Origin of the sequence: Paenibacillus helianthi (genome assembly GCF_001909055.1) — a bacterium.
In the GTDB taxonomy this organism is placed as follows: domain Bacteria; phylum Bacillota; class Bacilli; order Paenibacillales; family Paenibacillaceae; genus Paenibacillus_AQ; species Paenibacillus_AQ helianthi.
In genome coordinates, this window is sequence record NZ_LVWI01000054.1 from 1 (window position 1) to 57,671 (window position 57,671).

Sequence of the window (57,671 nt, forward strand, 5' to 3'; positions counted from 1 at the left end):
TGAAGACGACGAGGTAGATAGGTTGGAGGTGGAAGTGCAGCAATGCATGGAGCTGACCAATACTAATCGGTCGAGGGCTTATCCAAATCATAAAACGCAGATTCGTTTCGGATTCAGTTTTCAGGAATGAAGGTTCCTGAAGCATTTACGCTGTAAATGCCCGTTTGGTGGCGATAGCGGAGGGGTTCCACGCGTACCCATCCCGAACACGACCGTTAAGCCCTCCAGCGCCGATGGTACTTGGACCGAAGGGTCCTGGGAGAGTAGGACGCCGCCAAGCACATGAAGCCATTGTTGAGTCATCGACAATGGCTTTTTTGTTGTTTTATCCATATAAGATGTTGTGGTTTAAGTACAAAAAAATAAATAAAACGCTTTCAATTGAGTGACATTTTTGTTACCGACGAACTTTCTGTTCCAAGTATAATAGAAAAGTGCAAATATTAAGCACTTCCTTAATACGAATGGACTACTGATAAATCCTAGCATTTAATTTTCTTATGTCTTTAGATGCATGGCAGTGGTAAGGAGGATTTAGGTATGAAGCGAACCCGACCATTATGGATAGTATTCATTCTTTGTATAGTTGGTGTAATGCTGGTTGGTTGTGGAACAAAAGAGCCGGCCTGGGACACCTTTGAAGGGGCTCTTAACGAAAAGGGTTTTCCTGTTCCTAAGGAAGCTAATTCTACGGACCGGACAACTAGTAATGTAGCTATGGATTATGTCCGGTATTCTATGCCTGATCTTAAGGAGAAGGAAGGTGTACCGGAACCTTACCGAAAGGCCATAGAAGCTTGGGGATGGGAAGAGCAAAAGGAAGAGGATTCGACAAATTCCCGGGTTTATCAGAAGGATGGAGTGATTGTACACTTAACCGTGCATAATGGTTATTTCATTGTCATGATTCCGAAGGAGAAGAAGGCCTCAATTAAAGGACTAAAGACAAAGTAAATAACCGCCATCCTGCTATGGATGGCGGTTATTTTTGCTGAGAATGTAGTGGCCTTTGCCGTATGTATATATAAATGTTATTTCTATTGCGAATAATAGGAGGCATCGGCTGGGGTAAACTTCAACATACCGTCTTTTTGTTCGCGGTGTAAGCGGAATAGTATATACAACCGGGGTAAGAGTACCCATAGATGAAATACTGCCAAAGACACAGTGAAGGCTAAAGGCGCCCAGACGATAAAGAGTGCGGTGATGGAAAGGCCAATCCAGAAGTTATGAAGTTGTACTTTGCGAAAAATACCGTAGTTGATGTATTGGTCGGGCATATATCCGGGCCATGGCAGGCGGAGGGACATTTTCCACCGCTTAGCAATGGGATGGCCAGAAATTAGCAGAACAGAACGTGAGATTACATACTGAATCCACAGAACGACGGGTGCGGCTATGATCATAAACAGGATGCTCCACCAAGAAAGGAAAATGGTCTCAAATACCACACAGATAATGGGGAGCGCCATATAGACACGCAGCCAAGCGGCAGAAGTATTGATTTTTTTGATTAGTTTGTACTGGTAGAATGTAGCCGAGCCTTTGTTGTTTGCTTCCATAAGAAAGCGCTGACCTCCTCACAAGTCCTTATGATACTAATATCGGCGGGTGAAGACGTTTTATTAAACTCACTTAGGCATAATCACCGTTTGGGCGGCTGATGAATACATATATTTTAAGCCAATGCAGGATAGGAAAAATCTATGAAAAGGTTTAAAATGATAGAAAGTGTATCATACTGTTCTTAAAAGAGTCAAGGTGGGATGGTAATGGAACAGCAAACCGAGCAAGCCTGCATCATCTGCGGGCAGATGAAAGAAGAAGGAATCGTGATTGTCTCGCATTTCATTTGCGAGGATTGTGAGGCTGAGATGGTACGCACCGAGGCTGAAGACGCCAAATACCGCTTTTTCGTAGGACGGATGAAGAAGATCGATCTGCAAAAGAATGCGTGAACAAAGTATGTGGTAGGCTTGGATGAATAGTAGAGAATTAGATAATAGACCGAATTAATACCTGCACCATTAAGAATTACCAATCTAACGGCTTCACCTGATTTTTTGGCGGGAGGAGCTGTTTTGTTATGTGATTAAGCTTTTTGGTCGAAATATAGGCGTATGGGCATATTTGCGTTAAAATAGAAGGTAACCCCCAGGGAAGGAAGAAAAGATGGACAGACTAGAGCCTGGCAGGGCACCTGTATATGAAATGCTGGAACAATATAGAGTAAAGGGTAATATCTCGTATCATGTACCTGGACATAAGAACGGAGATGCCTATCGAGGGCAAGAAAGTGCCGGTTTCTTAAGAGAGGTGATGAGGTACGATGTAACTGAGATTACCGGAACCGATGATCTTCATCATCCCGAAGGAGTAATTCAGGAAGCACAGGAGCTGGCGGCGGATTGTTTTGGGGCCGAGGAGAGCTTTTTTCTGGTTGGGGGCAGTACTGCCGGTAATTTGGCGTTGATCCTTACGGTATGCCCTGAGCCTGGAATGACACTTATCCTTCAGCGGAATGTTCACAAGTCGGTTATCCATGGTTTGATGCTGGCTGGGGTTCGTGCTGTTTTTGTGGAGCCACAGATGGATTGGCACAGCGGCCTTATGGTTGCTCCTGCGGTTCAGACGATTCAGAATGCCCTTGCAGCCTACCCTGAGGCCGCTGCCGTCCTGGTCACCATGCCAAATTACTATGGCATGGGCAGTGATCTTGCGCCCCTCGCACAGGCCTGCCACGACAGCGGTGTTCCGCTGCTGGTGGATGAAGCACACGGGGCGCATTACGGACAGCACCCTGCGCTGCCAGCGGGGGCGCTGGTGTGTGGCGCGGACGGTGTGGTGCAGTCCACGCACAAGATGCTGTCGGCGCTGACCATGGGCGCCATGCTGCATGTGCAAGGGCCATGGCTCGACCGCGCGCTGCTGCGGCAGCGGCTCGCCATGGTTCAGAGCTCCAGCCCATCATACCCCGTGATGGCTTCGCTCGATCTGGCCCGCCGGCTGGTGCATAGCCAGCGGGCCGGGGCCTTCACGGCGGGACTCGCCGCCGTGGATGTACTGCGGCGCGGCCTGGCTTCGCTGCCGCGCTACGGGCTGCTGCAGCCGGCAGAGCCGCTGCAGCCCGGCTGCGGCGCCGCGGGTACTGGCGCCGCAGCTGATATGCCGCCGCAGAGCGTGGCGGCATACAGCACCCAGGACCCCTTCAAGGCGGTCATATATGACGCCGTCGGGGTCCTGGGGGGCTTCGAGCTGCAGCGCAGGCTCGAAGAGAAGGGTATCGTGCCGGAGATGAGTGACGACCGGCACGTGGTGCTTGCCTTCAGCCTTGGCTCGAATGCGGAGGATACAGGGCTGCTGCTGGCTGCGTTGCGGGAGATAGCCGAGGAGACAGCAGATGTGACGGTAAACCTGCATGAAGATACAACTAGGCAGGGATTTTCAACGGAATGCCTGCCTGCCGAGTCAGTAGCTGGGGTGGTTCCTGATTCCGCAAAAAATTCCACGTGGAACAATTTTACGAATGATATAATTTCCAGCCCTGTGTTATTTTCGATGAAACCAGTGAATCCATTGGAAACCGAAAGTATAGGGCTTGAATATAGTACGGGTAGAATGTCAGCGGAAATGGTGATACCCTATCCCCCTGGGATTCCACTTCTATATCCAGGAGAAGAGATAAGCGAAGATATCTGCAACCGGCTAATCGGCCTCAGCCAGGGGGGAGCCAAATTCCAGGCCTGTGCGGATCCGGCTTTACAACAAATTCTGGTTTACAACATTAAGAAGGGCGGAGACGCATAAGTGGTACAAGAAGGTTTCTTTATTACTCTGGAGGGAGGCGATGGCTCTGGAAAAACAACAGTTCTGGGCAGAGTAGCGGCCTACCTGCAGAATCATTCCATGCCTTACCTGATTACCCGCGAACCCGGCGGCATTGAAATTGCTGAGAAAATCCGTTCCATAATTCTCGATCCGGCGCATACTGCGATGGATGCACGTACGGAAGCGCTGCTATATGCAGCATCCCGAAGCCAGCATTTGGCGGAAGTGGTCGAGCCGGCGCTTAAAGAAGGACTTACCGTGCTATGTGACCGTTTTGTTGACAGCAGTCTGGTTTATCAGGGCTATGCCAGAGGATTGGGTATCGAAGAGGTAAGGAAAATTAATCAATTTGCGACCAGCGGACGTACCCCGGATCTCACGTTTTATCTTGATGTGGACCCGGAAGTAGGGTTGTCACGGATTGCTGCCAATGAGGAACGGGAAGTGAACCGTCTCGACTTGGAGAGTTTGGCTTTTCATCAAAGGGTTAGGGATGGATATTGCCAAGTCATAAAGTCTGATCCTGAACGGATCGTGGTGCTTGATGCCAACCGTCCCATTCACATGGTGGAGCAAGATATTGTCCGTATACTGAAAGAACGAATATTAAAGGATTTTTAGGACGTTTTGTCTAATTAAAGGAAGTGTACCAAACTAAGCATATGCTATCGAAGCTGGTATTCGTACGAAGTTAATGTATGAAGCCAAGCTCACAAAACTTTTAGGAGGGATAGCGAAGATGAATCTGATCATTGCAATTATCCAGGATAAAGACAGCAACCGGTTGTCGAGTGAACTAGTCAAAGCAAACTTTCGTGCAACGAAGCTGGCCAGTACAGGCGGATTTCTACGGGCAGGCAACACTACATTTATGATTGGCGTTGACGACTCTCAGGTGGAAGCTGTATTAACTGTTATTCGTAACAGTTGCAAGGTACGTGAACAGCTTGTCACCCCAGTGACTCCAATGAGCGGTACGACAGATTCCTATTTACCGCTTCCCGTAGAGGTTCAAGTTGGCGGGGCTACCGTATTTGTACTTCCTGTCGATCGTTTTGAGCATTATTGAGCATAGTATAAATAAATTCTCCGTAAAGGGGTGGTGGAACCTTTGAAAATCAATCCCGGCTACAGGCCCTTAAAAAGTGAGCTGCCGACAGCTGGAGCGGGGAGGCCCGTTCAGCAGAAAACCTTTACCGATATATTTCAGCAGCAAGGTGAACAAAAAACAATAGATGAGCTGAACCAAAAGATCAAGGATATTCAGCAGCAGGGAGACCGGCTTGCCAAATCCATGACGGTTCGGGAACTTGCCATATACCGGAATATGATCAAAAAGTTCCTGGAAGAAACCGCCCGAAGGGGCGTTATTCTAAAGGAAACCAAGGGCTGGGACCGCCGAGGGCGGGGGAAACGTTATAAACTGCTCGAGGAAATAGATGCCGCTCTGTTAAATATGGCTGATGAACTGCTGGAGAGTGAGCAGGGCCGTATAGATTTGCTGGGGCGTGTCGGAGAAATTCGAGGTTTGCTGATCAACCTTTCTTTTTAAAAGACTTGGAGGAATGTATGTCTTTTCATGATATATTAGGCCAGGAGGATGCCAAACGCCTGCTTCAAAATGCATTACGCAAGGATGCAGTAAGCCATGCCTATTTGTTCACAGGATCACCCGGAAGTGGTCAAATGAAGACGGCGTTGATGTTCGCCCAAGCTATATTTTGTACCACCAGTAAAGATGATGCGTGCGGAGAATGTCTGGAATGCCGTAAGGTAGAACATGGCAACCATCCGGATTTATCTCTGCTTAAGCCTGATGGAGCAAGCATCAAAATTGATCAGATCCGCGAGCTGCAGCGCATGTTCTCATACCGCTCAGAGGGTGTTAACCCTAAGGTGTATATTATAGAAGGAGCGGACAAAATGACGGTTCAGGCCGCAAACAGTCTGCTTAAGTTTTTAGAGGAGCCCCCGGCACCTGCGGTGGGCATTCTGATTTCCGACAACAGCAGTTCCCTGCTGCCGACAATCCAGTCAAGAACGCAGCGCATTCCATTTAGCCCTCTGCATCCGGATATTATGCTTCAGGCGCTGTCCAGTGAAGGGGTTCCGGTGCCACTGGCACGATGTGCGGTATCACTGACTTCGGGACTTGATGGTTGCAGGGAACTTTTGGCACAGAATTGGTTTGCAGAAATGAGAAATCTAGTGTTACAATTAGCGAAGGAGTCTTTGGGCAAGGGCAGCTCCGCGGTAGCAACCGCCGGGCAGAAGCTGTTCAAGACCGGACTCAGTGAACATTTGGATATCCTGTTCAGCATGTTCCACTTATGGTTCAAAGATATGCTTTACTTCCTGTACCGAAAGCACGAAAGTATCGTTTTCATAGATCAGTTAGACTTTATTTCCAGACATGCCCGTCAGCGGAGTACGGAACAATGGGTGGCCTATATGGAATTTGCTGCAGAGAGCAAGCGTAAGCTGCGATCCAATGCCAATGCTCAGTTGTGTCTGGAACAGTTCCTAATCCGATTGGAAAGTTAATGGGTTAGTTTTGATATATCCTCCGGATCAACGCTTCAGCCTGGAAGTATGGGTTTAACGGATGAGGAAGGACAAGCATGGATCACCAGGGAGCGGACTTGCTTAAGGGTTCCTTTTACCGGCAAACAAGGGGGTTAATTTTTGTACAGCGTAGTAGGTGTCCGCTTTAAAAAAGCGGGTAAAATATATTACTTTGATCCGCTCGATTTTCCGATTGAACGGGATCAATGTGTGATTGTGGAGACAGCAAGAGGTGTCGAGTACGGTAAAGTTGTCGTTGGAAAAAAAGAGGTGCAGGAAGCGGATGTGGTGTTGCCTCTCAAAAAAGTCATGCGGATTGCCGGAGAAACGGACGCACGCGTGGTGGAAGAGAATAAAGGTGCTGCAAAGGATGCTTTTACCACCTGTTTAAATAAAATCCGCGATCATGGCCTCAAAATGAAGCTTGTGGATGTGGAATTTACGTTTGACCGCAATAAGATTATTTTTTATTTTACTGCTGAAGGCCGGGTTGATTTTCGTGAGTTGGTCAAGGATCTGGCAAGCATCTTCCGTACCCGCATTGAGCTGCGGCAGATCGGGGTGCGTGATGAGGCTAAGATGCTCGGTGGGTTAGGGCCTTGTGGTCGGGTACTTTGCTGCTCCTCCTGGCTTGGAGATTTCGAGCCTGTATCCATAAAGATGGCTAAGGACCAAAATCTCTCACTAAACCCAACAAAGATCTCGGGTCTTTGTGGAAGACTCATGTGTTGCTTGAAATTTGAGCATGATAATTACGAAAGCACGAAGGAAGAAATGCCAGCGGTAGGCAAGCTAGTCGTAACCTCACTGGGTGACGGTAAGGTGGTTGGTATTAATGCCGGAAGCCGTACAGTTCATGTACAGTTGTTCGAAGTGGGCAAAGTTAAAGAACTTCCAATGGATGATGTTGTCGTCAAGTAAACCATATAAGGTTACTTTCGGGGTGGAAACTTGGAGAAGATAAATATATTTGCACACATGCAGGAGATGGAAGCGCAGATGGAAAACATGCGCGCAAGTCTCGGAGATTGGAAGCAGACGGTTAAGGAATTAATGGAAGCCAATCAAAGGCTAAGTCTGGAGAATGAACAGCTTCGTAAAATATTGAAGCGGGAGGCGCCTTTGGACCCTGCTGCCCATTCTGCTGAAGCAGAGGCTCTTTTGGCCGCAAGTGAGGGAGCAGAGGAGGTTGTCGGGGAAGGCTATGACAATCTGGCACGGCTCTATCATGAAGGTTTTCATATCTGCAATGTCTATTTCGGGCATTTACGTACAGAGGGTGACTGCCTGTTCTGTCTTTCGTTTCTTAATAAATGAGCAAATCCAGCCGTAGGAGATTTACGCCTACGGTTTTTTTTGAATTTAGCAGAGTGTATGCTTCCGAAGCAAATTTTGTTTCGAAGACAATTCATGAAGTATATACTTAAGCAAAACTTTTAGGAGAACACTATGACGAATTCTTTTAACGATGTGCCGGTTCCTTTGTATGGCGCAGAGCGGGTAGATGATTTACTGACACATGATTTAAAGATTATTCAGAGCGACGAGGTGTTCAGCTTTTCAATGGATGCAGTGTTGCTTGCAAGATTCGCCAGTGTACCGCCGCGTGGCAAGGTACTGGATCTGTGTACAGGCAATGGCGTGATCCCGATGCTTCTTACGACACGTACCAAGGCCACTATAGAAGGTATTGAGATTCAGCCGCGTCTGGCAGATATGGCTCGTCGAAGCGTAGCGATGAACGGGCTGGAGGATCGGGTAATTATACATGAGGGGGATTTACGTGAGCTGCACCATACGGCAGGATACGGCGTGTATGATGCGATAACCGTTAACCCGCCCTATATGCCGCTGAACGGGAGTGACCTTAAACTGAATACTCATCAGGCTATGGCCCGCCACGAGCTGGGCTGCACTCTTGAGGAGGTCGTTCAGGCCTGTGTACGGCTTGTCCGCACTGGTGGAAAGGTAAGCATGGTTCATAAGCCACAGCGTCTGGTGGATATCATCAGTCTGATGAGACAATACCGGCTGGAACCGAAGCTGATCCGTTTTGTTCATCCGCGTGCCCATCTGGAGGCTAATATGGTATTAATCGAGGCGGCGCGGGATGGTAAGCCTGAGGTACGTTTACAACCCCCATTGATCGTATATAATGAGGACAATCAATATTGTCCGGAAATTCTGGATATCTACTATGGAGCTAAAGAGGGTAAATCATGACGATCTCGTGTCAAAGCAGCTTTCAAAACAGGAATATAGATCAGCAAAAAGGAACGGGTTCCCTGTATCTGGTAGCGACTCCCATTGGCAACTTGGAGGATATGACGTATCGTGCTGTGCGTACGCTGCAGGAATGCGATATTATCGCCGCCGAGGATACGAGACAGACCCGCAAATTGCTAAGCCACTTCGAAATCACACCTTCGATGCTGTTCAGTTATCATGAGCATAATAAGGCGGCCAGTGGACCAGAGCTTATCCGCTATATAATAGAAGGTAAAAATCTGGCACTGGTCAGCGACGCCGGTCTGCCGGCCATTTCCGACCCTGGAGCCGATCTCGTAGCGCTTGCGGTCAGCCACGGGATTCCCGTGGTTCCGATCCCCGGAGCAAATGCGGCGCTGTCTGCTTTGATTGCTTCAGGCTTGCCTACTAACAGCTTCACCTTCATCGGGTTCCTGCCAAGGGAGCGTAAGGATATTCGCACCGTGCTGTCGGCGCTCCGTTCAGCGCAAGGCACCCTATTGTTCTATGAATCACCGCACCGTGTAGCAAAAACATTGGCTCACCTGCAGGAGGCCTTCGGTAACCGCCAGGTTGTACTCGCCCGTGAATTGACAAAAAGATATGAGGAGTTCCTGCGCGGAACTATTGAAGAATGTGTGGTTTGGTTGTCAGATCATCCACCGCTTGGTGAGTACGTAATTGTGCTGGAGGGGGAGAGCAAAGAGGAGGCCAAGCTCGCCGAATCTTCCTGGTGGCGTGAACTCAGTATTGAGGAGCATGTAGCCCACTATGAAACTTCCGGTCTGACACGTAAGGACGCTATGAAAAAAGCAGCATCAGATCGTGGGTTAGCCAAACGGGATATTTATAATGCTCTACTGGAAAGAGAGTAAGGAAATATTGATGAGGAGTTCCTTATATTAGTTGTAAATGTAGTTTCAACATTTATATATATGGCAACGGGGGAATTTGGAGTATATATATGGGTATAGTGTAGCCAAGCAATTCCCGCAGGGAGAGCGGCTTGCAGCACCGCACGTTACCCGGGAGCGCCTTGCGCAGCCGCTATAGGAGGTAATAGCCTATGGCGAAACCCTTCGCATGACAAGGCCCCGAGGGCTTGCCCGAAAGAGGGCCGGTCTACCATCAACCGATACTCTTTTACGCGCAGCCACACGATCAGACAACTTTCCGGGTGTCCAGAGGGCCGGGGCCCTTGGGGCTCTCCCTGTAGGGAGTGTTTGGAGGGTAAACCTTAGGAAGGGAAAAGAGCAAAAAAATACCTCCCGCATAACGGGAGGCCAAGGAGATATAAAAAGGTTAGAATTAACAATTTGATTAGTTCTTATTATAACCTATTTGTTTTAATTTGTCACAGGGGTAGGGATGGCAGAAATGCATTCGTGACAAACAATTTTTCCTTTGAAATAGGTTACGTTTTCAGCATTGCCACAGAATATGCAAGCAGGCTCATATTTCTTAAGCATGATCCGCTCACCGTCCACGTAAATTTCGAGCGCATCCTTTTCTCCGATGCCCAGTGTACGGCGCAATTCAATTGGAATAACAACCCGTCCTAGCTCATCTACTTTTCTAACTATACCTGTTGATTTCATCATTGCAATCGTTGCTCCTCTCAATGTTCAAAAGCGTCATTATTCGACAATGTTCACCGTTTTATGATATTTATAATACCAACCATTCCCAAAACAGTCAACCTTTTTTACGGGTGATTTCAAGGGTATTTTGATAAAAACTTTTGTGACGCTTATAAATAACGCAAATCGTATGAAAATTGCTAAAAATTAGTTTGTCGATTTGTAAATCTATAAAACGTCACGGTTCGACAAAGTGCGACATTATCTACTATTATAACCTTTGTTTCAACTGATTTCTATTATTATTATTCAAAGGAGTTGAACTTATGAAGCAACCGCTGACAGAAGAGAAGGTTTTTAAAGACCCGGTACACAACTATATTCATGTTCAGGATACGATCATCTGGCGATTGATTAATACCAGCGAATTTCAGCGTTTGCGTCGCATTCGCCAGCTTGGTACCTCTTATCTAACCTTCCACGGAGCAGAGCATAGCCGTTTTTCCCACTCCCTGGGCGTTTATGAAATTACACGGCGAATCATCTCCCAGTTTGAACGAAGCGGGTACAAGGATTGGATGCCGGAGGAGAGTCTGCTCACATTATGTGCAGCGCTCTTACATGATTTGGGACATGGGCCGTTCTCCCATTCAATAGAAGAAGCTTTTGAAATGAACCACGAGGATTGGACCTGCAGAATAATACAGGAGAATACGGAAATCACTGCTATACTGCGGGATGTGAGTGAGGATTTCCCGCGCAAGGTTGCCTCTGTAATTGCCAAAACATATGAGCATGAAATCGTGGTCAACCTGGTGTCCGGTCCTCTGGATGCGGATCGCATGGATTATTTGTTGCGGGATGCTTACTACACCGGAGTGAACTATGGAACCATCGATATTGACCGTATTCTAAGAATGCTGCGTCCTTATAATGGGAGGGTTGTCGTAAAGGAATCAGGCATGCATGCCATTGAGGATTATCTGATGTCACGGTACCAGATGTATTGGCAGGTATACTTTCACCCGGTTACGCGCAGTTCGGAGATTATTTTGCGCCAGATTTTCCGCAGGGCGAAAGAGCTTCTCCAGGAGGGTTACTCCTTCCGCTTTATGATCAATCCACTCCGTGATTTATTTTGTGGAGAGATTAATGTAGAACAGTATTTACTGCTGGATGAAGCCTTGGTCCAGACTGCCTTTATGCAGTGGACGCTGGAATCCGATGAAACGTTAGCTGACTTGTGCAGCCGATTTATTCATCGTAAACTGTATAAATATGTGGAGATGGACCATCTCGATTCGGAGACGATTGACGAAATCCGCCGCAGTTTTGCCGGTGCCGGGCTGCTTCCTGATTACGACCTGGAAATTGATTATCCGACAGATCTCCCCTATGATGTTTTCCGTCCGGGACAGGGCTTTGACAGCAAACAAATTTTGCTGCTGGACCGGCATGACAAATTGCGGGAAATCTCTGAAGTATCGGATATAGTCCGCTCAATCAGCGGCATTCACCGCGGACGGTATCACCTTTATTTTCCACAGGACAAGCTGCAAAATGTGCTTACACAGCTGCCGGACTCTATCGCTATGATCTTTGCAAAATAATACAAAAATTTCTGGAATTCATCATAGAAAACAAGACCGAAGGGACGATACAGCATGCGCTTATTCGACACACATACTCATCTGGATGCACCGCAATTCGACGAGGACCGTGAGCAGGTTATTGCCCGCGCGTTAGAGGCTGGTGTCAGCAAGATGATTAACATCGGATTTAACCGGGAAACGATTCCAACGACAATGAAATTGGCAGAATCGTATGATTATATTTATGCAGCAGTTGGCTGGCACCCCGTGGACGCCATTGACATGAAAGAGGAGGATATGGACTGGATCGCCTCTCTGTGCAGCCATAAAAAGGTGGTGGCTATCGGAGAAATTGGACTTGATTACTACTGGGATACCTCACCCAAAGAGGTACAGCATGAGGTATTCCGCAAACAGATTGGTATGGCACGGGAACTAAAAATGCCTATCTGTATTCATAATCGTGATGCCCATGAGGATGTGGTACGAATTTTGCGGGAGGAGAAGGCAAGTGAAATTGGCGGTGTCATGCACTCCTTTTCCGGGAGTTGGGAAACGGCCAAAATGTGTCTTGATCTAGGCTTTCATTTATCCTTCGGCGGGCCTGTGACTTTCAAGAATGCCAGGGTGCCTAAAGAGGTGCTTGCTCAGACTCCAATGGACCGGCTTTTGATCGAAACCGACTCCCCATATCTGACGCCTCACCCCTTCCGCGGGAAGCGAAATGAGAGTGCTCATGTGAAGCTTGTCGCCGAGGCAGCAGCGGAAATAAAAGGGATTGATTTACAGGAATTGGCTGAAATTACGTATGCGAACGCGCTGGAACGATTTGGAATTGTCTGAAAACGGGAGAAAAACAGGTGAAAAAAGAAGTATAGCCGATATATTAAACTTTTTTAATAAAGAAACGGCTGATTATTACAATATTTTAATGATTTTTTTACGTAAACGTGGTTGAATCGTGCTTTACAACATGCATCAAAACAGGATATCATCTTTTCAGTGAAGTGAGCTGTTGTTACTGTGACAGTCACAATTTCATGGATCGTCTCGCTGAGTCTCCGTATGGAGAACGGGGGAACCAATAATGATCTGCCGCATGTCCGTACATAGAGTACAACATAGAAATGCCGCAGACTTTATTTGATTTCTTCACGTGGTCTTTGGGGTGAATTTGAGGGCAACCGCCGTGAGCGGGTGACCTGAGATAGGGCGTCTCTCTTATGCCCGAACCCGACAGCTAACCCCGTAAGCGCAAGTAAGAGAGGAAACCTCGTGCATAAACATTCCCGCGTATTCTGACACCCGGAGAGCCACGAAAGAGTCCTCTGTGAACTCTTTTGGGCTTTTTTTGTTTTTTGAATAATGCGGATGTTCCCAGCATACTGTTATATAACAGATGTCTGGAGTAGCTATGCCGAGCAGGCGATCCATGAGCAGGAAACGCTAAAGCAATGCGGGCGTATCCTGTGCAATCTCAAACCTAGTTTCGTCAGAAGTGATAAAGTCACCTTTGCTATACAACTTGGACGACGGGGCTATGTAAGGAGGATGGAGAGAATGGGCGTATTCCAACCAGAAGTATCCCATGATTCGCAATCATCCAGCAGGTCTTTCGCATTACGGTGGAAGCAAGTGAATCCTCGCGTACTTTCGCTTGCAGGCGCGGCATCAATTGTTATCGCGCTGGTAATTCTGCTGTACGTACACGGTCAAAGCATTAAAGAAATAACTTTAGTAATAGACGGAAAGGTACAAACGCTGGAGACGCGGGATGCGCTGCTCAGCGATGTGCTGGCAAAGGAACAAATTTCGCTTCAGCCGCATGATGCTTTATCCATTGGCCTTAGTGATGAAATAAAAGACGGCGACCGCGTCGTAATCAACCGTGCGCAGGCCCTTAAGCTTACTGCGGATGGAACAACCCAAACGCTGTACACGACCGAGGATACCATCGGTCAGGCGATTGACAAACTGGGCGTCAGCCTGGAAAGCTACGATAAGATTTATCCTTCGCTCAACACTGCAGTTTCTGCCGACATGGAAATCAAAATTGTCCGAATCAACAAGCAAGTGGTACAGCGGACAACGAATTTGCCTTTCCGAGTAATTAAGACCGCAGACCCCTCCCTGACCAAGGGAACTGTAAGAGTTGCACAAGCAGGCAAACCCGGCGTAATGGTCCAGCATATTGAGAAAATCTATCAAGATGGCGAGCTGGCATCTATGCGTATGGTGGGCAAGGAAGTACAGGCAGTTACCAAAGACAAGATCATTGCTATTGGTACCAAAGCACTTCCCAAGGCTGCTGTAGCTACTACTGCAACTTCCAATTCAACCACTACCACTAAATCATCTAAAGTCAGAGCGAACAGCAACAATGTTGCCAGCAAGGCAGGTATGGATTTCGAGTACAAAAAAGTAATTAAAAATGTATCCATGACAGCTTATTCATCTGAAGAGCCTGGTATTGGAACCCGTACGGCTTCCGGCACACGCGTAACGGAAGGTAGGACCATCGCTGTAGATCCAGACGTAATACCTATTGGCTGGTGGGTGTATATTGAGGGACTTGGGTTTCGCCGTGCAGAGGATACCGGCGGTGCCATTAAAGGCAACAAGGTAGATGTCTATTATGATTCACTGAGCCATGCCCGTAACTTCGGCCGTAAATCGCGTACGATTTATGTGATTGGACCTGTGAAGCCAGAGCTGAATTAAGCAGCAGATTTTTGCAAATTAGCGTTTTATAAGATATAGTGAGGGTAGCACTTAAGACTGTTACGGAATTACAGAGCTGCCGCTCATCACTTATACATTCTTTAGCCAATAAGAAGGGGAGCGAATCCTCTTCTTTTTGCGTTGCAGAGTAAGGAGTTTTGTAAAATGATCAAGGAATTAATCGTTGTGGAAGGTAAAAGCGATACAGTTGCGGTTAAGCGTGCTGTAGATGCGGATACCATTGAAACAGGCGGTTCAGCAGTTGACCGCAAAGTGATCGCCAGGATTGCGCTGGCCATGGAGCGCAGAGGGGTCATTATTCTAACTGATCCTGATCACGCCGGGGAACGGATCCGGAAGATTGTGTCTTCCAAGGTGCCAGGCTGCAAGCATGCGTTCATTCCTGAAAAAGATGCTACCCGCAAAGGTGACATCGGAGTTGAAAATGCTTCTCCGGAGGCTATTCGTCACGCGCTTGAGCATGTTCATACTTCCTTTGAAGGCGCCCCGGCCCTGATTGGGTTGGAGGATCTGATGGCTGCAGGGATGATGGTGCATCCCCGGGCAGCGGAGCGGAGAATGGAGTTGGGCAATTTGCTGGGGATCGGCTACTGTAACGGCAAGCAGCTATACAAGCGGCTGGCGATGTTTGGAATATCACGAGAGGAATTTGTAAATGCTCTCGCGCAAATTGATCAGGGAGGCATTACCTCATGAGTGGCAACAATCATATCTCATCCCCGGTACGCACTAAGGAAATTATCCAGCGTTACGGGTTCTCGTTTAAGAAAAGCTTGGGCCAGAACTTTCTGATTGACCAGAATATACTGGACAAGATTGTAGATGCTGCAGGCCTGGATCAGGCAGCAGGTGCACTAGAGATTGGACCAGGCATTGGCGCTTTGACCGAGAGGCTGGCGATGTCCGCTGGAGTGGTGACAGCCGTAGAGATTGACCGGCGGCTGATCCCGATACTTCGGGATGTTCTTGCCTCTTACCCGCATGTCAAAATCCGGAACGATGATGTGTTGAAAGTGAATTTGCAGGAATTATTTGCTGAGGATTTTGCGGCTGTGGAAAGAGTTAGTGTAGTTGCCAATTTGCCGTACTATGTAACTACTCCAATTCTCATGAAGCTGCTTGAAGAAAAACTGCCGCTTGATAATATCGTGGTGATGATTCAAAAGGAGGTTGCCGAACGTATGGCAGCTTCACCTGGCGGGAAGGAATATGGCAGCCTTAGCATCGCTGTTCAGTATTATAGTGAACCCGAACTGGTCTGCATAGTGCCGCGTACGGTATTCATTCCTCAACCGAACGTGGAGTCCGCCGTGATCCGTCTCAAGGTGAGAGAGCGTCCCCCGGTAGAGGTTGCAGACGAGAAGCATTTCTTTGAGGTTGTACAAGCTTCCTTCACCCAGCGGCGCAAAACCATTGCCAATAATCTCAAAGCCCGGTTCTTTCCGGAAGAGGGGCGTGAACGTCTGGAGTCTCTGCTGGCTGAGGCTGGAATCGAGCCAAGCCGCCGCGGAGAAACACTCAGCCTGGAGGAGTATGCCCGGCTAAGCGCCGTACTGCTTGCTGCTGGAATCGTTTAAGCATGAAAAAACAGCCTGATGCCTTTCTTATGTTTCAAATCACAGCCGATTAAGAACCAACCAGGGTCTTTGCCCATACGATGGGGTAGAGGTGGTGTTTGAAATGAATTTAGGAGACTTGGTCGTTCGCAAATCTTATGGTGGCGATGTAACGTTCCGGGTGGAGAATATCGTGCAGAACGGGGCCGTCATCAAAGGTACCGAATTTCGCCTGCTGGCGGATGCGCCTTTGGAAGACTTGGTGCAGGTGCCTCCTACCCGTATTACCGAGCGGGGACAACAGGCGCAGATTAAAGCTACTGAATCCCTGACCCGGCTGCGTAAAGACCGGCAGGAGCAGAGCCAGCGCAGCGGAGAGAGTATCTCCGGAGTATGGCCCCAGTCTCCCAAGGAGCTGGCCTACTTCGAGGTGCCGGGAAAGGTGCTGCACCTGGATGGTGATGCACTGTATTTGAAGAAGAGCCTTAATCTATACGAGCAGCTGCGGATCCCCGCTGAAGGTCATCATATTCATGAATCAAAGATGGCCGAAACGCTGTACCGGCTGTTGCCGCATGTACGTCCGGATATTGTTGTCATTACCGGTCATGACGGAGTACTCAAACAGCAGCATACTTATGATCTCTACAGCCTGAATAGTTACAAAAATTCGCAGAACTTCGTAGCGGCCATTAGGGTTGCGAGGGAATATGAGCGGAATTTTGATACGCTGACTATTGTGGCAGGAGCCTGCCAGTCCCATTTCGAGGCACTGCTAGGTGCGGGGGCCAACTTTGCCAGCTCGCCCGGAAGAATTCTGATTCATGCTTTGGATCCGGTCTATATAGCGGCAAAGGCATCTTTTACTTCCATCCGGGATTCCGTCAGTCTGGGGGATGTGCTGAATAATACCATCAGCGGCAGCCAGGGCATGGGCGGAATCGAGACCCGCGGCAGCTTCCGTATCGGAATGCCGCGCCTGCAGAATCTATCTACTCTAAAGGTAGCACCATCGGTGATGATGTAGCCGCAGGATATGAGAACAGACATTTCAGAAATCCCCACTTAAGCCCCACTTTTGTGGGGTTTTTTTGTTTACGGTGTTTTTTGCTTATTGAATATTAGACTCTGATATTACGGCTAACAAGGATTTAATGTCAGCGTTGCTCTACGCTAAAAAAATTCCGTTGACAACATTTTTACCATCATCTATAATTATTTATTTGATTTGACAATGAAGGTGGAAAGTTGTATAATGGACAAGGAAAGAGGTGGTCGTCAGGCAATGGCTAATAACGCGCTGTTGGAAATTAAACGCAGTCTCGAAGCTCACGTCGGTCATAAGATCACGTTGCGTGCAAACGGTGGCCGTCGTAAAACCGTTGAACGCACCGGTGTCCTGGAAGAAACGTACCCTTCTGTATTTATTGTCAAACTGGATCAGGAGCAGCAAACCTTCAAGCGAGTCTCCTACAGCTATGCCGATATCCTCACTGAATCTGTGGAAATCACAGTTTGTGAAGATGATGGGCAGATGCGGATTATGTATATTAAAGCTTAACGGTTTATGGGCAGTCTCCCGCAGGGGAGGCTGCTTTTTGTTGTTTTTGGCTGAATGGCCATCCGGTCTTGGCAGCATACTAAAGCAGCAACAATCTCGTCATCCATCATTTTAAGGAGGGATTTCGTTAATGAGCCGCAGAAAACGGGGCATGATGTCAGAGGAATTGAAGACGGAGCTGGCCAAGGAACTGGGTTTTTATGAGACGGTAGAACGTGATGGCTGGGGCGGAATTCGGGCGAAAGATGCCGGGAATATGGTTAAAAGAGCCATTCAGCTGGCTGAGGAGGCCGCACGCAAATCGTATTAGGACTTGCAGGAACAACTCAGCGAGGGGTGCTGCCACGACGGCAGTGCCTTTTCGGTATGTACTGAACTTTTGATAAAATGTAAAAAAAGGACGACAAACCTTTTCTACTGGATGGACTTCGTTACGAGTTTCTCATATAATATGTTAAGTTGTTTTTACGGGAAAAGCTGAGGGTGGGTGAACGCCTTGAAAATGTATGAAAAAGCGCCAGCAAAAATCAATCTGATGCTGGATGTGCTGCATAAACGCGCGGATGGCTTTCATGAAGTTGAAATGATTATGACTATGGTCGATTTGGCGGACCGCTTGGAGCTGTCTGAGCTGAAACGGGATTCTATTATTATCTCGAGCCAGGCCGGATATATTCCGCTGGACGAGAAGAACCTGGCCTTCCAGGCGGCAAGGCTTATTAAAGACCGCTATAACGTGAGAAGCGGTGTGCACATCCATTTGGACAAAAGAATCCCTGTGGCTGCAGGCCTCGCCGGCGGCAGTAGTGACGCCGCGGCAACGCTGCGCGGCTTGAACCGGCTCTGGCGCCTCGGCATTCCGGCGCAGGAGCTGCAGGAACTGGGCGCCGAGCTGGGCTCGGACGTCCCGTTCTGCGTCACAGGCGGCACTGCCCTGGCAACGGGCAGAGGCGAGCGGCTGACTCCCATTCCAAGTCCGCCGCAGTGCTGGGTCGTCCTGGCCAAGCCGCCGATTAATGTATCGACGGCTGAGGTGTACGGACGCGTGCGCGCGAACAACATCGCTGTGCATCCATCCGCTTCCCGGATGCAGGAGGCGATCGCCGCAGGCGATTTCGCAGCTGTCTGCGCAGGGCTCGGTAACGTACTGGAGGATGTCACGCTGAAGCTGCATCCGGAGGTGCAGCAGTTGAAGGACGCTATGGTGAAGCTGGGTGCAGATGGCGTACTTATGTCTGGCAGCGGGCCAACGGTATTTGGCCTGGTGTCAAAACAATCGAAGGTAGCCAGAATTTACAATGGGCTGCGCGGATTTTGCAAGGAAGTATACGCTGTGCGTTCGCTGAACTAAGTAAACGCTGTCTGACGGTGGTCGAATGGATCCCCATGCTTGTGTAAATCCGTACAAAAGTGATATTATTTTTAATAATATTCGGTTTTGGCGAGGAGCATTCCGTGAAAAAACTTAAAAGAAGCCAACGTTTGGTAGACATGACCCAATTTTTGCTTGAAAAACCGCATGTTCTTCTTCCGCTATCAACATTTGCTGACCGGTACGGAGCGGCGAAGTCATCTGTAAGTGAAGATTTGGCTATTATAAAAGAGGTATTTGAAGGAGAAGGCATGGGGGAATTGCAGACACTCGCTGGTGCGGCGGGTGGTGTGCGCTATATTCCGAGGATGCCTACAGACATAGCGCTAGCCTTCGTAGACGGCCTATGCAGCCAGCTTGAACAAAGTGACCGTATACTGCCTGGCGGATATTTGTATATGTCTGATCTGCTTGGGCTTCCGTCTCTGATGGAGCAGGCCGGCAAGATTATCGCCACAGCCTTCTATGGTGTAGAGATTGACGTGGTAATGACAGTAGAGACCAAAGGTATTCCCCTGGCTTATGCCACGGCCGCGCAGCTGGGACTTCCGGTAGTGCTGGTACGCCGCGACCATCAGGTGACGGAGGGCTCTGCAGTAAGCATCAATTATGTCTCGGGATCGCATAAAAGCATACATACGATGTCGCTGTCCAGACGGGCGCTGAGGGAGAAGTCGAGGGTGCTGATTGTGGATGACTTCATGAAGGCGGGTGGAACCGTACGCGGCATGGTCGATCTTCTGGGTGAATTCAATGCTGAGGTTGCCGGTGTAGGTGTGCTGGTTGAATCCGGAGCTGTTGAAACCGAGGAGCGCCTGCTCCATGACTATGTATCCCTGGTGAAGTTAAGTGAAGTGGATTCTAAGGAACGGCGGATCTCTGCACATCCGGGGAATTATTTTTTCGCTTGATTGGCAGAGTAAACCTAATATCTATAAGACTGGCTAAAATGTCGAATCCGTGAGGAAAACACAGAGAACTTCACGAAATGTGTCGAAAACGATGGTATGGCAAAAATAATCTTCTTCATCAGACATTTTATGGAATCCAAAAGAAGGAATTCGCATTGCTGTGTGGAATTATACACCAAGTCTCTGATGGAAAAAGGTGGTGAACACACACATGCAAATTACGGATGTCAGACTCCGCCGCGTTAACTCTGAGGGGAGAATGAAAGCAATCGCATCCATTACAATCGATAACGAGTTTGTTGTTCATGACATTCGCGTCATCGACGGTAATAACGGGATGTTCGTTGCAATGCCCAGCAAGCGTACACCGGATGGGGAATTCCGCGATATCGCACACCCGATTTCTTCGGGAACACGCGAGAAGATTCAATCCGCGGTTCTGGCCGAGTATGATCGCGCCGCTACTGAAGAAGAAGAGGTCATTGAAGAGGGAGCATAAGCCAGTCGCTTACTCTGAAGGACGGCTGCCCTTACTTGGGCGGCTTAAGGCCATGCCGTTTTTTTATTGGGGTTCGAAGAAAAGGGAACCATGCCTTCATGGTTCTCTTTTCTTTTTGCCCGGAATGAGATATATTCAGTAGTGAGCTAAAGAAGTAGGGGGTTGGCATTCTTGAAAAGAATGGCTGTTGTACTTGCTGCAGGTCAAGGCAAGCGCATGAAATCTAAATTATACAAAGTGCTGCACCCCGTCTGCGGCAAACCGATGGTAGGGCATGTACTTGATACAGTAAAAGCGACCGGATGCCAGCGCACCGTTGTAGTTGTCGGACACGGTGCGGAGAAGGTAAAAGCCTATGTGGGCCAGAATGCAGAATATGTGCTTCAGGAAACGCAGTTGGGTACAGGCCATGCCGTGAAGCAGGCTAAAGACCTTCTCGGCGGTGAAACAGGCACAACAGTTGTAATCTGCGGAGATACACCGCTCGTGACAGCGGAAACGCTGGAGGGGCTTATGGCTCTGCATGAGGGCCAGAATGCGGCTGCAACCGTACTTACAGCTGTCATGGAGCAGCCTGCAGGCTATGGAAGGATTATTCGAGGTAAGGATGGCGGCGTACTGAAGATCGTGGAGCAGAAGGATTGCTCTCCGGAGGAAACTGCTGTAAATGAGATCAACACGGGGACTTATTGTTTTGATAACACGAAGCTGTTTGCAGCTTTGGAGAAGGTTACGAACAGCAATAACCAGCAGGAATATTATTTAACCGATGTTATCGGCATACTCCGGGCACAGGGGGATATCGTACTGGGATATCAGGCTCATGATGCTGCGGAGTCTATTGGCGTTAATGACCGTTTGGCCTTGTCGGAAGCAGAAGGTCTGATGCGCCAGCGCATCAACCGTCAGCACATGCTGAACGGGGTAACCATTATTGATCCTGCTTCCACCTATATCGCAGCCGATGTGATCATCGGAGCAGATACCACACTCTATCCGGGAACTACCCTGAAAGGGAAGACGGTCATCGGGGAGGACTGCATCATCGGGCCTTCCAGTGAGATTGAGGACTGCGTGGTGATGGATGGTGCTGAAGTGAAGCACTCCGTGCTGAATCAGGCCCAGGTCGGAGCAAGAACCTCTGTTGGGCCTTTTGCCTATTTGCGGCCAGGTGCTGTGCTTGGGGAAGAGGTTAAAATCGGTGATTTTGTGGAAATTAAGAATGCCAGTATTGGGGATGGCTCGAAAGTCTCACATTTAAGCTATATCGGCGATGCGACGGTTGGCAAGAATGTAAATGTGGGCTGCGGTGCAATTACCGTTAACTATGACGGCTACAATAAATCCAGAACCGAGATTGGCGATGATGCCTTTATCGGGAGTAATGTGAACCTTGTAGCTCCGGTTACTGTGGGCAAAGGTGCATTTGTCGTTGCCGGGTCGACCATTACCCGTTCAGTTTCAGAGAATGATCTGGCTATTGCCAGAGTAAGGCAGGAGAACAAGCCAGGGTATGCCGAGAAGATCCGTGCCCGGGCCAAAGCCAAGAAAGGCCAGTCCGAGTCCATCGTAGAGCGCTAGAAGCCAAGGCGCCGGTCGGACCCGCAAATCCGCGCCGGCGCTCACTTGGAAGTTAAATTCCGTCACGGAGGGTTTATATTTTATGACTTATTGCGATTCCAAACTAAAGATTTTTACCTGCAATTCCAATCCTAAGCTGGCCAGTCAAATTGCCGACTACATCGGCATACCCATGGGAGAATCCCACACGACCAGCTTCAGCGACGGAGAGATTCAGGTTAAGCTGTCAGAGAGCGTTCGTGGCTGTCACGTATATATCGTACAGTCCACGTGTGGTCCGGTTAATGATAATCTTATGGAGCTTCTGGTTATGGTCGACGCCCTCAAGCGCGCCTCCGCGAAGAGTATCAATGTGGTTATTCCGTACTATGGCTACGCACGTCAAGACCGTAAAGCCCGTTCCCGCGATCCGATAACGGCCAAGCTGGTAGCGAACCTGATTGAAAAAGCAGGGGCACACCGCGTCATTACCATGGACCTTCACGCGATGCAAATTCAAGGCTTCTTCGATATTCCTGTGGATCATCTCCTGGGTGTTCCCATTCTTGCCCAGTATTTCCGCTCCAAGCAGATTCAGAATCCTGTTGTAGTGTCTCCTGACCATGGCGGTGTTGTGCGGGCAAGAAAGCTTGCTGATTTCTTGAACGCGCCGCTGGCAATTATCGACAAACGCCGTCCAGAGCCAAATGTGAGTGAGGTTATGAACATCATCGGTAATATCGAGGGCAAAACAGCGATTCTGATCGATGACATCATCGACACAGCCGGAACCATTGTATTGGGAGCCAATGCTCTGATGGAAGGCGGTGTGAAGGAAGTATATGCGTGCTGCACCCATCCCGTATTATCAGGTCCTGCACATGAACGTTTGGAAAACTCTCCAATCAAAGAAATTATCGTGACGGATACCATTCCAATTCGCAGCGACAATCCGACCTCGAAGCTAAAGGTTCTGTCCGTGGCTCCACTGATGGGCGAGGCTATTATCCGCGTTCATGAAGAGCTGTCGATCAGTAAATTGTTTGAAATAGAATAGATTGCCCAGGGTATAGAAAAAGGGTTACACCTTTCGCGAGGAAGATGTAACCCTTGTCGGCGTAATGCAGAAGCTGTCTCTAGTATCCCGGACGAGAGACGAAGGTGAACAGGGTACGGTTATAAAGGGTCCCCTGAAGCTCCACAAAACCTTCATCCACAGCTGTCACCATCCCGATGTCAACGTGCACGTTGCCTCTATATACCTCGACAGGCACAGCATGTTGGATGTGGTACTGGAAATGGCGCTGAAGCGTTAAGATATCGCCTTGATGTAGCATGTTTCATCACCTGTCTTTGGAATATACGCCTATTGTACCAAAAACGGAACGCCTCTGCCGAGAGGTGTCTAGAAGGAAAGGATAGCCGCATCATGAAATGGATAGTTGGACTCGGAAATCCCGGACCGCAGTACGCCAAAACGAAGCATAATGTCGGCTTTATGGCTTTGGACGAACTGGCGGCTAAATATGGCATAGTTTTTAATCAGAACAAATGTAAGTCCGTTATTGGTGAAGGTGTGATTGACGGTATCAAAACCGTTCTGATCAAACCAATGACTTTTATGAATCTCTCCGGGGAAGCGGTTCGTGCCTATATGGATTATTACAAAGTACAGCTTGAAGATATGATTGTTGTGTATGATGATCTGGATACGGAAATGGGTAAAGTCCGGCTGCGCTACCAGGGAAGCGCCGGCGGCCATAACGGGATTAAGTCCATCATACAGCATACCGGAACCCAAACCTTCAACCGTGTGCGGATGGGGATATCCCGGCCTGAGCCTGGATTTGCTATTGTCGACTATGTTCTATCTACCTTCCCTAAGAAGGATGGGGATAAGCTGGAAACGATGATTCAAGACACCTGTGCCGCTCTGGAGTTCAGTATGAAGCATACATTTGAGCAGACTATGGCTAAATTTAATGGCTGATTGCCTAGAGGCTATAATTCCCCCTAAGGCTAAAGCTTAATCAGGCGGGGCATACTGAAGGTAATATACTACCTTCAGGAGGCATATAGATGGCAATAAACTATGTATGCAGGCACTGCCGGACATTTCTGGGAAGCATCCAGAGAAGTGATATTACAGAAATGCAGTTGGGCCTACATTCCTTGACCCCTGCGGAGCGCAGAGATATCATAGCGTATGATTCAGAAGGCGAGATTACGGTAAAGGTGACTTGCGACTACTGCAAGGAAGCCTTGGACAATAACCCCGAGCTCAGTCTGCTGGCCAGTCCGCTTCAGTAAGTGGCAGCGGCTGTCTCTATCGTCATCCGCAAGCCTTGGCCTTATGCTAAGGCTTGTTTTCGATTCTAATTATAATAGGTGGCATCTGCCCGTCAGGGCAGTGCCAGCCTGTTTAGTAAGAGAGGTGCGCCTGTTGTTACAAGGTCTTATAGAAGCATTTTCCAAAGATCCCGATTTTCAGTCCGTTACCCGAGGTGTAGCTGCAGGCATGAAGGAGCAGCTCATATCGGGTTTGTCTGGTTCGGCCAGACAAATCATGCTGGCGGCGCTGCATGAAGAGACTTCACGTCCGCTGCTTGTAGTTACTCATAATATGTTTTCTGCCCAGAAGATGGCTGAGGATTTGCAGGAAGCGCTTTCTCCCGATCGCGTTCTGCTCTACCCTGCCAATGAGCTGGTTGCCGCCGAGGCGGCAGTCTCAAGCCCTGAGACACTTGCCCAGCGGATTGATGTGTTAACGAGATGCGCCCAGGGCTTCCGTGGCGTTGTTGTTGTTCCCTATTCCGGTGTACGCCGCCTGCTTCCTTCGCCACATGTGATGGCAGACGCAGAGGTAACGATCTCCCAGGATGGGACGCTTGTTCTTGATGAGTTCCTGATGTCCATGATTGAGATGGGCTATGAACGGGTGGAGCGGGTAGAGAACCGCGGCGAGCTCAGTGTCCGGGGCGGTATTATTGATTTCTATCCGATGACTTCCCCCCTGGCCTACCGGGTGGAGCTGTTTGATGATGAGGTCGATTCCATCCGAACCTTTGATCCGCAGGACCAGCGTTCGATCGACAAGGTGAACAGCGTGAAGATCACACCTGCCAAGGAAATTATTGCTGATCAGCTGCGTCAGGATACGGCTTCTACAGAAGCAGCGGCAATGCTGGAACGGCAGCTCGAAAAGATGGCTGACCGCCAGGCGAAGCTGCGTCTGCGCGAGGAAATGGGCCGGGAGCTGGAAATGCTCCGCGAAGGCACTTATTTTCCGGAAATCTATAAATATATTAGTCTCTTATATCCAGAGCGTACCCATCTGTACGATTACATGGCGAAGGATACGATTCTGGTGCTGGATGAACCAGCGAGATTGCTGGAAACAGCGAAGCAGCTTGAACGGGATGAATCGGAATGGAACCTGCACCTGCTGCAAAACGGAAAGACACTTCCTGATCTGCAGCTTTCTGTGGAGAGTGATGTCGTCATGTATCAGCGGCCGTTCCAAAGCCTGTTCATGTCGATTTTCCTGCGCCAGGTTCCCCATATTCAGCCGCAGAATATTTTGGGCTTTATCAGCCGCGGAATGCAGGACTTCCATGGCCAGATGAATGTGCTGAAATCGGAGATGGAGCGGTGGCACAAATCCGGCGTGAAAGTGATTATGCTAGCGAATGGTGAAGAACGGATGGAGCGTGTCCGCAGGGTTCTGTACGACTATGGCATTGAGGAGCCTACCATTCTTCAAGGCAATTTGGGTTCCGGTTTTGAACTGCCTTCCATTCATCTTGCGGTGATTACCGAAGGAGAAATGTTCTCCCAGAAGCAGCGCAAGGCACGCAAGGTATCCAAAGGCATCGATAATGCTGAACGGATTAAAAGCTACACCGAACTGAAGATTGGTGATTATGTTGTTCATCAAAATCACGGGATCGGGAAGTATATGGGAATCGGGACGCTGGAGGTCAGCGGAATTCACCGGGACTATATGCATATTATGTATGCCGGAGGAGATAAACTCTCCGTACCGATTGAACAAATTGATCTGATTCAGAAGTACGTGGGCTCGGAAGATAAGGAGCCGAAGGTTTATAAGCTTGGCGGTAATGAATGGACGAGAGTTACAAGTAAGGTGCGGTCTTCGGTACAGGATATTGCCGATGATCTGATTAAGCTCTATGCTGAACGTCAGAGTGCCCTGGGCTATGGCTTTGAGAAGGATACCCAGGAGCAGCACGAATTCGAAGAGATGTTCCCTTATGAAGAGACACGCGATCAGCTGCGGGCCATTGAAGAAATCAAGAAGGATATGGAGCAGAACCGTCCGATGGACCGGTTGCTGTGCGGTGACGTAGGCTATGGCAAGACGGAGGTAGCCATTCGTGCCGCGTTTAAATCTGCGATTGAAGGCAAGCAGGTTGCGGTGCTGGTACCAACGACGATTCTGGCCCAGCAGCACTACGAGACCTTCCGCGAGCGTTTTGCCAATTATCCGCTTAACATCCAGGTGCTCAGCCGGTTCCGCAGCCGCAAGGAGCAGAATGAAACAATCAAGGGTGTACGGCAGGGAACCGTAGATGTTGTTATTGGCACGCACCGGCTGTTGTCGCAGGATATGGTCTTTAAGGATCTGGGTCTTTTGATCGTGGATGAGGAGCAGCGTTTCGGGGTTACACATAAGGAAAAACTCAAAAAACTGAAGACCAATGTCGATGTACTAACTCTTACGGCGACACCTATTCCCCGGACCCTGCATATGTCCATGCTCGGTGTGCGGGACTTGTCAGTCATTGAGACACCGCCGGAGAACCGCTTTCCTGTACAGACGTACGTGGTAGAGCACAGCCAGACGCTTACCCGTGAGGCTGTAGAGCGTGAGCTGGCCCGGGGCGGTCAGGTCTATTATCTGTACAACCGTGTTCAGGGTATTCAGGAAATGGCTGCGCAAATCTCCATGCTCGTTCCGGAAGCCCGGGTCGGCATTGGTCATGGCCAAATGTCAGAGTCAGAGCTGGAGAAGACCATTCTTGACTTTCTGGATGGGGAATACGATGTGCTGGTCAGCACAAGCATCATCGAGACAGGGGTAGATATTCCGAACGTCAACACGCTGATTGTACATGACGCTGACAAAATGGGGCTGTCCCAGCTGTATCAGCTTCGCGGGCGGGTAGGCCGCTCCAACCGGATTGCTTATGCCTATTTCACGTACCAGCGGGATAAAGTGCTTACTGAGGTAGCCGAGAAGCGGCTGCAGTCGATTAAGGAATTTACGGAGCTTGGCTCCGGCTTCAAAATCGCCATGCGTGACCTTTCCATTCGCGGAGCGGGCAATTTGCTTGGTGCTGAACAGCACGGATTCATTGCGTCTGTCGGTTTTGATCTCTACTCGCAGATGCTTGCAGAAGAGATCCGCAAACGCAAAGTCAGCGTGCTGGGTGAAGAGGATACCTCACTTAAGCAAGGAAATACGGTGATTGACTTGTCGATTGATGCTTATCTGCCATCCGAGTATATCTATGACAGTATTCAAAAAATAGAGATATATAAGAAAGTTGCTGCAGTGGCTGCCCTTGAAGATGCCGCAGAACTTGAAGACGAGCTGCTCGACCGTTTCGGTGAGCTGCCTGAGGCTGTTGTCAACCTGTTATCTGTAGCCCGCCTGAAGGTATATGGCAAGCTCTACGGAATGGAATCGATGGTCCGGCGGGGCGATGAGGTCTCGCTCAACTTCCATGAAGGCAGCACCGGCGCTTTTGACACGGCAAAGCTCGCTAAGGTTGGAAATAACTTTGAAAGACGTGTACAATTTGATAGGGACGCCAAGTCAACCATCCGTGTGAAATCAAAGGATCTGGGGGACAAGGAACTGCTTGATTTGCTGGAACAGTTCCTGGCGGCGGCCAAACAGTCTTTAAAATCGAAGGGAGAATTACATGATGTCATCAAATAAAACAAAATCCTGGAAAGTGCTGCTAGTTTCACTTGCGGCGGCCATTTCTTTCTCTATGCTGGCAGCTTGCAGCAGCAATAATAACAGTAATACGGCTGAAGATAAAAGCGCTGCGGTAGCTACGTACAAAGGCGGTAAAATTACCGAAAAAGAATTTGAAATGGATACCCGTGTTATGAAACTTTTGTCGCCACAGCAGGCGCAGTACCTGGAAATTGATGCCTTCAAGGAATCCATCCTGAAGCAGGAAGTTGCATTTGAATATCTGTCTGGCAAGGCTACGGATGCCGCGAAGAAAGAAGCGGAGAAGCAAGCAGACGAACAAGTAAACTCCATTAAGACAGGCTTAGGGGAAACCTATGAAAGTACGCTGAAGGAAGCGAATCTGACAGAAAAAGATATTCATTCCTACATGCTGCGTGTACTGACTGTATATCAGGACATGCTGTTGAAAGTTACAGACGACCAGGTAAAAGCTGAGTTTGAAAAAACCAAAGGCGACTTCACGGTAGCTACGCTACGCCATGTGTTGATCGGTCTTAAGGATGCTGCAGGTAAGGAACGCACCGATGCAGATGCGCTGAAGCTGGCCAAGGAAGTGAAGGCTAAGCTGGATGGCGGGGCGGACTTTGCTGCGACAGCCAAACAATACTCGGATGATACCGGGTCCAAGGAAAGTGGCGGTGAAATAAAGGATACAGTACTGAGCCCGGCTACCTATCCGGAAGAATTTAGAAAGGCAGCCCAAACCCTGCCGCTGAACAAGATCAGCGATCCGGTCAAGACCGTTTACGGTTATCACGTGATGGAAGTGGAATCCCGAACAGAAACCCCTTTTGATAAGCTGACCGATGAACAGAAGGGAACCATCAAGGGGTCACTCGCGTCCCAGGCTCTGGAATCGTACCTTGAGAAGGATCTGAAATCACTCGATGTCAAAATTAATTTGCCGAAGAGCTCTGCAGCTGCGGGAGCAGCAAATGGCGGAACTAAGCCTACAGCCGCACCAAGCGCTAAGGCTCCGGCTGCAACGGAAGCGGCCCAATAATATACGACAGATATCAATAAGACGGCCCCCTCGCATAATGTGAGGGGGCTGTCTCCGTTTATATAATACATGCGGGATCGATGTATAAGGAACTGGGAAGAGATGAATACTATGGTCAGATATTTCGATAAATCACTGGGATTATCCATTCCCATAATGAACAGTAGTTGGACCATACTTCTTAAGAAAGCGGGGCAACATGTGAAATGAAAGCTACTGGAATTGTTCGCCGTATTGATGACCTCGGCCGAGTTGTTATCCCCAAAGAAATTAGACGTACTTTGCGTATCCGTGAAGGTGATCCACTGGAAATCTTCGTTGACCGTGACGGTGAAGTCATACTGAAAAAGTATTCTCCGATTGGGGAACTGGGCGATTTTGCCAAGGAATACGCAGAATCACTCTTTGAAGGAACAGGCCATATTACCATGATCACCGACCGGGACACTTTTATCGCTTTGGCTGGAGGTTCAAAAAAAGATTATCTAGAGAAGCAGGTTGGGGTGTTGCTTGAGAAAGTGATGGAGAGCCGGAAGACTGTGCTTGAAACGAATGCAGGCAGCTATGACATTGGTAAAGATCATCCGGAATCCGTCTCTTCGTATGTGGCTGCACCCATTATTTCTGGTGGAGACCCCATCGGCTGTGTCGTCCTGCTGAATAAGGATGACTCGGTGAAAATGGCGCAGATGGAAGTGAAAATGGCCGAAACCGCGGCTGCCTTCCTGGGTAAACAAATGGAGCAGTAACTGCTGTGGCATGGAGGCCCCGCTTCCCCTTTGGCGAAATAAGCCAAACGGGTGGCGGGGTTTTTGTCGTGGGGTGTCCCTATGCGTTATAATATAGAAATTCATCCCATCATAGCAGTTATAGCTGTAGAAGCAGGTATATGTATGAAACTTAAGTCGCAAGGCTCGAAACTGCTGCAAGGGGCATTCATTCTTAGTGCAGCAGCCATCTTATCGAAGCTGATTGGCACCCTGCAGAAAATCCCGCTGCAAAATCTGGGCGGAGATGCTGTATTCGGTATTTATAACACGGTATATCCACTGTACACCATGCTGGTAACGGTGGCGATGCTGGGCCTGCCGTCAGCTGTTTCCAAATTCGTGGCAGAGGCTTCTGCGGGTAGGGAAGAGCAGGAAGGACGCCGGATACTGAAGCTCTCTGCTGTCCTTACCGGTGTGAGCGGGGTGGTAATTGGAATTCTGGTCTACGCAGGTGCGCCACTCCTCTCGGCATGGGTCGGCAATTCGCATATTACCCCAGCACTGCGGGCCAGCGCGTGGGGGCTGGCCGTTGTTCCGCTAATGGCTGCGCTGCGGGGCTATTTTCAGGGCCTTCATAATATGGTCCCTACTGCCGTCTCCCAGGTGGCCGAGCAGTCGGTGCGCGTTGCTGTTATGATCGCACTGCTGCTGTATCTGACTTCGATTCATGCAGATGCGTCAGGGATTGCCGCCGGGGCGCTACTGGGCTCAGCCGGAGGAGGTGCAGCCGGTCTGCTCATCATGCTGCTGTATCTGCGGAGGCACCGCCGCCGTCAAGCGGAGCCGGGGCCTGCTGCCACATCCGAAGTAATGGCTGAGACTTCATGGACACAAGAGCAGAGAACTGCAGCTCCCGCCAGTCCGAAGTCGAGTACACGCATCCTGCAGTTGCTGGCCTATGGGCTTCCAGTTATGCTGGGGGCACTGGCCGTGCCGCTCATCGGGCTGGTAGATGTATTCACTGTTCCCCGCCTGCTGTCCTCTGGCGGGAGCGAAGCGTCTGCGATGGCGCAGTTCGGGATCTACAACCGCGGCCTGCCGCTGGTGCAGATCGTCACGATGCTCGCTACTTCGCTGTCTGTGGTCTTCATCCCGGCACTCGCAGAAGCCAAGTACCGGGGCGACCTGGGGCTAATCCAGACCCGCGTCAGCTTATCGCTGCGTTGGTTCTGGCTGCTGGGCCTGGCCGCCTCCGCAGGCCTGGCGGTGCTTGCGGAGCCGATCAATATGGCACTGTACGGCGACGCTTCCGGCAGCAGCACGATGACCTGGCTGGCCTTCACCGCCGCTGGCGGTACGGTCAGCATCATCTCGGCCGCGCTGCTGCAGGGCCTTGGCGCCGTGCGCGCGCCGGCGCTGCACCTCCTGGCCGCCGCGCTGCTCAAGGCGGCCCTGAACCTGCTGCTCGTGCCGCAGCAGGGCATTACCGGCGCGGCCATCGCCAGCGTGGCCGCGCATGGGTTCGCAGCAGCGCTGAACGTGCTGCTGCTGCACCGCCAAGGCCATCTGCGGCTGCGCCTGGCAGATGCCCTGCTGCGGCCCGCGCTGCTGCTGGCGGGCCTGGCCCTGGCCGCTAGCGCCGTGAGCTACGCTACCGGCGCTGCGGCAGAAGCCGCGGGCCTTGGCGGCAGCCGCACCGCGGCCCTGGCGCAGAGCCTGCTCGGCGTGCTCGCAGGCTGCGCTGTCTTCGCCATCGGCACGGTAGTCCTTCGCCTGCTGAGCGAAAGTGAACTGCGCCAGCTGCCGGGCTTCGGCCCGAGGCTGGCGGACAAGCTGAAGAAGCTGCGCCTGTTTCCCTAAAGCCGGAAACTCTGGCTTGGATTAGGCTAGTCCCTCCGGTTTTTCCGTAAAGGGTCTGGCCGGTCATAAATCAACGCTAGCAGTCCTGCTGAAATGCGGTACGGATTGAATTACCAGCACTACATAGAGCGGTCACATGCTATTAAGGGCAGCGGCCGCCTGGAAGGAGTAGAATCGCATGAGTGCAACACTAACAGTGGTTGGGCTTGGCTCGGGGAATCCGGACCGGCTGACGCTGGGCATTATCAAGAAGCTGAAGGCGGCATCTATCGTTTACGTTCGGACTGCAGAGCATCCGGTCATGGCGGCTCTGGCTGAGCTTGGGATTGTTACACAGTCATTTGACAGCCTGTATGAATCGTTGTCTTCTTTTCCTGAAGTATATGAAGCAATTACGGCGAAATTAATCGAGGAAGCGGGTTCGGCGCCGTCGGGTACAGAAATGGTCTATGCCGTTCCGGGACATCCGATGGTTGCCGAGTCGGCTGTTTCTTTGCTGCGGGAACGCTGCCCACAAGCGGGAATCAAGCTGGATATTCTAGGCGGGGAAAGCTTCCTGGACGAGGCTTTTGTGCGTCTGGGTTTTGATCCGATTGAGGGCTTTCAGCTTTTGGATGCCTCGGGCATCCGCAGCTCCCAGCTTCAGCCCGAGCTGCATACACTGATCGGCCAGGTGTATGACAGCTTTACGGCCTCCGAGACCAAGCTTTGCCTTATGGAGCTGTATCCGCCGGAGTATGAGATCATTGTAGGGCATGCACTGGGAGTGGAAGGTGAAGAGCAGATAGACCGCGTACCGCTCTATGAGCTTGACCGCCTTACAGGCTTTGGCAATCTCTCGCTAGTCTATGTGCCGGCGAACCGTGAAGAGACAGCAAGACGGCGCAGCTTTGCCCGTCTGCATGAGATCGTTGATATTCTGCGCAGTCCGGAGGGCTGTCCCTGGGACCGGGAACAGACTCATGAGTCGCTGCGTAAGAATCTGATTGAGGAAACTTACGAGGTGCTCGAAACTATTGACGAGGATGATCCGGATCATATGAAGGAAGAGCTGGGTGACCTGCTGCTCCAGATTATGCTGCATGCCCAGATGGAAGAGGAGCTCGGAACTTTTAATGTCTATGATGTGATTGAAGGCCTCAATGACAAGCTGATTTTCCGTCATCCGCATGTATTCGGGGATACCGAAGCGGGCAATGCCGAAGAGGCGCTGAAGAACTGGGAGGGCATGAAGGCTGAGGAGAAACGGCGCAAGGGCCTGAAACCTGAAGCTGACTCTGCGCTTAGTGGAGTTCCCCGTGATCTTCCGGCACTGATGAAAGCTTATAAGCTGCAGAAGAAAGCTTCCAGAGTAGGCTTCGATTGGGACAACGTTCATGACGTTCTGGCCAAAGTCCGCGAGGAGGCAGACGAACTGCAGGAGGCTATCGAGAACGGTGCTTCAGCGGAGGAGCAGATGCTGGAGCTGGGGGATCTGTTATTTGCAGCCGCCAATGCCGCCCGCTTTATCGATGCGGACCCGGAAGAGGCGCTGACCCGCACCAACCGCAAATTTGTCTCCCGGTTTCATTATATTGAGCAGCAGTTGCGCAGCCAGGGAGCTACCGTTCAGGAGAGCAGCCTGGAACAGATGGAAGCACTCTGGCAGGAAGCAAAAAAGGAAGAACGAAAGCTGTAATTTTATAGAGTTGCCCGTACAGCCGGTATAGCCCTCCGATAAAGCGGCAATGCTGTGAATGCGCCCAAATCTCTGATTTGAAATGCAAAGAGTAGTTTATAGTGTTATAGTGCTATAAGCCCGGGATTTTTCGGCGGGAAATAGAAGGATACTCTATAGCACTCAGCATATTAAGACTTATATTTTTAAAAAATTGGCGGTTCGTGGCAGGAATTCGGGTTGGCATCAAGAATATCATAAAGACGAAATGACGGTTTGTGGCTTATCCTGGCGCACAATCGCGTTTCATTTATTTTTTTGTATCCTAGGAGGAACTTCAAATTATGAACAAGACAGATTTGGTTAACAACATTTCCGAAAAAAGCGGATTGGCAAAAAAAGATGTAGAAGCTGTATTGAACGGGGTACTGGGCGAAATTACCGAAGCCCTTGCACAAGGCGATAAAGTGCAGCTGATCGGATTCGGTACCTTTGAAACCCGCAAACGTTCCGGCCGCTCCGGCCGCAACCCGCAAACGGGCACACCGATTGAAATTCCAGAATCGACTGTACCGGCCTTCAAGGCTGGCAACAAGCTCAAAGAAGCCGTCAACTAATGCGTCTTGATAAATTCCTGAAAGTCTCCCGCTTGATCAAGCGCCGCACAGTGGCCAAGGATGTGTCCGAACAAGGCCGGGTGCTGATCAACGGGAAAGAATCCAAGCCGAGCAGTACAGTGAAGATCGGCGACGAGATCACTGTGCAATTCGGTCAAAAACTTGTGACGGTCAAAGTGGAAAAGCTGGTCGAAACGACCCGCAAGGACGAGGCCGCAGGTATGTATACACTGCTTCGTGAAGAGCCTGTTGCCAAAAGCAGCGGCCTCGACTGGTAAGCAGATTTGTAAAGTTTCTAGAAAAGCGCTGCTCTGCATTCTGTGGAGTATGCGCTTTTTTCGAAAATATAAGAGTTTCGAGGTTCACGCAATAAATTAGCCGTTTCCACTTGTGCAGTTTCTGTTCTATAACCTCTCCTTCCCCCATAGATTAGAATCAAGAAGGAGGGGTACATGCTATGATCGAGCCAGTAAAAGTCAATAAACAGCACGATCTGCACATGCACAGCCGCAAACAGCTGGAGCTTACCGGTGTGCAGAACGTGGAAAGCTTCGACAGCGAAGAGTTTCTGCTGCGTACGGAACTTGGCCATCTCACCATTCGGGGAAATCATTTACATATCAAAAACTTAAGTCTGGAGAATGGCATATTGTCTCTGGAGGGCAATGTGCAATCCCTGATTTATCTGGATCCCGGAGCGCAAGGCAAAAATAAAGGATTACTCGGCAAGCTGTTTAAATGAATCCCACAGTTCAGTGGATGACCCTGTTCTATATGATGCTGGCCGGCACAGCCATGGGACTGGCCTATGACAGCTACCGGGTGCTGTCGCTGAAATTAAGCTTTCCCAAGTGGCTGAATGCGCTTCTCGATCTCTTGTATTGGTTATGGGCGGCGCTGCTGGTCTTTCGCATGCTTTATGCCGGAAATCAGGGACAATTGAGGTTTTATGTCTTCTTGGGACTGTTTCTAGGCGTATGGATCTATTTTTTAATCTTCAGTGTTACGGTGCGCCGTTTTGTGGTAATGTTAATTCAGTCGGTTCAGTATACGTGCAGACTGCTATGGAGAGTTATAGAAGTGTTAATAGGTGTACCGCTGCGCTTGTTGTGGCGCCTCTTGAGAGGCATACTGCAGCTGCTGGGCCGTATCCTGTTATTTATTCTAAAGCTGCTGCTGCGTCTAACGAAACCCATTTGGGTATTTCCTGTAAGGTGGATCTCTCCACATGTTTCCCGGCTCCGCCACAGCGGCTGGGTCACGAGATGCATAGCATGGATACACACCAAAAGGAAACACTGACTTGAACTGGAGGAACGCTGCATGAACAGATTCTCTGCGGAAGAGAAGGGGAATAGCCATAAAGCTTCGGCCGCAGGCACGAAGAGAAGGAAATTCATATGGACGCTCGTTGTTGCAGTGTTTTTTGGCTGGGCCGGTTTTATTTTCTTTGCCCAGAGTGCGGCTATTGCAGAAAAGAGTGAACAGCTCGCCAAGAAGCAAGAGAGCAATGAGACGGTGACCACTTCCCTTAATCAACTGAAATATGAAGTATCCCGCCTGAATGATGATGAGTATGTCGGACAATTGGCGCGTAAATGGTACAATATGTATCCTAAAGGCGAAACACCTATTCGTACAGAGCAATCAGGGAAATAAAGCAGGCCAAAAGGGGCTTTCGCTGTGTTGCCTTGATTTGTTCTTTACTGTATAATCAAATCACCGCAGACAGGATGGACTTTATATTCGTCTGTATATTTTTAAGGGAGGATCATTTTATTCTATGGCAATTGAAGTGGGCACCAAGTTAGAGGGCAAGGTGACAGGCATCACGCATTTCGGAGCATTTGTGGATCTGTCAGGAGGTGTCACAGGTCTCGTTCACATCTCGGAAATCGCCGATAATTACGTCAAAGATGTTAATGATCATTTGAAGATTGCTGATGTGGTGACCGTCAAAGTGATTAACGTTGACAAGGACGGTAAGATCGGACTTTCCATTAAGCAGGCCGTAGATAAGCCGGCATCGGAAGTACGTCCCCCCAGAGCTCCAAGACCTGAACGTCCAAGCGGTGGAGACCGTTTCGGCGGCGGTGGCGGCAGTGGTGGAGGCGGCGGTGGATTTAATCGTGAACGGGGAGGGCGTCCATTCAAGCCTGCAGCCGGTAAACCTTCATTCGAGGATAAAATGTCACGCTTCCTGAAAGACAGCGAAGAACGGATATCTTCGATCAAGAAGAACACAGAAGGAAAGCGTGGAGGCCGTGGGGCCAAGCGCGTATAGTTTCATACATGTACATCATTAATAACCGCCGGGGGCATAATTGCCCTTTGCGGTTTTTTTGTATGCCGGGAATGAGAAGACTTGCGCTACTAAAAATAATGGAATAGACACTGTGAAATCAAGCTCTACCTGGTAGGGCTATTTTGTCGGCTGAAAACAAATTCCCGACAGTATCCTTGCCATTCTCACATAACTCCAGAGCAATCGCTGACGAATGACTGCAGCCGCAGGTATGTAAAATGTGGAAGTGCTTTCCATAATCTCCGCCAACCGGCTGTCCCGCAAGGGATGCGCAGGCTTCTCCACAGAATGTCGGCACAGGCTTTTTTGTCGGAAATTTCTTACAGGCTGCCCTCCGTTTCTGACAAACTTTCCAAAGACCCCCGCTATATAATGAGACTCATAAATTCTTAAACGGGTGGTGTAGAGGAATGGGTAAAAGCAATGTGGTGAATTTGCCGGAGTGGACAAGAACTGGAAGCAATGACAAAGATCAGAGGGATAGCTGGGGGGACCGGGCTAAGGCGTGGAGTCTGAAGCAGCCGGTAATCCAGCTTTTCATAGTGAAAAAGTGGATGCTGCTTCTGAGTCTTATGGGTTTTCTGCTCGGCCGCGCGATGATACTGGACGAGCTGTCCCCTTTTGCTGCAGCTTACTTTGCCGTTATTGTATTTATGCGCAAAGACTCCATCTTGCCTGTAGCTGGCGCAATTATCCTTGGAAGCCTCTTTACTCCATTCCCTGGTGCCATAATAGTAGCCGCAGAGCTAATTATCTTTCTCTTGATTTATAAAGGCTTGGAGAGCTTTCAAAAAGTGGAGCTTTCCTATGCGCCGCTGATGGTCTTCGTCTCTTCGTTTATGGTGGGTTTGTTCCAAATCGTCATTGGGCCCTCGATTACCTGGTATTCGCTGATGATGGCAACACTGAATGCTCTGCTCGGATTCGTGCTTACTCTGGTATTCTTGCAGGCGCTTCCGATCTTTACGTATAAGCAAAAAAGCAGGGCGCTGCGTAATGAGGAAGTACTCTGCCTGATTATACTGCTGGCCTCAGTGATGACCGGCCTTGTGGGCTGGAGTGTAGGCGGATTATCGCTTGAGCATATCCTATCCCGCTTTCTGATTCTGCTGTTTGCCTTGGCTGGAGGTGCCCCGCTTGGTGCAGCCGTCGGTGTGGTTACCGGACTGATCCTCAGTCTGGCGGATATTGGGGCGATTTATCAGATGAGTCTCCTTGCCTTCTCAGGGATGCTGGCAGGCATGATGCAATCCGGGCGCAAAGGTGCGGTCTCTATCGGGATGCTGCTCGGCTCAACCATTCTGTCCGTCTACTTCCTGGGTCCGGGTGATGTGATGGCCTCTACCTGGGAGACCTGCGCAGCGGTAGTGTTGTTTCTTCTTACACCTAAAGGAATGATTTCTGCCATTGCCAAGTATGTACCGGGCACGCCAGACCATAGCCGTTCCCAACATGAATATGCGAGAAGGGTAAGGGATATTACAGCCGATCGGGTAACCCAGTTCTCCCAGGTATTCCGCCAATTATCGAGCAGCTTTGGTCAGATTCCCCGTGCCGGGGAAGCCGGTAAATCGGATCGTGAAATGGAGGATTTCATGAATACCGTGACCGAAGGGGCCTGCTCGGGCTGCATCCGCCGCTCCCATTGCTGGGATACCAAGTTCTATCAAACCTACCGCTATATGACCGATATGATGACAACGGTAGAGGAGTGCCCCGGCATTACGGCTGCCCAGCTTCCGCCGGAATGGAGCCGGATCTGCGGCAAAACTGCTGAGGTATTAGAAGTGATGAAAGGTCAATATGATCTATACCAGCATGATATGCGCTGGAAAAGACAAATATACGATAGCCGCCAATTTGTTGCCGAGCAGCTGTCAGGCGTGTCCCAGGTGATGGAGGATCTGGCCAAAGAGATCAAACGTGAAGGGCAGGCCATGTACCGTCAGGAAGGACAGATTCGTGAAGCACTGGAGAAGCTCGGCTTGTCCATCCACAGCATTGAGATTCTGAGCCTGGACCCGGGCCGGGTAGAGATCGAAGTCGTGCATGCCTATACCCGCGGCTTTGATGAATGCCGGAAGATGATTGCTCCGCTGCTCACTGACATTCTGGAGGAAAATATTGCAGTCGTAAATGAAACGGCGGTTCATCCCCGGGAGGGATTGTCGATGGTGACCTTTGGATCGGCCAAAGCCTATGAGGTAAATACAGGTGTTGCAGGAGCAGCCAAAGGCGGTGATATGCTATCGGGAGACAGCTTTAGCACTGTAGAGCTGGGCAATGGAACCTTTGCTGTCTCCATCAGTGATGGTATGGGCAACGGGGAGCGGGCCCGCATGGAGAGCAGCGCCGCGCTCGGGATGCTGGAAAAGCTGCTGCAGTCGGGGATGGACGAGAAACTCGCGGTCAAATCCGTTAATTCTATTCTGCTCCTGCGTTCTCCGGACGAATTCTATGCGACTGTGGATATGGCGCTGATTGACCAGTATTCAGCACAGACTACGTTTATGAAAATCGCGTCAGCCCCCAGCTTCATACGGCGGGGAAGTGAGGTCATTCCTGTTACAGCCAGCAATCTGCCGATTGGAATCATCAAGGATATTGAGGTTGACCTCGTCAGTATGCAGCTGCGTCCAGGGGATATTTTAATAATGATGACCGATGGTATTTATGATGCGCCCGGATATGCCGTTAATAAAGAAATATGGATGAAACGCTTAATCCAGGAGCTTGAGGGTGATGACCCCCAGGTGCTGGCCGATGATCTGCTGGAAAAGGTTATCCGGTATCAAGGTAATGAAATCCATGATGATATGACGATCGTAGTCAGCCGCTTGGATCACTTCCATCCGGAATGGTCCAGCCTGCATTTGCCCGGTATTGGCCGGATGGAGCGCCCGCGCACCGTAAGCTAATCTATCATTTAACTGATACTGTTTTTTGCAGCTATAACCGCTGGCTCAGATACGGATTGGAGAGGAATTTTGGAGCTGGAGAAGCGCTAGCGTTCGCCTTCGCCTTCGCCTTTGTCTTCTGATTTCAACCGCAAAGGGCGGTTTCCAAACAAGAAATCAGAAGACAACAGCGACCGGAAGCCCAAAACTTCCTTGCAGTGACGCATTTTCACGCATGATTTAATTCATTTTTCTCCGCTAAGCGGCGTTTGAAATCTCTCTACCTTGGATATGCTAGAAACATATACGAGGAAGGGAGTGATCGGTCATGAAGCAAATCCTGCTTATTACTGACGGTTGTTCGAACGTAGGGGAGAGTCCGGTGATGGCTGCGGCGCATGCGCGTCAGGAAGGCATCACCGTTAATGTGGTCGGTGTAGTCGATTATGGCACCATCGGGGAGCTTGGCAGCCAAGAGATTGCGGATATTGCCAAGGCCGGCGGCGGTATCAGCCGGATCGTAGGAACGCCGCAGCTGGCACAGACGATTCAGATGATGACCCGCAAGACGGTGGTTCAGACGATTCAACAGGCGGTTAATAAAGAGGTAAAAAAAATACTCGGAGAAGGCTCACTGGAAGAGCTGCCTCCGCTGCAGCGCTCGCAGGTGGTTACAGTTGTCGATGAATTGACCGAAACCTCACCACTGCGTATTGCGCTTTTGATCGATGCCAGTGCGAGCATGAAGCCTAAGCTGGGTGCTGTAGAAGATGCGATCCGTGATCTGGCGCTTAGCCTGGAGGCCCGGGAGGGTAAGAGCGAAATAGCCGTCTTCCATTTTCCGGGACGCTCCAGCAGTGAGGATGCCGTGCTGGATATGGACTGGACACATAATGTGTCGGAGGTCCGCTCCTTGTTCTCCAAGCTTAAGATGCGTGGGGCCACGCCTACCGGACCGGCCATATTCAAGGTGCTTGAGCATTACCGTTATGATACACTGGATGGACACCGTGAACGTCCGACAGATGACGGCTACGATGAAAAAGAAGGGATGATTGGTGGGTATGTCGTCTAATCCGCCCTATCCTGCCGGCACGGTAATCAGCGGCAAATGGCGGGGGAACCGTTATGTCGTTGAGCGGATGCTGGGAAGAGGAGCGAACGGAACCGTATATCTGGTGCAGCGGGAAGGCAGACGGGAGCACTATGCCCTCAAGATCGGTAACGATACCCTTGAGCTGCAATCCGAGATCAATGTTCTGACCAGCCTGCAATCCAGCAGGAAGCGAAAAGAGCATCGTGCACACCGTGAATCTCCCTTGTCTTCCTATTTACTCGAATCAGATGATTTTAAAGACGCCGACAGCGTACCTTTTTATGTTATGCGTTATGTGGAGGGCCGGCCGCTGCACCATTTTTTAGCCAAGAACGGAGCCTCCTGGCTAGGTCTGGTTGGCCTCAAGCTGCTGGAGAAGCTACGGAATCTGCACGAGTGCGGCTTTGTGTTTGGAGATTTGAAGCCAGAGAACGTAATGGTGTCCAATTACGGAGAGGCAGAGCTGATTGATTACGGCGGTGCCAGCCCGCTGGGCCGCAGCGTGAAGCAATTTACCGAATGGCATGACCGCGGGTACTGGAATGCGGGCAGCCGTATGGGGGATGAGAATTATGATCTGTTTGCCTTTGCTGTGCTGTGTCTGCGTTTGCTGGATGAAGAAGGGTTGAAGACAGCTGCCTCCCAGCTGCCGCAGACTAGAAGTGCCGACGAGCTGCTGAAGCTGGCCAGAACTTTGCCCGATAAGAAGCTCTCTGCTTGGCTGTGTCTGGCACTTAAAGGCGGGTTCCCGGGAACGGAGGCGGCAACAGAAGCCTGGAGGACCCATATTTACAATTCAAGAAAACCGGGGAAAGAATCAATGGCGACACCCGGCTGGTTAAAAAGTGCATTCGCGCTATCCTTATTTTTGCTGGTATTTACGATTTACTACGTATTTCGATTTTGAAATTATACATAATATCGGGAGGTCTTGGCATCTCATGCCAGTTCCGGCCCGTTACCGGGTGAGAAAGGGAGCCGTATGGAGCAAATGAAAGAACTGGTGGAATCCGTATTGGAGTCTGCAGCCGAGCATCAGCTATGGTCGCCCCATGACACCATTGTAGTCGCAGTTTCCGGAGGGCCGGACTCTGTGGCTCTTTTGCATATTCTGTATGAAATCGCCTTGAACCGGATACCGCTAACCTTAATCTGTGCGCATGTGAATCATGGCTTTCGAGCAGAATCGGCAGAAGAAGCGGAATCTGTCCGTGCCATGGCTCGTGAGCTCGGGCTTCCCTTTGAAATGGCAGAGTTTGATATTCCCTCTCTCGTCAAGGAGAGCGGTCTTGGACCGGAGGGAGCAGCACGGCAGAAACGCTATCAGTTTCTCATCGATACGGCGCACCGCTATGGAGCCCGTTCGGTTGCGTTGGCTCACCATGCAGACGATCAGGCCGAAACTGTGCTGATGCGTATGCTTCGGGGAAGCGGTCCTTCAGGCCTTGGGGGGATGCGGTGGAAACGCACCGAAAAAAAGGTGGAACTGATCCGGCCCTTCCTGCGTATTAACAAAACAGCTCTTGTCGAATTGTGCCAGCAGGAGGGGTTTTCCTATGCGGAGGATGCCAGTAATTTAAAGACGGAGTATAGACGCAATGCGGTAAGGCTGGAACTAATTCCAACGCTTGAAGAGTACAATCCTAGAGTGAAGCAGTCACTACTTCAATTGTCTGAAATTGTTCAGGCGGAAGATGAGTTTATGGAAGCGGCAGCGGCAAAATGTTTTGATGAGCTCGTTCTGGTCGATTCTGGAAAATGCTCTCTGAAGAGGACCTCATTTACGGCCGTACCCTCCGCTTTACAACGGCGTTTGATTAAACTAATATTAAATTATCTGTCGGCGGATTCATCGAGCTTGGATTTTTCCAAGATTGAAGCAGTACGCCGGGGAACGCTGCAGGAGCATCCCACGGTATGGAGTTTGAATTTGGGTAGCGGACTGACCTGTATGCGGCAATATGATACTATTGTGTTCTTGTCCAAGCCTCCGAAGCAGCAATTAAGCTATACATATCGGCTGTCTTTGCCTCATCCCCGTATTGAAATTAAGGAGATAGGAAAAGTATTGACGATGTCGGTGCTGGAGAGAGAAAATTTTTCTGTACTGGGGGAGGACTTTGGGGAAATGTTGGCGTGGTTTGACAGCAGCGAGCTGGTCCTGCCACTCACCATCCGTTCCCGTTTGCCTGGAGATACCATAAGGGTTATGGGATTAAACGGAAGCAAAAAGGTAAAAGATATTTACATTGATGATAAAATACCTTCTTCCGAACGCTCTGCGATTCCCCTTGTTTGTGATGGTCTGGGCAATATCGTCTGGATTCCGGGCGTTAGACGCTCGATGCATGCCGCAGTAGGGCGGCACACGGCCTCGGTTCTTTTATTGTCTCTGGAGGATAAGGAGAAGAGCGAAGAGGCGTAATGGTCAAAGTAAGTCTTTCATAGTATAACTTAGGAGGTTCGCAAGTTGCAGAACGATATTCAGGAAATCTTGATCAGCGAAGAGGAAATTCAACAAAGAATCAGGGAACTCGGCGCCCAGCTGAGTACGGAATATGCAGGACGCACGCCACTCGTCATCTGTGTGCTAAAAGGCGCGTTTATCTTTATGGCAGATTTGGTTAAAGTCATTACAGTGCCTGTTGAAATGGATTTCATGGCTGTATCCAGCTATGGAGCATCCACCAAATCCTCAGGCGTAGTCAAAATCATCAAGGATCTGGACGCTTCCGTTGAGGGACGCGATGTTCTGATTGTGGAGGACATTATTGACAGCGGGCTTACGCTTAGCTATTTGATTGAAATGCTTCAAGGGCGCAATGCTGCATCAGTGACTGTGGTCACCTTGTTCGACAAACCCGCAGGGCGCACAGTTAGTCTGGAAGCCGCGTATACCGGATTTGTAATTCCGGACGAATTCGTAGTAGGGTATGGACTGGATTATGCCGAGCAGTATCGGAACCTCCCTTACGTCGGTGTACTGAAGCCTGAGATTTATTCCAAATGAGCTAATCGCAGCCTTAGATCTACGGATCCGTTCCCTGGCTTCTGTCAAATTTGAGGAGTCTGGGCAGGCTATGGTACAATAACTTGAGTGTTGTGAGAGGAGGTAGGGGATGAATCGGTTCATCCGGAATTCTGGTTTTTATTTGATTTTATTTTTAGTCGTGGTGGGCATTGTCCAGTTTGTAAGCAATGGAAATGAATCCGCCGATTTCCCTAGATATGATGAGTTAAGACAGGAGATCAAGAATAACAATGTGAAGAGCATGACGATTCAGTTCGAAGGCAATGCTTTTGCCGTAACCGGCGAATATAAACAGCAGCCTTCAGGTGCTAAATCGAAGAACTTTTCCACATTTGTTCCTCCTACAGATCAAGCCATTAATGAACTCGTAGATGCCAGTGATAATAACGGCATAGAGTTATCGCAGAAGAAGATGGAAGGTGACAGCATTTGGCTGACGTTCCTTTCTTCCATCATTCCGCTGGTTATCATGTTCATCCTGTTCTTCTTCCTGTTTAATCAGGCACAGGGTGGCGGCGGCAAGGTAATGAATTTCGGTAAGAGCAAGGCCCGGTTATATAATGAAGAGAAGAAGAAAATTAGTTTCGAGGATGTTGCAGGGGCCGATGAAGAGAAGCAGGAGCTTGTCGAAGTCGTGGAATTCCTCAAAGATCCGCGTAAATTTGCCGCAGTAGGTGCCCGCATTCCTAAGGGTGTGCTTCTCGTGGGCCCTCCAGGTACAGGTAAAACCCTGTTGGCCCGTGCGGTAGCCGGTGAAGCCGGTGTTCCTTTCTTCAGCATCTCCGGTTCCGACTTCGTCGAAATGTTCGTCGGTGTCGGCGCTTCCCGAGTACGTGATTTGTTCGAGAACGCTAAGAAGAATGCACCTTGTATCATCTTTATCGATGAAATAGATGCGGTTGGACGTCAGCGTGGCGCAGGACTTGGCGGCGGACATGACGAACGTGAACAAACCCTCAACCAATTGCTCGTTGAAATGGATGGCTTTGGCGGTAATGAAGGAATAATTATCGTTGCGGCTACCAACCGTGCAGATATCCTTGACCCGGCCCTGCTTCGTCCAGGACGCTTTGACCGTCAGATTACAGTGGATCGTCCGGATGTGAAAGGCCGCGAAGCTGTACTCAAGGTTCATTCCCGCAATAAGCCATTGACGAAGGACGTTAGACTTGACGTTATCGCCAAGCGTACTACCGGTTTCACTGGAGCGGATTTGGAGAACCTGCTAAATGAGGCAGCCCTCCTCGCTGCACGGCGTAACCGTAAGGATATTTCCATGAACGAAGTGGATGAAGCTATTGACCGGGTAATCGTAGGTACCGAGAAACGCAGCCGTGTCATTAGTGATCGCGAGAAGCGTATTGTGGCTTACCACGAAGCAGGTCATACGATTGTCGGTTATTTCCTGGAGCATGCGGATATGGTTCACAAGGTGACCATCATCCCGCGTGGCCGTGCAGGCGGATACGTAATTATGCTTCCGAAAGAAGACCGGATGCTTGTTACCAAGCAGGAATTGCTTGATAAGGTAACCGGACTCCTTGGCGGGCGTGTCGCTGAAGAGCTATTCATTGGCGAGATCGGTACAGGCGCATACAGTGACTTCCAGCAGGCTACGCGAATTGTGCGCAGCATGATTATGGAATACGGTATGAGTGATAAGCTGGGACCTATGCAGTTCGGTACTTCTCAGGGCCAGGTTTTCCTGGGCCGTGATATCGGGCATGAGCAGAATTACAGTGACTCCATTGCATACGAGATCGATCAGGAGATGCAGAACTTTATCCGCAGCAGTTATGAACGCTGTAAAGAGCTGTTGACCAAATACTCCAAAGAGATGCACCTGATTGCCAATACGCTTCTTGAAAAAGAAACGCTGGAGCTGGATCAGATCAAGGAATTGATCGAGCAGGGTTATCTGACAGAAGACGGCAAACCGTTAGAATTACCTGGCGTTACTCACGAAGAAGGCGAGCCTGTCATTGATTCCATTGGTGATGTGCGTGTCCGCATTCAAGGTAAAGCTGAGGATACCTCTACTACTATCGGGGACTTGTCCAAGGATATCCCGAACAACCCGGATACAGAGCATGGAAACGGCTCGGATGACGGCAATAAAGACGGTGGCGGAAGTCTCGTCTAGATTGTAAGTGATTTAAGATCCGGAGAACCTTAGGGTTCTCCGGATTTTTTTATCTTTTCAGTGCCCAGATGAACCTCTTCTGCCAGCCGGGTTACATTGACAGTGGGTGGAACGTTGTGTACATTAGTGATTAAATATTAAATAATATATGACGAATCAATCGCAGGGCTGGGTGGCTGCTGCGTACCCGCAAATTTCGGGGAGATTGCTAAGTATGTGCCGGCTAAAAGCCGTGAAGACATAAGGGGGAGAACAGACCGTGGAAGCTCTGGCGCTTGAGCGCAAGCAGGAACAGAATCGTGAACTTCGTGTGCGCCTCGAACAGCTTAAGAAAGAACGGAACGCAATCATTTTGGCTCATTATTATCAGCGTGATGAAATTCAGGAAGTGGCAGATTTTCGGGGAGACTCATTTTTACTTGCTCAAAAGGCAGCCGAAACCGATGCTGATGTAATTGTATTCTGCGGTGTCCACTTCATGGGAGAGAGCGCCAAAATTCTGGCTCCGAATAAAACGGTCCTTATTCCGGATGAGCGCGCTGGCTGTCCGATGGCCGACATGGTGAATGTGGATGGTTTGCGCAAGCTGAAGGCACAGCACCCTAATGCCAAAGTCGTTACCTATATCAATTCGTCAGCGGAAATCAAGGCGGAAACGGATATTTGCTGTACATCTGCCAATGCGGTGAAGGTTATTGAATCGCTGGATGCCGAAGAAATTATCTGGGTGCCTGACAAGAACCTGGGCCAATATGTTCAGGATCAGACCGGCAAGAAGCTGATCATCTGGGAAGGCTACTGTAATACCCATGACATGCTCACCGTCAAAGATGTAATTGAAATGAGAGCAAAATATCCGGAAGCGGAATTTGTAGTTCATCCGGAATGCCGTCCTGAGGTAGTGGCCATGGGTGATTATGTAGGCAGTACTACATCCATTATTGATTATTGTAAAAAATCCGGCCGCAAGCAGTTCATTGTTGGAACAGAAGATGGTACCGGCTATCAGCTCCGTAAAGACAGTCCGGATAAAGAGTTTCATTTTGCCACCAAATTTCTCGTTTGCCCTAATATGAAAGTAAATAATCTCAAAAAGCTGGTCAAATGCCTGGAGACGATGAAGCCGCAGATTTATGTACCGCCCGCTGTCGCCGACAAAGCCAGAACATCCCTAGAGCGCATGCTACAAGTCCGGTAGCATGCGCTACTCTTTCGTTGAAACAGGTGAAAAGCGGTCATGATTCCACAATATTTGGTTGATTTCGACCTTAGCGAGCTTCCAACAGTCCAAACGGATTGTATCGTCATCGGTTCAGGCATCGCCGGTTTGTTCACAGCGATCAAAGCCAGTGAAGACCGGAAAGTCATTATGATAACCAAAAAAACGCTGATGGAGAGCAACACCCGTTATGCCCAGGGTGGCATAGCTGCTGTATTTGCCGATGATGATTCACCAGCCTATCACCGTCAGGATACACTGATGGCGGGAGCGGGACTTAACTCATCAGCGGCTGTTGATGTTCTTGTAAATGAAGGGCCTGAAGGTGTGCGTGAGTTAATCCGTCTAGGCACACTTTTTGATAAAGAGAACGGCGTGATTGCGCTCACCCAAGAAGGTGCGCACAGCCACCGGCGTATTCTGCATGCCAATGGGGATGCAACGGGATATGAAATTGTGCGCGCTTTGGGGGAGCAGGTAGCGGAGCATGAAAATATTGAGGTATGGGATGATCATTTTGTGATCGATCTTATCACTGACGGAGGAGAATGTGTGGGTGCCCTGGTCCAACGCCCTGGGGGCGGACGTTTGTTTCTCAAGGCAGCTGCAACCATACTGTGCTCCGGGGGAGCCGGTCAGTTGTACCGTTATACCACGAACCCTGAGGTGGCAACCGGAGATGGTGTGGCAATTGCTTACCGGGCCGGCGTGCATATTCGCGACATGGAATTTATTCAATTCCACCCTACAGCGCTCAGTTATCCGGGGGCACCGCGTTTTCTGATCTCCGAGGCAGTCCGCGGTGAAGGTGCCGTGCTGCGCAATATCAATGGTGAACGTTTCATGGAGCGCTATCATGAGATGCTGGAGCTTGCGCCTCGTGATATCGTTGCACGGGCCATCATCAGTGAAATGGAGCTGACCAAATCTACTTTTGTGTACCTGGATATTACTCACGAGTCGGCAGAAATGGTCAGACACCGTTTTCCGACTATTTATGGAACCTGTATGAGTTATGGGCTGGATATTACAAGTGATTGGATTCCAGTGGCTCCGGCTGCGCATTATATGATGGGGGGCATCAAGACCGATCTTAATGGAGAGAGCAATATCTCAAGGTTGTTTGCCTGCGGGGAAGTGTCCTCAACCGGAGTGCAGGGAGCTAATCGGCTGGCCAGTAATTCACTGTCCGAGGCTGTTGTTTTTGGTCGGAGGATTATTGAACGTATCCGTCAGCTGCCGCCACTTGAGCGTGGCGTTATAGCAGCAGGATGCGATGAAGGAAGGGGGGAATCCCCAACCCAGGCTATTGTAGAGCGCCGTCTGAAGGTACAAAAGGTAATGGTGCGATATGCAGGTCTGCGGCGGAATGAAGAGATGCTGCTCAAAGGATTAGATGAATTGAAGCGTCAACTGCCTATCTTCCATTCGGCTTTGACCAAACGTGAAGAATACGAGTTCGCGAATATGCTGACCTGTTGTCTGCTGATTACCGAATCAGCCTTAGCACGTCATGAGAGCCGAGGTGCGCATTACCGTGAGGATTATCCGCAGCGTGATGATGCCCAGTGGCAGAAGCATCTGCTTCAGATTCGTGAACTGGGAATAGTGGAGGAATTAAGTGATGATGTTTAATGGCTACAATGAAGAACTGGTACAAATGATTAAGGGCTGGCTGCATGAGGATGTCGGCTCTGGTGATATCACAAGCCGCACAACGATTCCCGCAGGGCACGAATCCAAGGGGATCATTCACGCCAAAGAGGATGGTATTATCTGTGGTGTTCCTGTAGCAGAGCTGGTTTTTGAGGTGGTAGATCCTTCCCTTGTGTTCACTGCCATGGTACAAGAAGGTCAGGCTATAACCAAAGGGACTGTTATCGCCGAGGTAGAAGGCAGTACACATTCGATTCTCACCGGAGAACGTTTAGCACTTAATTTAATGCAGCGTTTATCGGGTGTGGCTTCCCGTACCCACTCTTTTGTACAAAAGCTTGAGGGATTGCCTTCCCGGCTGGTGGATACACGCAAAACAACTCCTGGTCACCGGATGCTGGAGAAATACGCCGTTCGTATTGGCGGTGGCGCCAATCACCGGTTCGGCCTCTACGATGCCGTAATGATTAAAGATAACCACATCAAGGGAGCCGGGGGAATTCGTCAGGCTGTTGGACGGGCTCGGGCCAATATTCCGCACACGATGACCATTGAAGTGGAGACGGAGAGCCTGGATCAGGTTGAAGAAGCGATTGCGGCAGGGGCCGATATTATTATGCTGGACAATATGTCCCCTGAACTGATGACTGAAGCCGTAAGACGGATTAAAACCAAAGCCCCTCATGTCAAAACCGAAGCCTCCGGCAACGTGTCCTTAGAGACAGTCCGCCGCATTGCTGAGACCGGAGTTGATGTGATTTCTGTCGGCAGGCTCACCTATTCCTTCTCCAGTCTGGATATCAGTCTGGATCTGAATGCGAAGAAGGAGGAGCACCTCTCATGATGCTTGCTGTAGATATCGGGAATACAAATATCGTCCTTGGGGTATACCGGGGGCGTGAACTACTCCATCATTTCAGGCTCAGCACTGCCCGGCAATCGACATCAGATGAATACGGTGTATTGATTCATAATTTGTTTCATATGTCGAATATATCTTTTAAAGACGTGGAAGGGGTCATAATCTCCTCGGTTGTTCCACCCCTTGTACAGGTGATTGTGGAAATGTGCGTGAAATACATTGGCAAGGAACCGCTGCTTGTTGGCCCGGGCATTAAGACCGGGCTTAATCTGCGGTATGAGAATCCACGTGAAGTTGGTGCTGACCGGATTGTAAATGCGGTTGCCGCCATTGAACAATATAAATGTCCGCTAGTCGTCGTTGATTTTGGAACGGCGACTACGTTTGACTGCATTGATGCCGGTGCAAACTATCTTGGCGGTGCGATTGTACCGGGACTGGGCATTTCTACCGAAGCATTGTATCAGCGGGCATCCAAGCTGCCGCGGATCGAACTTGAGAAGCCGAAGAAAGTCATTGGACGCAATACCGTACACGCCATGCAGGCTGGGATTATTTTTGGCTACGCTGGTCAGGTTGAAGGTATTGTGAAACGCATTAAGCTGGAGATGAATGCCCCGGTGCTGAAAGTAATTGCTACTGGAGGCCTGGCGACACTGATTGCCGGTGAAACCGAATGTATTGATGAAGTTAATCCTATGCTGACGCTGGAAGGCTTAAGAATTATTTATGACCGTAACAAATAAAGATATAGAACCCGTATGGGGTAAATGACAGGAGGAGTATGCAACCAATGGATGAAAAAAAAGATCGGCTGGTTCGGGGAACGGCGATGAACGGCAAAGTAAGAGCTTTTGCAGTCCGTACCACTGAGCTTGTCGACGAGCTTCGGCGCAGACATGATACGTATCCCACAGCAACAGCTGCGCTGGGCCGTACAGTTACAGCCGCTGCTATGATGGGTGCCATGCTCAAGGGTGAGGAAAAACTGGCAATTATGGTCAAGGGGAATGGACCGCTTGGACAGATTGTTGCGGAATCTAATTCTCTTGGAGAAGTTCGTGGTTATGTACAGAATCCGCATGTTCATTTGCCTAGCAACAGTCTCGGCAAACTGGATGTAGCGGGAGCAGTAGGAACAGAAGGGTTCATTGATATCAGTAAGGACCTGGGGATGAAGGAGCCTTACCGGGGGAGCGTTCCTATTGTTTCGGGAGAGCTTGGTGAGGATTTTACCTATTATTTTGCAGTATCCGAGCAAACCCCGGCTGCGGTAGGGCTTGGAGTGCTTGTTGAAACGGATAACTCTGTGAAAGTTGCCGGTGGATTTATTGTGCAGCTCCTTCCAGGCCTCACCGATGATGAGATCACGGTGATTGAGCGGGCAGTAGGTGCACTGCCTTCTGTTACCGCCGTTCTCGAGCAGGGACTCGAACCGGAAGAGATGCTTCGCTGGTTGCTTCCTGATGTAATTATTATGGATGAACTCGATATAAATTTTGTCTGCCAATGCTCCCGTGAGCGTGTAGAGCAAACGTTGGTGAGTCTGGGCCAGCATGAGCTGGAACGGTTAATTGAAGAAGATGACCAGGCGGAAGTGGTATGCCACTTTTGTAACGAGGCCTATGTATTTCATAAGGATGAATTGCAGGTTATCCTGAATCAAGCGAAATCGTAGGGCTATGGGATGATGACAAGACAAGAGCGCGTGCTGCGCAATGCCGTTATTCTACTGGCGATCGCAACATTAATGCTCGGAGGTTTATTGTTCTGGAGTCTGCGGGCTATGGCCATACTCAAGGGAGAAGTCGCAGAGGGGGAGTCCTCGGACATTGCAAGAGCGGGAGATCAGCCGGTTACAGACCAGCAATGGATAGATGAGCTCAAAAAAAAGCATGGAGATGAAGTGCTCCTTGGATTGCTAAATCATATTGTAGTCAGCAAAGAGGCCAAGGCCTTGAAGATTACCGTAACCGATCATGAGGTCGAGAAGGAACTGCAGCGCAGTATGGCTGGTTACAGCTCCGAACAGCAATATTACGAACAGATGGAGTCAGAGCTGGGGCTCTCCCGTGAAGAAGTACGGGAAGAGGCGGTCTATCGTCTTACGCTGCAAGCAATAGCAACAGCGGGAATTAACATCAGTGAGAGCGAAATTGATGATTATTTAGCGCAAAATGCCGAGCGGTTCACTCCCAAGAAGGAAATGCAACTCTCCATGATCAAGGTGTCCACTTACGATGAGGCGGAAAAAGTAATGGACCGCCTGGAGCAGGGGGAGAATTTTGCAGAACTGGCCAGGGAGCTGTCCATCGATGAAGAAAGCCGCCTCCGTGGAGGAAGCATTGGTATGGTGGAGGAGGATGACCCATTCTGGCCGGAGGATCTCTTGAAGACTGCTGCTGGCCTGGAGGCGGGTGACATTGCAGGTCCGCTGCAGACAGGGGGAACTTATGCGGTAATTCGCCTGGAGCAAGCTATCGTGCCCAGGAAGCAGGATCAAGCTGAAGTCCGGCAGCAGGTACGGGAAGAGCTTGCGCTGGAGAAGGCCCCCCCGCTACAGAAGGTGGAAAGTGATTTGCGCGCTAAATATGATACAGCGATATATATTGACAACAGCCTGCAAGATTGATAATATGAACTTAATGTAAAACCTACTGATTTAGTCGGAAATAACAAACGGCGGACGGTTCAATTCCGCTGTCCAGCACTATAACTTGGCGCTGCGGTGTTGAATGTCCTGGTGCAGACCTAGCCGTTTTTTCATACACCCGGGAATTTATACTGAAGACTATTGTCTCAAGTTACGCACCCATTCATTTATCATTCCAAGGAGGTCTTTACTCATGGCTAAAGTCGTCAACAGTGTAACAGATTTGATCGGAGGCACACCGCTCGTTCGTCTCAACCGGGTGGTCCCCGAAGGTTCTGCTGAAATCTATCTGAAGCTTGAATATCAAAACCCGGGCTCCAGCGTGAAAGACCGCATTGCGATCAGCATCGTGGAAGAGGCTGAGAAGGAAGGGCTTCTGAAGCCAGGCGGTACCATTGTAGAAGCTACCAGTGGTAACACTGGTATTGGCCTGGCACTTGTTGCTGCAGCCAAAGGCTACAAGGCGGTTATTGTTATGCCGGAAACAATGAGCCTTGAACGGCGCAATCTGCTGCGTGCTTATGGTGCGGAGCTTGTCCTTACTCCAGGATCAGAAGGTATGAACGGTGCAGTTAAGAAGGCTGAACAAATCCTTAGCGAGAATCCTGACTTCTTCTTGGCTGAGCAGTTTAAGAATAAGGCGAACGTGAAGATTCACCGCGAAACTACCGGTCCTGAGATTGTTGAAGCCATTGAGTCCATCGGTGGACCACTGGATGCTTTCATTGCCGGAGTAGGTACGGGTGGAACAATCACAGGGGCTGGCGAGATTCTGAAGGACAAATACCCAGATGTGAAGATCTATGCTGTTGAACCAGCGGCATCACCAATTCTGGCTGGTGGTAAGCCAGGCCCGCATAAGATCCAAGGGATCGGCGCGAACTTCATTCCCGACATCCTGAATCAGAAGATCTATGATGAGATTATCCATGTAGAGAATGACGAAGCATTCGAAACCGCGCGCCGTGTAGCGAAGGAAGAAGGCGTTCTGTCTGGTATTTCTTCCGGTGCAGCCGTCTTCGCTGCCCTCAAAGTAGCCAAAGAGCTGGGAGCAGGCAAAAAGATCGTTGTGATTATTCCAAGTAACGGCGAACGTTACCTGAGTACTCCACTTTACAATTTCGAAGTGTAATTGCTGATTTGCATATCGTCCATAGAGCCTTCCATCCGCTGTCATAGGGATGTGAAGGCTCTTTTTTCGGAAAATCAATCCATCAGGCTTTTCAAAACAGTCCAAAGTACAGTATACTGACAGGCAATAAACCAAAGGATAAGGGAATGGATTAACCGTGAGGATTGCTTAGGGCGGGTTGTGTACAGAGTGAATTCACAGGAAGCGTATGCTGCACAAAACTAAGCAGATGCTTCCGTAGCAAGTTTTGTTGCGAAGTAAATTCACAAGAAGCGTATGCTGCACAAAACTTTTAGGGGGATGGCATTGGAAATCATAACAGCATGGCAGGACTGGGAGCTATGGGCGCAGGCAGAGTGGAGCCTTCTCCCCCTTATTATACAATCGCCTCAGGACAAGGGAGGATTGCCCGCCTCCTGGAAGAAAGCCTGGGAGACGGCCTCCCCGTATTCAGTGGTACTGGAGAGCGGGAAAGGAGGCCGTTATACATACCTTGGCTTAAATCCGGTTTCTGTGCTGCAAGGCAAAGAAAGCTCGGCTGAAGTACGCAGCTTCTCTCCAGATGCGGCTAATACAAATGAGCCCAGGCTCCAATCTGTCATAAATGGTCAACCATTGGAGGTGCTGGAGGGCTGGATGAAGGATTTCACTTCACCGTGCGTCCAGCCCTCTGCACTGCCTCCCTTTATAGGCGGCTGCATTGGATTTCTCAGCTATGATGTGGCCCGTTCCCTGGAGAAGCTGCCTGTCTTGGCTAAGGACGATCCGGGCTTTCCCGATTACCTCTTTATGAGGCTGGAGGAGCTGTGGATTTATGATCATCAGGAGGACATGCTGTACTGCACAGTGCATGTTCCGTTTGTTCCTGCGAACCTGTCTGGCCCTGGTGAATTGAAGGGTCTGTATCAAGACGCTCTCCGGCGGGCAGAGCAGATGCTGGAGCAATGGCGGCTGATCTCAGCCACCCCAGGGGTTTCAGAATGCAGTGCTGAAGAAGCTGCCGAGGCTGCCATCCTTGAAGCCCATACCCATGTTTCCGGTGAGTGGCCGGCCATGACTTCAGCCTTCTCGCCCGAGCAGTTTCAGCAGGCAGTTCAGGAGGTTCAGGAATACATCCGGCAAGGGGATGTATTCCAGGTGAATCTGTCGCTGCGTCAAGAAGCGCAGCTGAAATCCTCGCCGGAGGATGTGTATGAATGGCTGCGCAAGCTCAATCCGTCCCCGTACATGGGGCTGCTGCGCTCGCCCGGCTTCGCACTTGCCAGCGCTTCGCCCGAGCTGCTCGTCAAGCTGCACGGGGACAAGGTCAGTGCACGCCCCATAGCCGGTACCCGGCGCCGGGGCCTCACTCCCGCGGAGGACGCCGCCATGGAGGCGGAGCTGCGCGGGAGCGAGAAGGAGATCGCCGAGCATATTATGCTTGTCGATCTGGAGAGGAGCGACATCGGCCGTGTCGCTGCATATGGAACGGTCAGCGTGCCGGAGCTGCTGACCGTGGAGCGATACTCGCATGTGATGCATCTCGTCTCGCAGGTGGAGGGCACTGTCGCGCCCGGTAAAGGCGCTTACGATGTCACGGCCGCCTTGTTCCCCGGCGGCACGATCACCGGCGCACCCAAGGTGCGCACGATGGAGATCATCGAGGAGCTGGAGCCCGTTCGGCGTGGTCCATATACGGGGTCGATGGGCTGGATTGACTATAACGGCAATATGGAATTAAATATTATTATACGGACACTGGCGGTTAAGGACGGAGTAGGTTACATCCAGACAGGTGCGGGTATTGTGATCGACTCTGACCCGTACCGGGAATACCGGGAATGCCATAATAAAGCCAAAGCCATAGTGAAGGCGGTTCTCTGCAGCGAGTATCAGCAGGAATCACGGATGACCGGCGGCGCCGAAGGAGGAGCAATATAATGATTTTGGTTATCGATAATTATGATTCCTTTACGTACAACCTGGTGCAGTATCTAGGAGAGCTTGGGGAAGAAGTGAAGGTATCCCGCAATGATGAGATTACCATTCAGGAGATTGAGGCGCTCGCACCGGACCATATCCTGATTTCTCCGGGGCCGTGTACACCGAATGAAGCGGGCATTAGCCTTGAGCTACTGCAGCATTTCAAAGGAATCATTCCGATCTTCGGTGTCTGTCTGGGCCATCAGGCGATCGGGCAGGCTTTTGGCGGCAATGTTATTCGGGCGGAGCGCCTGATGCATGGCAAAACCTCGCCCATCCACCACAACGGAACCTCGGTATTTGAGGGACTGGAATCTCCATTCACTGCAACCCGCTATCATTCACTGATCGTGGAACGCGATAGTTTGCCTGACTGTTTGGAGATTACGGCGGAAACAGCGGAAGGTGAAATTATGGCCTTGCGCCACAAAGAATACCTGATAGAGGGTGTACAGTTTCATCCTGAATCGATTATTACCGATCATGGGCACACCATACTACGCAATTTCCTGAAACGGAGAGCCGGAGAACCGGTATGAATTATATTGGATTGAACAACAGGGTCGTTGATTCCAAAGATGCCGTGATTTCCGCTCTGGATCACGGATTTTTGTATGGTATGGGCCTTTTTGAGACTTTTCGGACATACGGGGGCGAACCCTTTTTGCTGCAGCGGCACATCGACAGACTGGCGGATGGCTGCAGACAGCTCGGAATTCCCTTTGAGGGAGATATTGCTGAGCTCAGGGACTGGATTCAGCGTGTAATGGGCAAAAATGAACTACAGGATGCCTATATTCGTTACACCGTAACAGCCGGTGAAGATATTCTGGGTTTGCCTGCGGGCGACTACAGTCAGCCCAATCATTTGCTCTACATCAAAGAATTGCCGAAGTTCCCTGACACTTTCTACCTGGAAGGCAAAGGCCTGCAAGTATTGAACCTGCCGCGTAATACGCCGGAGGGCCCGGTGCGCTTCAAGTCGCTGCATTATATGAACAATATCCTCGCGAAGCGTGAACTGGCAGGATATGCTTCAGCTGCAACCGGTGCAGAGGGATTGATGTTGACTGCACAGGGCGAGATTGCCGAGGGCATCGTCAGCAATGTTTTTTTCGTTAACAATAACGTGCTCTACACACCGAGTGTAGCCACCGGCATCCTGCCGGGAATTACCCGGGAAATGGTATTAGAACTGGCGCTCGATGCTGGACTGCAGACAGAAGAAGGCTTGTATAGGTGGGAGCAGATTGCAGAAGCGGATGAGATTTTTTTAACCAATTCGGTACAGGAGATCGTTCCGGTTACAACGCTGTGGTGTACAAATGGGCGGCAGACGGTAAGTGGCGGGCGCTGCGGGAGAATTACAGCATTATTGCTGGAATGGTACAGAGAGAGGACGGGATTGCTGAAATGAGACCCGTGATATACAAACGGAACTACCGAATAGGTGCAGCGGAACTGACACTAGGTGAACGAACCTTGATTATGGGCATCCTGAATGTTACCCCGGATTCCTTTTCCGATGGAGGGTTGTGGGACGAGCCGGTTCGGGCGGTAGAGCATGCGTTGCAAATGGCGTCGGAGGGTGCCGATATTATTGATATTGGCGGCGAGTCGACACGGCCCGGTCATCAACCCGTAAGTCAGGAAGAAGAACTGGCGCGCATATTGCCTGTCATTGAGAGCATTCACCGTGCGGCTCCCCATCTGCCTTTGTCGATTGACACCTACAAGGCCGAAGTGGCCCGCAAGGCCATTCAGGCAGGTGCCCACATCATTAATGATGTCTGGGGCGCCAAGGCTGACCCGAATATGGCGGCTGTAGCTGCGGAAAGCGGCTGTCCCATCATTCTCATGCATAACCGCAATGACCGGAATTATCAGGATCTGGCTCGTGATATGTCTGCCGACCTTGCGGAAAGCATAAATCTGGCGTTGGCCGCAGGAGTGAGGCCGGAGAACATTATTATTGATCCCGGGATTGGATTTGCTAAGGATTATACAGAGAATCTTCAGGCCATGATGAATCTGGACCGGCTGAGCGAGCTTGGATATCCGGTACTGTTGGCCACTTCCCGCAAAAAATTCATTCGGACTGTGCTGGATCTCCCTGCAGATGATGTGGTAGAAGGCACTGCGGCCACTGTAGCATTCGGAATTGCCCAAGGCTGCCAGATCGTGCGGGTACACGATGTATCCAGAATCAAGCGTACGGTGCAGATGTGCGATGCCATGCTTTACGCTGCGGGGACGCTGGCACGTGGCTAACATACGATCAACTATAGATTATTTGGATAAGAAAGCAGGTAACCCCTATGGATAAAATGACACTGCACCGCATGGAATACTACGGCTATCATGGAGTGTTTGAAGAGGAGCGCAAGCTCGGTCAGCGATTTTACATTGATCTGGAGCTGGAGCTTGATCTGCAGGGCGCTGGCCTTAATGATGATCTCACCTTGACTGTGAATTATGCCGAAGTGCATTTCCTTGTCAAAAAAATTGTCGAAACAAAGTCATTTAAACTCATTGAAGCTTTGGCTGAATATATTGCATCCTCAGTACTGGACACTTATACTGTTATCAATGCAGTAACGGTGAAGGTGACCAAACCGCATCCGCCGTTCGACATTCACTTTCAAGGAGTGACCGTAGAGCTGCACAGAACCAGAAAGTGAGAACTTGGCAATGACCATACATTCTACCTCTGAGGCATCAGAGGCTTATATTGCTTTAGGGGCTAATTTGGGTGACCGTGAGGGGAGCCTGAAAGCGGCATTGAAAAGGCTGAACCAGCATGAGCAGATTGAAGTGACCCGCTGTTCACACGTATACGAAA

General features: G+C 50.0%; 59 protein-coding genes, 2 rRNA genes and 1 riboswitch (1 of these 62 running past the window's edge). Of the genes, 58 read left to right on the top strand and 3 right to left on the bottom strand.

Annotation, left to right across the window (positions count from 1 at the left end):
- The 3 genes from A3844_RS20470 to A3844_RS20480 form a co-directional block, all read left to right on the top strand.
- Positions 1-86 (top strand): 23S ribosomal RNA (locus tag A3844_RS20470); the annotation flags it as partial.
- Positions 87-163: 77 nt separating this feature from the next.
- Positions 164-280, top strand: a 5S ribosomal RNA gene (rrf, locus tag A3844_RS20475).
- Positions 281-540: 260 nt separating this feature from the next.
- Positions 541-954 carry a hypothetical protein gene (locus A3844_RS20480; protein WP_074086900.1) on the top strand — a complete coding sequence of 138 codons (414 nt, stop codon included), beginning with the start codon at positions 541-543 and terminating at the stop codon, positions 952-954.
- A gap of 83 nt (positions 955-1,037) precedes the next feature.
- On the opposite strand, the gene A3844_RS20485 is transcribed toward A3844_RS20480, so the two are convergent.
- A complete protein-coding gene (locus A3844_RS20485; RefSeq protein WP_074086901.1) occupies positions 1,038-1,562 on the bottom strand; it encodes a hypothetical protein in 525 nt (174 codons plus the stop codon).
- Positions 1,563-1,772: 210 nt separating this feature from the next.
- Here A3844_RS20485 and A3844_RS20490 point away from each other — a divergent pair, with 210 nt between their 5' ends.
- The 10 genes from A3844_RS20490 to rsmI all read left to right on the top strand — a co-directional run bounded on the left by A3844_RS20490 (position 1,773) and on the right by rsmI (position 9,515).
- Positions 1,773-1,958, top strand: a complete 186-nt coding sequence (locus A3844_RS20490) for a sigma factor G inhibitor Gin (protein WP_020427902.1) — start codon at positions 1,773-1,775, stop codon at positions 1,956-1,958.
- A 214-nt stretch (positions 1,959-2,172) separates the two neighbouring features.
- Positions 2,173-3,807 (top strand): aminotransferase class I/II-fold pyridoxal phosphate-dependent enzyme, encoded by a 1,635-nt coding sequence (locus tag A3844_RS20495; RefSeq protein WP_074108335.1) that lies wholly within the window; start codon positions 2,173-2,175, stop codon positions 3,805-3,807.
- Positions 3,808-4,449 carry a dTMP kinase gene (gene tmk / locus A3844_RS20500; protein WP_074102223.1) on the top strand — a complete coding sequence of 214 codons (642 nt, stop codon included), beginning with the start codon at positions 3,808-3,810 and terminating at the stop codon, positions 4,447-4,449. It begins immediately after the preceding gene.
- A gap of 118 nt (positions 4,450-4,567) precedes the next feature.
- A complete protein-coding gene (locus A3844_RS20505; protein WP_020427905.1) occupies positions 4,568-4,897 on the top strand; it encodes a cyclic-di-AMP receptor in 330 nt (109 codons plus the stop codon).
- A 42-nt stretch (positions 4,898-4,939) separates the two neighbouring features.
- Positions 4,940-5,380, top strand: a complete 441-nt coding sequence (locus tag A3844_RS20510) for a YaaR family protein (RefSeq protein WP_074086904.1) — start codon at positions 4,940-4,942, stop codon at positions 5,378-5,380.
- 17 nt (positions 5,381-5,397) lie between these two features.
- Entirely contained in the window at positions 5,398-6,372 is a 975-nt protein-coding gene (gene holB / locus A3844_RS20515; RefSeq protein WP_074086905.1) for a DNA polymerase III subunit delta', read from the top strand.
- 141 nt (positions 6,373-6,513) lie between these two features.
- Entirely contained in the window at positions 6,514-7,314 is an 801-nt protein-coding gene (locus A3844_RS20520) for a PSP1 domain-containing protein (protein ID WP_074086906.1), read from the top strand.
- Positions 7,315-7,344: 30 nt separating this feature from the next.
- Positions 7,345-7,710 (top strand): initiation-control protein YabA, encoded by a 366-nt coding sequence (locus A3844_RS20525; protein ID WP_074086907.1) that lies wholly within the window; start codon positions 7,345-7,347, stop codon positions 7,708-7,710.
- A gap of 132 nt (positions 7,711-7,842) precedes the next feature.
- Positions 7,843-8,616, top strand: coding sequence for a tRNA1(Val) (adenine(37)-N6)-methyltransferase (locus A3844_RS20530; RefSeq protein ID WP_074102224.1), 774 nt, complete (start codon positions 7,843-7,845; stop codon positions 8,614-8,616).
- Positions 8,613-9,515 (top strand): 16S rRNA (cytidine(1402)-2'-O)-methyltransferase, encoded by a 903-nt coding sequence (gene rsmI / locus A3844_RS20535; protein WP_074108336.1) that lies wholly within the window; start codon positions 8,613-8,615, stop codon positions 9,513-9,515. The genes A3844_RS20530 and rsmI overlap by 4 nt, the downstream gene beginning before the upstream one ends.
- Before the next feature lie 471 nt (positions 9,516-9,986).
- On the opposite strand, the gene A3844_RS20545 is transcribed toward rsmI, so the two are convergent.
- A complete protein-coding gene (locus A3844_RS20545; RefSeq protein ID WP_019914502.1) occupies positions 9,987-10,241 on the bottom strand; it encodes an AbrB/MazE/SpoVT family DNA-binding domain-containing protein in 255 nt (84 codons plus the stop codon).
- 305 nt (positions 10,242-10,546) lie between these two features.
- On the opposite strand from A3844_RS20545, the gene A3844_RS20550 reads away from it, so the two are divergent.
- The 13 genes from A3844_RS20550 (at position 10,547) to A3844_RS20610 (ending at position 23,070) form a co-directional block, all read left to right on the top strand.
- Positions 10,547-11,830: an HD domain-containing protein gene (locus tag A3844_RS20550; protein WP_074108338.1), complete on the top strand. Its 1,284-nt coding sequence runs from the start codon at positions 10,547-10,549 to the stop codon at positions 11,828-11,830.
- A 54-nt stretch (positions 11,831-11,884) separates the two neighbouring features.
- On the top strand, positions 11,885-12,655 hold the full coding sequence (locus A3844_RS20555) for a TatD family hydrolase (RefSeq protein WP_074086911.1): 771 nt from the start codon (positions 11,885-11,887) through the stop codon (positions 12,653-12,655).
- 198 nt (positions 12,656-12,853) lie between these two features.
- Positions 12,854-13,082, top strand: a riboswitch (cyclic di-AMP (ydaO/yuaA leader).
- Between the two features lie 290 nt (positions 13,083-13,372).
- A complete protein-coding gene (locus A3844_RS20560; RefSeq protein WP_074102227.1) occupies positions 13,373-14,533 on the top strand; it encodes a 3D domain-containing protein in 1,161 nt (386 codons plus the stop codon).
- 165 nt (positions 14,534-14,698) lie between these two features.
- The gene (gene rnmV, locus A3844_RS20565) at positions 14,699-15,250 is read left to right on the top strand and encodes a ribonuclease M5 (RefSeq protein ID WP_074086913.1); all 552 of its coding nucleotides are present in this window, start codon (positions 14,699-14,701) and stop codon (positions 15,248-15,250) included.
- On the top strand, positions 15,247-16,131 hold the full coding sequence (gene rsmA, locus A3844_RS20570) for a 16S rRNA (adenine(1518)-N(6)/adenine(1519)-N(6))-dimethyltransferase RsmA (protein WP_074102228.1): 885 nt from the start codon (positions 15,247-15,249) through the stop codon (positions 16,129-16,131). The genes rnmV and rsmA overlap by 4 nt, the downstream gene beginning before the upstream one ends.
- Positions 16,132-16,234: 103 nt before the next feature.
- Positions 16,235-17,137, top strand: coding sequence for a sporulation peptidase YabG (yabG, locus tag A3844_RS20575; protein WP_074086915.1), 903 nt, complete (start codon positions 16,235-16,237; stop codon positions 17,135-17,137).
- Between the two features lie 258 nt (positions 17,138-17,395).
- Positions 17,396-17,671: a biofilm formation stimulator Veg gene (gene veg / locus A3844_RS20580; RefSeq protein WP_019914493.1), complete on the top strand. Its 276-nt coding sequence runs from the start codon at positions 17,396-17,398 to the stop codon at positions 17,669-17,671.
- 130 nt (positions 17,672-17,801) lie between these two features.
- Positions 17,802-17,981 (top strand): small, acid-soluble spore protein, alpha/beta type, encoded by a 180-nt coding sequence (locus tag A3844_RS20585; protein WP_074086916.1) that lies wholly within the window; start codon positions 17,802-17,804, stop codon positions 17,979-17,981.
- A 186-nt stretch (positions 17,982-18,167) separates the two neighbouring features.
- Positions 18,168-19,022, top strand: coding sequence for a 4-(cytidine 5'-diphospho)-2-C-methyl-D-erythritol kinase (gene ispE, locus A3844_RS20590; RefSeq protein WP_074086917.1), 855 nt, complete (start codon positions 18,168-18,170; stop codon positions 19,020-19,022).
- 104 nt (positions 19,023-19,126) lie between these two features.
- Positions 19,127-19,954: a pur operon repressor gene (gene purR / locus A3844_RS20595; RefSeq protein WP_074086918.1), complete on the top strand. Its 828-nt coding sequence runs from the start codon at positions 19,127-19,129 to the stop codon at positions 19,952-19,954.
- Between the two features lie 211 nt (positions 19,955-20,165).
- Entirely contained in the window at positions 20,166-20,453 is a 288-nt protein-coding gene (spoVG, locus tag A3844_RS20600; RefSeq protein ID WP_020425826.1) for a septation regulator SpoVG, read from the top strand.
- Positions 20,454-20,624: 171 nt separating this feature from the next.
- Entirely contained in the window at positions 20,625-22,034 is a 1,410-nt protein-coding gene (gene glmU / locus A3844_RS20605) for a bifunctional UDP-N-acetylglucosamine diphosphorylase/glucosamine-1-phosphate N-acetyltransferase GlmU (protein ID WP_074108339.1), read from the top strand.
- An 82-nt stretch (positions 22,035-22,116) separates the two neighbouring features.
- Positions 22,117-23,070 (top strand): ribose-phosphate diphosphokinase, encoded by a 954-nt coding sequence (locus A3844_RS20610; RefSeq protein ID WP_054944031.1) that lies wholly within the window; start codon positions 22,117-22,119, stop codon positions 23,068-23,070.
- Positions 23,071-23,149: 79 nt separating this feature from the next.
- On the opposite strand, the gene A3844_RS20615 is transcribed toward A3844_RS20610, so the two are convergent.
- Positions 23,150-23,350 carry a hypothetical protein gene (locus A3844_RS20615; RefSeq protein ID WP_074086920.1) on the bottom strand — a complete coding sequence of 67 codons (201 nt, stop codon included), beginning with the start codon at positions 23,348-23,350 and terminating at the stop codon, positions 23,150-23,152.
- Between the two features lie 92 nt (positions 23,351-23,442).
- Between A3844_RS20615 and pth the strand changes: the two genes are divergently transcribed.
- The 32 genes from pth to folK form a co-directional block, all read left to right on the top strand.
- Positions 23,443-24,003: an aminoacyl-tRNA hydrolase gene (pth, locus tag A3844_RS20620; RefSeq protein ID WP_074086921.1), complete on the top strand. Its 561-nt coding sequence runs from the start codon at positions 23,443-23,445 to the stop codon at positions 24,001-24,003.
- An 89-nt stretch (positions 24,004-24,092) separates the two neighbouring features.
- Entirely contained in the window at positions 24,093-24,323 is a 231-nt protein-coding gene (gene fin, locus A3844_RS20625) for an anti-sigma-F factor Fin (RefSeq protein ID WP_074086922.1), read from the top strand.
- Between the two features lie 133 nt (positions 24,324-24,456).
- The gene (gene mfd / locus A3844_RS20630) at positions 24,457-27,981 is read left to right on the top strand and encodes a transcription-repair coupling factor (RefSeq protein WP_074102231.1); all 3,525 of its coding nucleotides are present in this window, start codon (positions 24,457-24,459) and stop codon (positions 27,979-27,981) included.
- Complete coding sequence (locus A3844_RS20635) at positions 27,965-29,029, top strand: peptidylprolyl isomerase (RefSeq protein WP_074108340.1); 1,065 nt, start codon at positions 27,965-27,967, stop codon at positions 29,027-29,029. The genes mfd and A3844_RS20635 overlap by 17 nt, the downstream gene beginning before the upstream one ends.
- Before the next feature lie 206 nt (positions 29,030-29,235).
- Positions 29,236-29,778: a stage V sporulation protein T gene (gene spoVT, locus A3844_RS20640; RefSeq protein WP_074086925.1), complete on the top strand. Its 543-nt coding sequence runs from the start codon at positions 29,236-29,238 to the stop codon at positions 29,776-29,778.
- A gap of 144 nt (positions 29,779-29,922) precedes the next feature.
- Positions 29,923-31,599, top strand: a complete 1,677-nt coding sequence (locus A3844_RS20645; RefSeq protein ID WP_074108341.1) for a putative polysaccharide biosynthesis protein — start codon at positions 29,923-29,925, stop codon at positions 31,597-31,599.
- Positions 31,600-31,777: 178 nt separating this feature from the next.
- Positions 31,778-33,277 (top strand): bifunctional methyltransferase/pyrophosphohydrolase YabN, encoded by a 1,500-nt coding sequence (gene yabN / locus A3844_RS20650; protein ID WP_074108342.1) that lies wholly within the window; start codon positions 31,778-31,780, stop codon positions 33,275-33,277.
- Between the two features lie 323 nt (positions 33,278-33,600).
- Positions 33,601-33,873, top strand: coding sequence for an HU family DNA-binding protein (locus A3844_RS20655; RefSeq protein ID WP_074086928.1), 273 nt, complete (start codon positions 33,601-33,603; stop codon positions 33,871-33,873).
- Positions 33,873-34,151 carry an RNA-binding S4 domain-containing protein gene (locus A3844_RS20660; RefSeq protein ID WP_038584395.1) on the top strand — a complete coding sequence of 93 codons (279 nt, stop codon included), beginning with the start codon at positions 33,873-33,875 and terminating at the stop codon, positions 34,149-34,151. Before A3844_RS20655 ends, A3844_RS20660 begins: the two co-directional genes overlap by 1 nt.
- 179 nt (positions 34,152-34,330) lie before the next feature.
- Entirely contained in the window at positions 34,331-34,615 is a 285-nt protein-coding gene (gene yabP / locus A3844_RS20665; RefSeq protein WP_074086929.1) for a sporulation protein YabP, read from the top strand.
- Positions 34,612-35,175 (top strand): spore cortex biosynthesis protein YabQ, encoded by a 564-nt coding sequence (gene yabQ, locus A3844_RS20670; protein ID WP_074108343.1) that lies wholly within the window; start codon positions 34,612-34,614, stop codon positions 35,173-35,175. The genes yabP and yabQ overlap by 4 nt, the downstream gene beginning before the upstream one ends.
- A gap of 21 nt (positions 35,176-35,196) precedes the next feature.
- Complete coding sequence (locus tag A3844_RS20675) at positions 35,197-35,532, top strand: FtsB family cell division protein (protein WP_074086931.1); 336 nt, start codon at positions 35,197-35,199, stop codon at positions 35,530-35,532.
- Between the two features lie 124 nt (positions 35,533-35,656).
- On the top strand, positions 35,657-36,157 hold the full coding sequence (locus A3844_RS20680) for a S1 domain-containing RNA-binding protein (protein WP_036696437.1): 501 nt from the start codon (positions 35,657-35,659) through the stop codon (positions 36,155-36,157).
- Between the two features lie 431 nt (positions 36,158-36,588).
- On the top strand, positions 36,589-39,096 hold the full coding sequence (gene spoIIE, locus A3844_RS20685) for a stage II sporulation protein E (RefSeq protein ID WP_074108344.1): 2,508 nt from the start codon (positions 36,589-36,591) through the stop codon (positions 39,094-39,096).
- A 307-nt stretch (positions 39,097-39,403) separates the two neighbouring features.
- A complete protein-coding gene (locus A3844_RS20690; RefSeq protein WP_074102237.1) occupies positions 39,404-40,150 on the top strand; it encodes a vWA domain-containing protein in 747 nt (248 codons plus the stop codon).
- Positions 40,140-41,078 carry a serine/threonine protein kinase gene (locus A3844_RS20695; RefSeq protein WP_074086934.1) on the top strand — a complete coding sequence of 313 codons (939 nt, stop codon included), beginning with the start codon at positions 40,140-40,142 and terminating at the stop codon, positions 41,076-41,078. Before A3844_RS20690 ends, A3844_RS20695 begins: the two co-directional genes overlap by 11 nt.
- A gap of 75 nt (positions 41,079-41,153) precedes the next feature.
- Positions 41,154-42,596 carry a tRNA lysidine(34) synthetase TilS gene (gene tilS, locus A3844_RS20700; protein ID WP_074108353.1) on the top strand — a complete coding sequence of 481 codons (1,443 nt, stop codon included), beginning with the start codon at positions 41,154-41,156 and terminating at the stop codon, positions 42,594-42,596.
- A 45-nt stretch (positions 42,597-42,641) separates the two neighbouring features.
- Complete coding sequence (hpt, locus tag A3844_RS20705; RefSeq protein WP_074086935.1) at positions 42,642-43,181, top strand: hypoxanthine phosphoribosyltransferase; 540 nt, start codon at positions 42,642-42,644, stop codon at positions 43,179-43,181.
- A gap of 109 nt (positions 43,182-43,290) precedes the next feature.
- The gene (gene ftsH / locus A3844_RS20710) at positions 43,291-45,345 is read left to right on the top strand and encodes an ATP-dependent zinc metalloprotease FtsH (RefSeq protein WP_074108345.1); all 2,055 of its coding nucleotides are present in this window, start codon (positions 43,291-43,293) and stop codon (positions 45,343-45,345) included.
- A 259-nt stretch (positions 45,346-45,604) separates the two neighbouring features.
- Positions 45,605-46,543, top strand: coding sequence for a quinolinate synthase NadA (nadA, locus tag A3844_RS20715; RefSeq protein ID WP_074102238.1), 939 nt, complete (start codon positions 45,605-45,607; stop codon positions 46,541-46,543).
- A 39-nt stretch (positions 46,544-46,582) separates the two neighbouring features.
- Entirely contained in the window at positions 46,583-48,199 is a 1,617-nt protein-coding gene (nadB, locus tag A3844_RS20720) for an L-aspartate oxidase (RefSeq protein ID WP_074108346.1), read from the top strand.
- On the top strand, positions 48,189-49,064 hold the full coding sequence (gene nadC, locus A3844_RS20725; RefSeq protein ID WP_074102240.1) for a carboxylating nicotinate-nucleotide diphosphorylase: 876 nt from the start codon (positions 48,189-48,191) through the stop codon (positions 49,062-49,064). Before nadB ends, nadC begins: the two co-directional genes overlap by 11 nt.
- Positions 49,061-49,828, top strand: a complete 768-nt coding sequence (locus A3844_RS20730) for a type III pantothenate kinase (RefSeq protein ID WP_074086940.1) — start codon at positions 49,061-49,063, stop codon at positions 49,826-49,828. The genes nadC and A3844_RS20730 overlap by 4 nt, the downstream gene beginning before the upstream one ends.
- Before the next feature lie 47 nt (positions 49,829-49,875).
- Entirely contained in the window at positions 49,876-50,760 is an 885-nt protein-coding gene (gene hslO, locus A3844_RS20735; protein WP_074086941.1) for an Hsp33 family molecular chaperone HslO, read from the top strand.
- 9 nt (positions 50,761-50,769) lie between these two features.
- Positions 50,770-51,714 carry a peptidylprolyl isomerase gene (locus A3844_RS20740; protein ID WP_083606946.1) on the top strand — a complete coding sequence of 315 codons (945 nt, stop codon included), beginning with the start codon at positions 50,770-50,772 and terminating at the stop codon, positions 51,712-51,714.
- Positions 51,715-51,928: 214 nt separating this feature from the next.
- Positions 51,929-52,867, top strand: a complete 939-nt coding sequence (cysK, locus tag A3844_RS20745; protein ID WP_074086942.1) for a cysteine synthase A — start codon at positions 51,929-51,931, stop codon at positions 52,865-52,867.
- A gap of 306 nt (positions 52,868-53,173) precedes the next feature.
- Positions 53,174-54,787, top strand: coding sequence for an anthranilate synthase component I family protein (locus tag A3844_RS20750; RefSeq protein ID WP_244169814.1), 1,614 nt, complete (start codon positions 53,174-53,176; stop codon positions 54,785-54,787).
- Complete coding sequence (gene pabA / locus A3844_RS20755; RefSeq protein WP_074108348.1) at positions 54,787-55,368, top strand: aminodeoxychorismate/anthranilate synthase component II; 582 nt, start codon at positions 54,787-54,789, stop codon at positions 55,366-55,368. The genes A3844_RS20750 and pabA overlap by 1 nt, the downstream gene beginning before the upstream one ends.
- Positions 55,365-56,246: an aminotransferase class IV gene (locus A3844_RS20760; protein ID WP_074108349.1), complete on the top strand. Its 882-nt coding sequence runs from the start codon at positions 55,365-55,367 to the stop codon at positions 56,244-56,246. The genes pabA and A3844_RS20760 overlap by 4 nt, the downstream gene beginning before the upstream one ends.
- Positions 56,243-57,100 carry a dihydropteroate synthase gene (folP, locus tag A3844_RS20765; protein WP_074108354.1) on the top strand — a complete coding sequence of 286 codons (858 nt, stop codon included), beginning with the start codon at positions 56,243-56,245 and terminating at the stop codon, positions 57,098-57,100. The genes A3844_RS20760 and folP overlap by 4 nt, the downstream gene beginning before the upstream one ends.
- Positions 57,101-57,147: 47 nt before the next feature.
- A complete protein-coding gene (gene folB / locus A3844_RS20770; RefSeq protein ID WP_074086947.1) occupies positions 57,148-57,510 on the top strand; it encodes a dihydroneopterin aldolase in 363 nt (120 codons plus the stop codon).
- Positions 57,511-57,520: 10 nt separating this feature from the next.
- Positions 57,521-57,671: the start of a 2-amino-4-hydroxy-6-hydroxymethyldihydropteridine diphosphokinase gene (gene folK, locus A3844_RS20775; protein ID WP_074108350.1), read on the top strand. It continues 401 nt past the right edge of the window; the window shows 151 of its 552 coding nt (coding positions 1-151); it begins with the start codon at positions 57,521-57,523; the stop codon falls past the right edge of the window.

Excerpts from the sequence above, each read along its gene's own strand:
- A3844_RS20480 (WP_074086900.1), top strand. The coding sequence starts at position 541 with ATGAAGCGAACCCGACCATTATGGATAGTATTCATTCTTTGTATAGTT.
- A3844_RS20485 (WP_074086901.1), bottom strand. The coding sequence starts at position 1,562 with ATGGAAGCAAACAACAAAGGCTCGGCTACATTCTACCAGTACAAACTA.
- A3844_RS20490 (WP_020427902.1), top strand. The coding sequence starts at position 1,773 with ATGGAACAGCAAACCGAGCAAGCCTGCATCATCTGCGGGCAGATGAAA.
- A3844_RS20495 (WP_074108335.1), top strand. The coding sequence starts at position 2,173 with ATGGACAGACTAGAGCCTGGCAGGGCACCTGTATATGAAATGCTGGAA.
- A3844_RS20505 (WP_020427905.1), top strand. The coding sequence starts at position 4,568 with ATGAATCTGATCATTGCAATTATCCAGGATAAAGACAGCAACCGGTTG.
- holB (WP_074086905.1), top strand. The coding sequence starts at position 5,398 with ATGTCTTTTCATGATATATTAGGCCAGGAGGATGCCAAACGCCTGCTT.
- A3844_RS20530 (WP_074102224.1), top strand. The coding sequence starts at position 7,843 with ATGACGAATTCTTTTAACGATGTGCCGGTTCCTTTGTATGGCGCAGAG.
- rsmI (WP_074108336.1), top strand. The coding sequence starts at position 8,613 with ATGACGATCTCGTGTCAAAGCAGCTTTCAAAACAGGAATATAGATCAG.
- A3844_RS20545 (WP_019914502.1), bottom strand. The coding sequence starts at position 10,241 with ATGATGAAATCAACAGGTATAGTTAGAAAAGTAGATGAGCTAGGACGG.
- A3844_RS20550 (WP_074108338.1), top strand. The coding sequence starts at position 10,547 with ATGAAGCAACCGCTGACAGAAGAGAAGGTTTTTAAAGACCCGGTACAC.
- A3844_RS20555 (WP_074086911.1), top strand. The coding sequence starts at position 11,885 with ATGCGCTTATTCGACACACATACTCATCTGGATGCACCGCAATTCGAC.
- A3844_RS20560 (WP_074102227.1), top strand. The coding sequence starts at position 13,373 with ATGGGCGTATTCCAACCAGAAGTATCCCATGATTCGCAATCATCCAGC.
- rnmV (WP_074086913.1), top strand. The coding sequence starts at position 14,699 with ATGATCAAGGAATTAATCGTTGTGGAAGGTAAAAGCGATACAGTTGCG.
- rsmA (WP_074102228.1), top strand. The coding sequence starts at position 15,247 with ATGAGTGGCAACAATCATATCTCATCCCCGGTACGCACTAAGGAAATT.
- yabG (WP_074086915.1), top strand. The coding sequence starts at position 16,235 with ATGAATTTAGGAGACTTGGTCGTTCGCAAATCTTATGGTGGCGATGTA.
- veg (WP_019914493.1), top strand. The coding sequence starts at position 17,396 with ATGGCTAATAACGCGCTGTTGGAAATTAAACGCAGTCTCGAAGCTCAC.
- A3844_RS20585 (WP_074086916.1), top strand. The coding sequence starts at position 17,802 with ATGAGCCGCAGAAAACGGGGCATGATGTCAGAGGAATTGAAGACGGAG.
- spoVG (WP_020425826.1), top strand. The coding sequence starts at position 20,166 with ATGCAAATTACGGATGTCAGACTCCGCCGCGTTAACTCTGAGGGGAGA.
- A3844_RS20610 (WP_054944031.1), top strand. The coding sequence starts at position 22,117 with ATGACTTATTGCGATTCCAAACTAAAGATTTTTACCTGCAATTCCAAT.
- A3844_RS20615 (WP_074086920.1), bottom strand. The coding sequence starts at position 23,350 with ATGCTACATCAAGGCGATATCTTAACGCTTCAGCGCCATTTCCAGTAC.
- pth (WP_074086921.1), top strand. The coding sequence starts at position 23,443 with ATGAAATGGATAGTTGGACTCGGAAATCCCGGACCGCAGTACGCCAAA.
- fin (WP_074086922.1), top strand. The coding sequence starts at position 24,093 with ATGGCAATAAACTATGTATGCAGGCACTGCCGGACATTTCTGGGAAGC.
- A3844_RS20635 (WP_074108340.1), top strand. The coding sequence starts at position 27,965 with ATGATGTCATCAAATAAAACAAAATCCTGGAAAGTGCTGCTAGTTTCA.
- spoVT (WP_074086925.1), top strand. The coding sequence starts at position 29,236 with ATGAAAGCTACTGGAATTGTTCGCCGTATTGATGACCTCGGCCGAGTT.
- A3844_RS20645 (WP_074108341.1), top strand. The coding sequence starts at position 29,923 with ATGAAACTTAAGTCGCAAGGCTCGAAACTGCTGCAAGGGGCATTCATT.
- yabN (WP_074108342.1), top strand. The coding sequence starts at position 31,778 with ATGAGTGCAACACTAACAGTGGTTGGGCTTGGCTCGGGGAATCCGGAC.
- A3844_RS20655 (WP_074086928.1), top strand. The coding sequence starts at position 33,601 with ATGAACAAGACAGATTTGGTTAACAACATTTCCGAAAAAAGCGGATTG.
- A3844_RS20660 (WP_038584395.1), top strand. The coding sequence starts at position 33,873 with ATGCGTCTTGATAAATTCCTGAAAGTCTCCCGCTTGATCAAGCGCCGC.
- yabP (WP_074086929.1), top strand. The coding sequence starts at position 34,331 with ATGATCGAGCCAGTAAAAGTCAATAAACAGCACGATCTGCACATGCAC.
- yabQ (WP_074108343.1), top strand. The coding sequence starts at position 34,612 with ATGAATCCCACAGTTCAGTGGATGACCCTGTTCTATATGATGCTGGCC.
- A3844_RS20675 (WP_074086931.1), top strand. The coding sequence starts at position 35,197 with ATGAACAGATTCTCTGCGGAAGAGAAGGGGAATAGCCATAAAGCTTCG.
- A3844_RS20680 (WP_036696437.1), top strand. The coding sequence starts at position 35,657 with ATGGCAATTGAAGTGGGCACCAAGTTAGAGGGCAAGGTGACAGGCATC.
- spoIIE (WP_074108344.1), top strand. The coding sequence starts at position 36,589 with ATGGGTAAAAGCAATGTGGTGAATTTGCCGGAGTGGACAAGAACTGGA.
- A3844_RS20690 (WP_074102237.1), top strand. The coding sequence starts at position 39,404 with ATGAAGCAAATCCTGCTTATTACTGACGGTTGTTCGAACGTAGGGGAG.
- A3844_RS20695 (WP_074086934.1), top strand. The coding sequence starts at position 40,140 with ATGTCGTCTAATCCGCCCTATCCTGCCGGCACGGTAATCAGCGGCAAA.
- tilS (WP_074108353.1), top strand. The coding sequence starts at position 41,154 with ATGGAGCAAATGAAAGAACTGGTGGAATCCGTATTGGAGTCTGCAGCC.
- ftsH (WP_074108345.1), top strand. The coding sequence starts at position 43,291 with ATGAATCGGTTCATCCGGAATTCTGGTTTTTATTTGATTTTATTTTTA.
- nadB (WP_074108346.1), top strand. The coding sequence starts at position 46,583 with ATGATTCCACAATATTTGGTTGATTTCGACCTTAGCGAGCTTCCAACA.
- nadC (WP_074102240.1), top strand. The coding sequence starts at position 48,189 with ATGATGTTTAATGGCTACAATGAAGAACTGGTACAAATGATTAAGGGC.
- A3844_RS20730 (WP_074086940.1), top strand. The coding sequence starts at position 49,061 with ATGATGCTTGCTGTAGATATCGGGAATACAAATATCGTCCTTGGGGTA.
- hslO (WP_074086941.1), top strand. The coding sequence starts at position 49,876 with ATGGATGAAAAAAAAGATCGGCTGGTTCGGGGAACGGCGATGAACGGC.
- A3844_RS20740 (WP_083606946.1), top strand. The coding sequence starts at position 50,770 with ATGATGACAAGACAAGAGCGCGTGCTGCGCAATGCCGTTATTCTACTG.
- cysK (WP_074086942.1), top strand. The coding sequence starts at position 51,929 with ATGGCTAAAGTCGTCAACAGTGTAACAGATTTGATCGGAGGCACACCG.
- pabA (WP_074108348.1), top strand. The coding sequence starts at position 54,787 with ATGATTTTGGTTATCGATAATTATGATTCCTTTACGTACAACCTGGTG.
- A3844_RS20760 (WP_074108349.1), top strand. The coding sequence starts at position 55,365 with ATGAATTATATTGGATTGAACAACAGGGTCGTTGATTCCAAAGATGCC.
- folP (WP_074108354.1), top strand. The coding sequence starts at position 56,243 with ATGAGACCCGTGATATACAAACGGAACTACCGAATAGGTGCAGCGGAA.
- folB (WP_074086947.1), top strand. The coding sequence starts at position 57,148 with ATGGATAAAATGACACTGCACCGCATGGAATACTACGGCTATCATGGA.